This window comes from Nonomuraea sp. NPDC026600 (assembly GCF_040638335.1).
Lineage (GTDB): Bacteria > Actinomycetota > Actinomycetes > Streptosporangiales > Streptosporangiaceae > Nonomuraea.
Window position 1 is genome coordinate 169298 of record NZ_JBEZYD010000016.1, and the last position, 56513, is coordinate 225810.

At 69.9% G+C, this 56513-nt stretch carries 50 protein-coding genes and 1 pseudogene (2 of these 51 running past the window's edge); 30 read left to right on the forward strand and 21 right to left on the reverse strand.

All coding sequences use genetic code 11. The features are described from left to right. Positions 1 to 24, reverse strand: partial view of a helix-turn-helix domain-containing protein gene (locus tag AB0F17_RS32595; RefSeq protein ID WP_358030814.1) — the 5' end (the start) only. 999 nt of this gene lie to the left of the window's left edge; only the first 24 of its 1023 coding nucleotides appear in the window; it begins with the start codon at positions 22 to 24; its stop codon lies beyond the left edge, outside the window. Positions 25 to 151: 127 nt separating this feature from the next. Between AB0F17_RS32595 and AB0F17_RS32600 the strand changes: the two genes are divergently transcribed. Together AB0F17_RS32600 and AB0F17_RS32605 are read left to right on the forward strand one after the other, a co-directional pair. After that, complete coding sequence (locus AB0F17_RS32600) at positions 152 to 1576, forward strand: beta-propeller fold lactonase family protein (RefSeq protein WP_358030817.1); 1425 nt, start codon at positions 152 to 154, stop codon at positions 1574 to 1576. 192 nt (positions 1577 to 1768) lie between these two features. After that, entirely contained in the window at positions 1769 to 2179 is a 411-nt protein-coding gene (locus AB0F17_RS32605; RefSeq protein ID WP_358030819.1) for a VOC family protein, read from the forward strand. Positions 2180 to 2210: 31 nt separating this feature from the next. Here the strand turns inward: AB0F17_RS32605 and AB0F17_RS32610 are convergent, their stop codons facing one another. The 3 genes from AB0F17_RS32610 to AB0F17_RS32620 all read right to left on the reverse strand — a co-directional run bounded on the left by AB0F17_RS32610 (position 2211) and on the right by AB0F17_RS32620 (position 7754). Next, entirely contained in the window at positions 2211 to 5279 is a 3069-nt protein-coding gene (locus AB0F17_RS32610) for a lantibiotic dehydratase (RefSeq protein ID WP_358030822.1), read from the reverse strand. After that, positions 5276 to 6526: a lanthionine synthetase C family protein gene (locus tag AB0F17_RS32615; protein WP_358030825.1), complete on the reverse strand. Its 1251-nt coding sequence runs from the start codon at positions 6524 to 6526 to the stop codon at positions 5276 to 5278. The genes AB0F17_RS32610 and AB0F17_RS32615 overlap by 4 nt, the downstream gene beginning before the upstream one ends. A 604-nt stretch (positions 6527 to 7130) precedes the next feature. Continuing rightward, a complete protein-coding gene (locus AB0F17_RS32620; protein ID WP_358030828.1) occupies positions 7131 to 7754 on the reverse strand; it encodes a helix-turn-helix domain-containing protein in 624 nt (207 codons plus the stop codon). Positions 7755 to 7966: 212 nt separating this feature from the next. Between AB0F17_RS32620 and AB0F17_RS32625 the strand changes: the two genes are divergently transcribed. From AB0F17_RS32625 to AB0F17_RS32640, 4 genes are read left to right on the forward strand one after another with little or no spacing between them, the layout of a single operon-like run. Then, positions 7967 to 9196: a cytochrome P450 gene (locus AB0F17_RS32625; protein WP_358030830.1), complete on the forward strand. Its 1230-nt coding sequence runs from the start codon at positions 7967 to 7969 to the stop codon at positions 9194 to 9196. Positions 9197 to 9226: 30 nt separating this feature from the next. Next, on the forward strand, positions 9227 to 9424 hold the full coding sequence (locus AB0F17_RS32630; RefSeq protein ID WP_358030833.1) for a ferredoxin: 198 nt from the start codon (positions 9227 to 9229) through the stop codon (positions 9422 to 9424). Then, positions 9421 to 10599 (forward strand): FAD-dependent oxidoreductase, encoded by a 1179-nt coding sequence (locus tag AB0F17_RS32635; RefSeq protein WP_358030836.1) that lies wholly within the window; start codon positions 9421 to 9423, stop codon positions 10597 to 10599. Before AB0F17_RS32630 ends, AB0F17_RS32635 begins: the two co-directional genes overlap by 4 nt. Positions 10600 to 10634: 35 nt before the next feature. Continuing rightward, positions 10635 to 11669 (forward strand): alcohol dehydrogenase catalytic domain-containing protein, encoded by a 1035-nt coding sequence (locus AB0F17_RS32640; protein WP_358030839.1) that lies wholly within the window; start codon positions 10635 to 10637, stop codon positions 11667 to 11669. Here the strand turns inward: AB0F17_RS32640 and AB0F17_RS32645 are convergent. Next, positions 11666 to 11878, reverse strand: coding sequence for a hypothetical protein (locus AB0F17_RS32645; protein ID WP_358030842.1), 213 nt, complete (start codon positions 11876 to 11878; stop codon positions 11666 to 11668). The two genes, AB0F17_RS32640 and AB0F17_RS32645, sit on opposite strands and share 4 nt — an antisense overlap. 2 nt (positions 11879 to 11880) lie before the next feature. Here AB0F17_RS32645 and AB0F17_RS32650 point away from each other — a divergent pair, with 2 nt between their 5' ends. Continuing rightward, the gene (locus AB0F17_RS32650) at positions 11881 to 12432 is read left to right on the forward strand and encodes an isochorismatase family cysteine hydrolase (protein ID WP_358030845.1); all 552 of its coding nucleotides are present in this window, start codon (positions 11881 to 11883) and stop codon (positions 12430 to 12432) included. Positions 12433 to 12440: 8 nt separating this feature from the next. Here the strand turns inward: AB0F17_RS32650 and AB0F17_RS32655 are convergent, their stop codons facing one another. After that, complete coding sequence (locus tag AB0F17_RS32655) at positions 12441 to 13769, reverse strand: M1 family metallopeptidase (protein ID WP_358030848.1); 1329 nt, start codon at positions 13767 to 13769, stop codon at positions 12441 to 12443. Positions 13770 to 13903: 134 nt separating this feature from the next. Here AB0F17_RS32655 and AB0F17_RS32660 point away from each other — a divergent pair, with 134 nt between their 5' ends. The 5 genes from AB0F17_RS32660 to AB0F17_RS32680 all read left to right on the forward strand — a co-directional run bounded on the left by AB0F17_RS32660 (position 13904) and on the right by AB0F17_RS32680 (position 18984). Then, positions 13904 to 14467 carry a neutral zinc metallopeptidase gene (locus tag AB0F17_RS32660; RefSeq protein ID WP_358030851.1) on the forward strand — a complete coding sequence of 188 codons (564 nt, stop codon included), beginning with the start codon at positions 13904 to 13906 and terminating at the stop codon, positions 14465 to 14467. Positions 14468 to 14571: 104 nt separating this feature from the next. Beyond that, positions 14572 to 15645, forward strand: coding sequence for a hypothetical protein (locus AB0F17_RS32665; protein ID WP_358030854.1), 1074 nt, complete (start codon positions 14572 to 14574; stop codon positions 15643 to 15645). Positions 15646 to 15681: 36 nt separating this feature from the next. Beyond that, a complete protein-coding gene (locus tag AB0F17_RS32670) occupies positions 15682 to 16824 on the forward strand; it encodes a toxic anion resistance protein (protein WP_358030857.1) in 1143 nt (380 codons plus the stop codon). Then, on the forward strand, positions 16821 to 18377 hold the full coding sequence (locus tag AB0F17_RS32675; RefSeq protein WP_358030860.1) for a VWA domain-containing protein: 1557 nt from the start codon (positions 16821 to 16823) through the stop codon (positions 18375 to 18377). Before AB0F17_RS32670 ends, AB0F17_RS32675 begins: the two co-directional genes overlap by 4 nt. Beyond that, positions 18364 to 18984, forward strand: a complete 621-nt coding sequence (locus AB0F17_RS32680) for a hypothetical protein (RefSeq protein WP_358030863.1) — start codon at positions 18364 to 18366, stop codon at positions 18982 to 18984. Before AB0F17_RS32675 ends, AB0F17_RS32680 begins: the two co-directional genes overlap by 14 nt. Before the next feature lie 33 nt (positions 18985 to 19017). On the opposite strand, the gene AB0F17_RS32685 is transcribed toward AB0F17_RS32680, so the two are convergent. Together AB0F17_RS32685 and AB0F17_RS32690 are read right to left on the reverse strand one after the other, a co-directional pair. Continuing rightward, positions 19018 to 20298 (reverse strand): glycosyltransferase, encoded by a 1281-nt coding sequence (locus AB0F17_RS32685; protein WP_358030865.1) that lies wholly within the window; start codon positions 20296 to 20298, stop codon positions 19018 to 19020. Between the two features lie 9 nt (positions 20299 to 20307). Further along, positions 20308 to 22548, reverse strand: coding sequence for a glycoside hydrolase domain-containing protein (locus AB0F17_RS32690; RefSeq protein WP_358031002.1), 2241 nt, complete (start codon positions 22546 to 22548; stop codon positions 20308 to 20310). Between the two features lie 164 nt (positions 22549 to 22712). Here AB0F17_RS32690 and AB0F17_RS32695 point away from each other — a divergent pair. Beyond that, positions 22713 to 23042: pseudogene (locus AB0F17_RS32695) on the forward strand (S26 family signal peptidase); the annotation flags it as partial. Positions 23043 to 23062: 20 nt separating this feature from the next. Here AB0F17_RS32695 and AB0F17_RS32700 read toward each other — a convergent pair. The 3 genes from AB0F17_RS32700 to AB0F17_RS32710 form a co-directional block, all read right to left on the reverse strand. Beyond that, entirely contained in the window at positions 23063 to 24991 is a 1929-nt protein-coding gene (locus AB0F17_RS32700) for an ABC transporter ATP-binding protein (protein ID WP_358030868.1), read from the reverse strand. Between the two features lie 243 nt (positions 24992 to 25234). Beyond that, positions 25235 to 25381 carry a hypothetical protein gene (locus AB0F17_RS32705; RefSeq protein ID WP_358030871.1) on the reverse strand — a complete coding sequence of 49 codons (147 nt, stop codon included), beginning with the start codon at positions 25379 to 25381 and terminating at the stop codon, positions 25235 to 25237. A 99-nt stretch (positions 25382 to 25480) separates the two neighbouring features. Further along, positions 25481 to 25603 carry a hypothetical protein gene (locus AB0F17_RS32710; protein ID WP_358030874.1) on the reverse strand — a complete coding sequence of 41 codons (123 nt, stop codon included), beginning with the start codon at positions 25601 to 25603 and terminating at the stop codon, positions 25481 to 25483. 237 nt (positions 25604 to 25840) lie between these two features. Here AB0F17_RS32710 and AB0F17_RS32715 point away from each other — a divergent pair, with 237 nt between their 5' ends. The 3 genes from AB0F17_RS32715 (at position 25841) to lexA (ending at position 27900) form a co-directional block, all read left to right on the forward strand. Then, positions 25841 to 26767, forward strand: coding sequence for a LuxR C-terminal-related transcriptional regulator (locus tag AB0F17_RS32715; protein WP_358030876.1), 927 nt, complete (start codon positions 25841 to 25843; stop codon positions 26765 to 26767). Positions 26768 to 26874: 107 nt separating this feature from the next. After that, positions 26875 to 27189, forward strand: a complete 315-nt coding sequence (locus AB0F17_RS32720; protein WP_358030880.1) for a hypothetical protein — start codon at positions 26875 to 26877, stop codon at positions 27187 to 27189. A gap of 51 nt (positions 27190 to 27240) precedes the next feature. Beyond that, positions 27241 to 27900: a transcriptional repressor LexA gene (gene lexA / locus AB0F17_RS32725; RefSeq protein ID WP_358030883.1), complete on the forward strand. Its 660-nt coding sequence runs from the start codon at positions 27241 to 27243 to the stop codon at positions 27898 to 27900. Positions 27901 to 28016: 116 nt separating this feature from the next. On the opposite strand, the gene AB0F17_RS32730 is transcribed toward lexA, so the two are convergent. The 8 genes from AB0F17_RS32730 to AB0F17_RS32765 all read right to left on the reverse strand — a co-directional run bounded on the left by AB0F17_RS32730 (position 28017) and on the right by AB0F17_RS32765 (position 36856). Then, positions 28017 to 28331, reverse strand: coding sequence for a hypothetical protein (locus AB0F17_RS32730; RefSeq protein WP_358030886.1), 315 nt, complete (start codon positions 28329 to 28331; stop codon positions 28017 to 28019). An 85-nt stretch (positions 28332 to 28416) separates the two neighbouring features. Beyond that, entirely contained in the window at positions 28417 to 29508 is a 1092-nt protein-coding gene (locus AB0F17_RS32735; protein WP_358030889.1) for an ABC transporter ATP-binding protein, read from the reverse strand. Beyond that, positions 29505 to 31250: an iron ABC transporter permease gene (locus tag AB0F17_RS32740; protein ID WP_358030891.1), complete on the reverse strand. Its 1746-nt coding sequence runs from the start codon at positions 31248 to 31250 to the stop codon at positions 29505 to 29507. The genes AB0F17_RS32735 and AB0F17_RS32740 overlap by 4 nt, the downstream gene beginning before the upstream one ends. Next, complete coding sequence (locus AB0F17_RS32745) at positions 31247 to 32290, reverse strand: ABC transporter substrate-binding protein (protein WP_358030894.1); 1044 nt, start codon at positions 32288 to 32290, stop codon at positions 31247 to 31249. The genes AB0F17_RS32740 and AB0F17_RS32745 overlap by 4 nt, the downstream gene beginning before the upstream one ends. A 105-nt stretch (positions 32291 to 32395) precedes the next feature. Beyond that, positions 32396 to 33070: a response regulator transcription factor gene (locus AB0F17_RS32750; protein ID WP_358030897.1), complete on the reverse strand. Its 675-nt coding sequence runs from the start codon at positions 33068 to 33070 to the stop codon at positions 32396 to 32398. Further along, complete coding sequence (locus tag AB0F17_RS32755) at positions 33067 to 33978, reverse strand: HAMP domain-containing sensor histidine kinase (RefSeq protein WP_358030899.1); 912 nt, start codon at positions 33976 to 33978, stop codon at positions 33067 to 33069. The genes AB0F17_RS32750 and AB0F17_RS32755 overlap by 4 nt, the downstream gene beginning before the upstream one ends. Before the next feature lie 95 nt (positions 33979 to 34073). Continuing rightward, positions 34074 to 35957 (reverse strand): hypothetical protein, encoded by a 1884-nt coding sequence (locus AB0F17_RS32760; protein ID WP_358030901.1) that lies wholly within the window; start codon positions 35955 to 35957, stop codon positions 34074 to 34076. Then, positions 35954 to 36856 (reverse strand): TIGR02996 domain-containing protein, encoded by a 903-nt coding sequence (locus AB0F17_RS32765; RefSeq protein WP_358030904.1) that lies wholly within the window; start codon positions 36854 to 36856, stop codon positions 35954 to 35956. Before AB0F17_RS32765 ends, AB0F17_RS32760 begins: the two co-directional genes overlap by 4 nt. Before the next feature lie 200 nt (positions 36857 to 37056). Between AB0F17_RS32765 and AB0F17_RS32770 the strand changes: the two genes are divergently transcribed. Continuing rightward, on the forward strand, positions 37057 to 38346 hold the full coding sequence (locus AB0F17_RS32770) for a DUF6745 domain-containing protein (RefSeq protein ID WP_358030907.1): 1290 nt from the start codon (positions 37057 to 37059) through the stop codon (positions 38344 to 38346). A 12-nt stretch (positions 38347 to 38358) separates the two neighbouring features. Next, positions 38359 to 38763 carry a hypothetical protein gene (locus AB0F17_RS32775; RefSeq protein ID WP_358030909.1) on the forward strand — a complete coding sequence of 135 codons (405 nt, stop codon included), beginning with the start codon at positions 38359 to 38361 and terminating at the stop codon, positions 38761 to 38763. Between the two features lie 40 nt (positions 38764 to 38803). Here AB0F17_RS32775 and AB0F17_RS32780 read toward each other — a convergent pair whose 3' ends face one another. Further along, positions 38804 to 39496, reverse strand: coding sequence for a GntR family transcriptional regulator (locus tag AB0F17_RS32780; protein ID WP_358030911.1), 693 nt, complete (start codon positions 39494 to 39496; stop codon positions 38804 to 38806). 55 nt (positions 39497 to 39551) lie between these two features. Between AB0F17_RS32780 and glyA the strand changes: the two genes are divergently transcribed. Genes glyA through AB0F17_RS32805 form a run of 5 tightly spaced genes read left to right on the forward strand, consistent with a single transcriptional unit; the run spans position 39552 to position 45758 of the window. Further along, positions 39552 to 40856, forward strand: coding sequence for a serine hydroxymethyltransferase (glyA, locus tag AB0F17_RS32785; RefSeq protein WP_358030913.1), 1305 nt, complete (start codon positions 39552 to 39554; stop codon positions 40854 to 40856). Position 40857: 1 nt separating this feature from the next. Beyond that, positions 40858 to 42075 (forward strand): sarcosine oxidase subunit beta family protein, encoded by a 1218-nt coding sequence (locus tag AB0F17_RS32790; protein ID WP_358030916.1) that lies wholly within the window; start codon positions 40858 to 40860, stop codon positions 42073 to 42075. 29 nt (positions 42076 to 42104) lie between these two features. After that, positions 42105 to 42368, forward strand: coding sequence for a sarcosine oxidase subunit delta (locus AB0F17_RS32795; protein WP_358030919.1), 264 nt, complete (start codon positions 42105 to 42107; stop codon positions 42366 to 42368). Further along, positions 42365 to 45160 (forward strand): 2Fe-2S iron-sulfur cluster-binding protein, encoded by a 2796-nt coding sequence (locus tag AB0F17_RS32800; RefSeq protein ID WP_358030922.1) that lies wholly within the window; start codon positions 42365 to 42367, stop codon positions 45158 to 45160. The genes AB0F17_RS32795 and AB0F17_RS32800 overlap by 4 nt, the downstream gene beginning before the upstream one ends. Beyond that, positions 45153 to 45758 (forward strand): sarcosine oxidase subunit gamma family protein, encoded by a 606-nt coding sequence (locus tag AB0F17_RS32805; RefSeq protein ID WP_358030925.1) that lies wholly within the window; start codon positions 45153 to 45155, stop codon positions 45756 to 45758. Before AB0F17_RS32800 ends, AB0F17_RS32805 begins: the two co-directional genes overlap by 8 nt. A gap of 68 nt (positions 45759 to 45826) precedes the next feature. Here AB0F17_RS32805 and AB0F17_RS32810 read toward each other — a convergent pair whose 3' ends face one another. Next, positions 45827 to 46588 (reverse strand): GntR family transcriptional regulator, encoded by a 762-nt coding sequence (locus AB0F17_RS32810; protein ID WP_358030928.1) that lies wholly within the window; start codon positions 46586 to 46588, stop codon positions 45827 to 45829. 365 nt (positions 46589 to 46953) lie between these two features. Between AB0F17_RS32810 and AB0F17_RS32815 the strand changes: the two genes are divergently transcribed. From AB0F17_RS32815 to AB0F17_RS32845, 7 genes are all read left to right on the forward strand, one after another. Then, positions 46954 to 48366: an NAD(P)/FAD-dependent oxidoreductase gene (locus AB0F17_RS32815; protein WP_358030931.1), complete on the forward strand. Its 1413-nt coding sequence runs from the start codon at positions 46954 to 46956 to the stop codon at positions 48364 to 48366. Beyond that, positions 48363 to 49325 carry a dihydrodipicolinate synthase family protein gene (locus AB0F17_RS32820; protein WP_358030934.1) on the forward strand — a complete coding sequence of 321 codons (963 nt, stop codon included), beginning with the start codon at positions 48363 to 48365 and terminating at the stop codon, positions 49323 to 49325. The genes AB0F17_RS32815 and AB0F17_RS32820 overlap by 4 nt, the downstream gene beginning before the upstream one ends. Beyond that, positions 49322 to 50869 carry an aldehyde dehydrogenase family protein gene (locus tag AB0F17_RS32825; protein ID WP_358030937.1) on the forward strand — a complete coding sequence of 516 codons (1548 nt, stop codon included), beginning with the start codon at positions 49322 to 49324 and terminating at the stop codon, positions 50867 to 50869. The genes AB0F17_RS32820 and AB0F17_RS32825 overlap by 4 nt, the downstream gene beginning before the upstream one ends. Further along, entirely contained in the window at positions 50866 to 51789 is a 924-nt protein-coding gene (locus tag AB0F17_RS32830) for a transporter substrate-binding domain-containing protein (protein ID WP_358030940.1), read from the forward strand. The genes AB0F17_RS32825 and AB0F17_RS32830 overlap by 4 nt, the downstream gene beginning before the upstream one ends. A gap of 30 nt (positions 51790 to 51819) precedes the next feature. Further along, a complete protein-coding gene (locus AB0F17_RS32835) occupies positions 51820 to 52830 on the forward strand; it encodes an amino acid ABC transporter permease (protein ID WP_358030944.1) in 1011 nt (336 codons plus the stop codon). Then, entirely contained in the window at positions 52827 to 53645 is an 819-nt protein-coding gene (locus AB0F17_RS32840; protein WP_358030946.1) for an amino acid ABC transporter ATP-binding protein, read from the forward strand. Before AB0F17_RS32835 ends, AB0F17_RS32840 begins: the two co-directional genes overlap by 4 nt. A 180-nt stretch (positions 53646 to 53825) precedes the next feature. Further along, positions 53826 to 56513 carry the 5' portion of a glycoside hydrolase domain-containing protein gene (locus AB0F17_RS32845; RefSeq protein WP_358030949.1) on the forward strand. 234 nt of this gene lie beyond the right edge of the window, so the window shows 2688 of its 2922 coding nt (coding positions 1-2688); its start codon is at positions 53826 to 53828; the stop codon falls past the right edge of the window.

The following is a 56513-nucleotide window of genomic DNA, read 5'->3' on the forward strand; positions in this document are numbered from 1 at the left end:
GTCCATCCGGATGAGTTCACGCACCCGCCACTCCCCTCATCTGGCGTGCGTACGCACGCATTTGGCGCTGACGGACTAAGTCGCCCCGCCCCGTCTCCTTCAGACTCCACTGCGGGGGCTTCAACTCTGCTTCACGCTGAAAGGATTCGTGATGAGAAGTTCACTCAGACGTACGGGGGCGGCGGCGGTCGGTCTGTTCGCGGTCATGACAACGTTGGTCTCACCCGCGCTCGCGGCAGGCGAACCGGCCACGCGCGCGCTCTACGTATCGGGGCTGGTCTCGCGGGATGTCTCGATCTTCGGCATCCGGCCCGGCGGCGGCCTGGACGGGCCGCGGGCGCGCGTGCGTACGGGAGGCGGCTCCCGGGGCATCGTGCTGGCCCCCGACGGGCGAACGGCCTACGTCGCGGTCGGCTTCGATCCGGGTACGGAGATCGACGCCAACAAGGTCGAGACGTACCGGGTGGTCGCCGGAGGCGGACTCGTCCGGCTCGCCCCGCCGGTCGCCGCGAACGGCGGCCCGGTCAGCCTGGCGATCACTCCGGACGGCCGGGCCCTGTACCTCACCAACCGGGACTCCGGGACGCTGTCGGTGTTCTCGGTCGCGCGGGACGGCAAGCTCACCCAGGTCGGCGACCCGGTGCCGAGCGGCGCGGTGGAGCCCCAGGGGCTGGCGGTGACGCCGGACGGCCGCTTCCTGTTCGTCAGCCATCGCGGGGTGAACGAGACCGATAAGGACGTCGTGACCAGGTTCGTCATCAACGCCGACTCGACGCTCACCTCGCTGGGCAGGCCTGCCAAGATCGGCAAATCGGGCGGCGCGATGGCGATCACGCCTGACGGGCGCTTCCTTTACGTCCCTAGTTCGCTCTCCAAACAGGTCTTCGGGTTCCGGGTGGGCGCGGACGGGAGCCTGGTTAACGTGCCCGGCTCGCCGTACTTCGCCCCAGACTTCCCCATCTCGGCGACAACGACGCCCGACGGGCGCCACCTGTACGTGACGGACGGCGGGATCTTGGAGAGCGGGAGCCGGAAGGTGTCGGCGTTCGCCATCCGCGCCGACGGCGGGCTGACCCGGCTCCCCACCGCCATGGCGGGCGATTCGCCCGGCGCGCTCACGACCACGCCGGACGGCCGCCACCTGTACGTATCGAACCTCGACTCCGACGACGTGTCCGCGTTCGACATCGCCGCCGGCGGCGGGCTGAAGGAGATCGACGGCTCACCCTTCAAGCTGGCCCCAGGCGAGCAGCCCGCGCTGCAGGCGGTGGCGGTCTCGCCCGACCAGGGGCCCTCCGCGGCGTTCACCGAGGTCGACGGCCGTTTCGACGCCTCGGCCTCCACAGACCCCGACGGCCAGGTGACCCGCTACGACTGGGACTTCGGCGACGGCACACGCCTGCCCGACGGCGGCCCGAACCCGGCCCACGCCTTGCCCGGCCCCGGGACCTTCACGGTCACCCTCACCGTCACGGACGACGAAGGCTGCTCGACCCGCGTCGTCCACACCGGCTCCTCGGCCCTGTGCAACGGCTCACCGGCCGCCCAGACCACCCGTACGATCTCGGTCGGATGACCTGGCGTTCGCACCGCCGCGTCCGCTCGCGACCCTACGTGTCCTTGCGCCAAACGCCCGTAACCGGCGGGGGCGCACTGGACTTGCGGATGGCTGTTCTCGTGGGCACCCGGTCTCAGAACTCGTTCGACCTGCGTAGCTGATCAGGAATCGAGAAGCGCCCGCCTTCGAGCCGCACCTAGCCTGACCGCCATGGACATCACCATTCACTGGACCTTCCTCCCGCACGACGACCCGGACGCCTGCCTGGCCTTCTACCGCGACGTCCTCGGTTTCGAGGTCCGCAATGACGTCCGGCACGACGGAAGGCGCTGGATCACGGTCGGTCCCGCCGACCAGCCCAGCACCGCCATCGTCCTGGAGCCCCCGGCCACCGGCCTCGGCATCACCGACGACGAGCGCCGCACCATCGTCGAGATGATGGCCAAGGGCACCTACGCCCGCATCACCCTGGCCACCACCGACCTCGACGCCACCTTCACGCGGCTGCGGGCCGGCGGCGCCGAAATCGTCCAGGACCCGACCGAGCAGCCGTACGGCATTCGCGACTGCGCCTTCCGCGACCCCGCGGGCAACCTGATCCGCATCAACGAGCTGCGCTGATCCTTCGGGCTGTGGACCAAGCGGCATGACGCTATCCGTGATCGGTTCTCAGCGGCGCGCGCCGGAGGCTTTCGCGGGTGCGGGACAGCAGGCCGAGTAGCCGCTGTTCGCTCGCGGGGCCGCCGGGGAGCAGGCGGTTGCAGTGCATGTGTACAAAACTGGACATCAGCTGCTTTCTGGGTACCCAGAGCGCACCGCGTGCGTCCAGGTCGTCGAGACGACGAGTGACCGACCGGATGCCGGCCGCGCGGTCGCGGAGGAGTTGTTGGAGCTCTGGTCCGGCGGGCTGAGCGGGCAACCAGGCGGGATCGCCCAGCGCTGAGCGGAGATCGGCCTGCCGTCCGCGGTATTCCGTGCCGGTGGCGGGACTGGCGGGGGCTCGGTCGCGGTACCAGGTCGCGCGCCCGGCCTCGTCCAGGCCCATGGCGGCGAGCAGGTCGTCGACCGTACGGGCGGCGGTGAGCGTGCGGTCGGGCCCGGGTCGGCGGTGGGCGAGGTCCAGCAGGTCCGCCACGGCCAGGCTGTCCACCCCGAACAGCGTTTCGGCCACGGCGAGCCCGTCCGGACCGCCGTAGCGTTCGATCTCCCGGTCATAGGTGTCGACGCAGAAGCGGCTGCAGCGTCCGGCGTCGATGAGCGAGGTCGCCCAGCGGAACAGCAGCGGCGCCAGGACGGTGGCCAGCGCGTCGGGATCGCCGCGCAACCGGAGGCGCAGGTGCGGCTCCGGATCGGCGTAGCGCAGGAAGAACCAGTCGTCGGCGAGGCCGTCGGCGCGTACGGTGGCGCCGAACTCCCGCACGGGGCCGGCGATCAGCTCGTCCGCCGATTCGAGCGCGTGGTACAGCTTGACGTAGAGCCAGTCACTGCCGGGCGGGCGGAGGCGATCGGTGGCCTGAACCGACCGGGTGACCGGCGCGGCCCGGCGTACGGTGCTGGGCGGCGGTGGTTCCTCATGGTCGAGCACCACGGGGACCAGCAGCTCACTGATGTAGTGGCCGTCGGCTCCGGGAAGCCAGGCGTCCTCGGGTGCGGGCAGCGCCTCGTGGAGGATCAGCGTCCCGCCCTTGGGCAGGCGTTCGAGCTCGTGGTGCACCTCGTCGAGCTGAGCGGGGTCGGCGAGGTCGAGCAGGAGCCGGTTGTCGCCGAAGGCCAGGTAGACGTATCTCGGCAGCCGCCACTGCTCCCGCCAGGCGGCGAACGAGCCCGCCCGCATGCTCGGCACCCGCCAGGTCGCCGGGGTCAATATCACCTTCCCCACCCGGACCCTGGGCAGGAAGGGGAACTGGGCCGCCGGGCCCCAGCCGAACCCGCCGAGCCGCGGCTGACCGGCGCAGGCGACCTCGTCGAGGAAGCGGACGACCGCGGGCGCCTGCCGGCCGGTGAGCATGTGTCCCGCGCAGGCCATCACGTCCAGCTCGAGCGCCGGCCACCGCACCACGAAGCGGCCGTCGCGGACGCCGACGAACAGCTCGTCCACCGGCACCGCCCGGCCGAGCGCCGCGGGAACGGCGTCGAGCACGATCGCGTGGTCGCGGACGAGCGGCCGGATCGTGACGTTGCCGCTGCGCGCCCGGCGCGGCTGGTAGTCGACCTCGGCCCAGAGCCGGCCGGGGCGGACGGCGGCCTCGGCCCGCGCGACGGAGGCCAGGGCGGCCACGGCGTCGTGACCGATCAGGTGGGCGAAGCGGCCCAACGTACGCCCGGCGGCGCCGCCGCCCTGGTTGGGGCCGATGACCAGCGAGAAGTCACCGTCGTCGACGGCGCTCGGGGAGGCCGCCAGCACGAATACCGAAATGTCGAGCGAAGTCGGGGCGGCCGAGGGCGACGGTTCCCAGGTCTGCAGGGCGGTCAGGGCCGTCTCGTCCAGGTCGACGACGCGCCGGCCGTCCCTGATCGCCTCCAGGGCCAGGCCCAGCAGTGTCTGGTGCCGGTTCGCGGCGGCCGTTCCTGAGCCGTTGGAGTGCTCTGGCGGGCCGAGACCGATCTCGGGGTCGAGCAGTTCCAGAAGGGGAACCTCGGTCCCCGGACCGTAGCGCGCCTCGAACGCGCGCCGGTAGGAGTCCAGGACCGCCGAACCTCGCGGCATCGGGGACAGCCGCAGCATCAGCTCGGCGGCCCTGGCCACTTCGACGGCGACTCTTCGATGAACCGTCCGGCCGCCCAGCGGGAGCGCCATGTCGCTCTGCAGCCGTGCCCGGCCAGGCTCGACGGGGTGCACGGACTCGGCCTGTTCGACGAGGTCGGCGAAGCGGTCGGCGCCCGCCTCGGGAGGCAGCCGATCCCATCTGCTCATCGCCTCCAGCAAGTGGTCGAGCGACTTGGCCTCCGTGTGGGTCGCGGGGAGCTCCGCGAGCCGCCGGGCCACCTGCCGGGCCGGGTCACCGCCGGCCAGCGGCGGCCGGAGGTCGGTCAACAGCACACCGTGCGCCCACAACTGCTCAAGCAGCCGGGCGACCTTGTCCGCGGTCGCCGCCGAGCCGCCGGTGAGCTCGTCGAACAGCCGGTGGTAGGGAACCGGTTCGCGGGCGACCTCCAGCGCGCGAAGGACCGGCGCGGTGGCGCGCAGCGAGACCGATCCGGCTGTTCCATCGCCGGTCGTCGCGCGCTCGCCGAGCCGGACGCGGCCGGCTCGGACGAAGGCCGCCGGGTTGGCGAACCAGCGCAGCCCCATACGCACCTCCGCGCGGCGCTCCAGCTCGGTGACCATGGACAGCAGCCATTCCATGTCCGGACGGGTGTGGATCCGGGGCTGGTCGGCCGTCAGGGTGAGGCCGGTCCGTTCGCCCCAGGCGCCGAGGCCGACCCCGGCGAACAGGCCGTACGGGGTCGGCCGGGTCGACATCCGGGTCAGGTATCGCCGGAGCTTGCGGGCCGATTTACGCCTCGCCCGGTCGTCCTTGAACGACCGGGCGAGGGCACGCGGGAGGTCACCGCCGCCGACCAGCAGCGCACGGCGGACCCGCGCGTCCGCGGGCAACGCGGTCCCGCGGACGCAGTCAGGGGGCCCTTCGCTCAGGGCCAGGTAGTCCTCGACGGGCAGGAGCGGGGTGCGTACCACGAGCCAGTCCAGCGGACGGTAGAGCGGGCGGCGGAGGCTCATGACAGCAGGAAGAGCCGGTCCCACGCCGGTGGGACGTCGGTGGCGGCGGCGAGCAGGGCGAGCGCGACCCCCGGGGCGCCGTCGAGCAGCCCCGGCTGGTCCACGCGGTTGCCGCCGGGCTCCAGGTCGCTGAAGCCGAGCGGAAGATCCGGCTGGTACAGCCCCAGGAGCTGCTCGGTGAGATCGGCGGCGGCCTGGACGAACATCGGGTCCCCGGTGTCGTGGGCGAAGCGCGTGGTGATCTGCAGCAGCCCGGCGACGCCGTGGCAGAAGGTCGGCGAGTCGATGTACCGCCGGCTGAGGGGACGGCGGTAGGTGGCGGCCATCGCCTCGACCGCCAGCGCGCGCAGTTGGGGCGCCTCCAGCGCCGAACCGGCCAGCCACAACGCCCGCGCCACTCCTGGACTGCCGTAACACCAGGCACTGCGGCCGGGTCTCGGCTGCTCCGGGGGCGAGTCCGGGGAGGGAAGGGCGAAGGCGGAGGGCCAGTTCGCGCCCCACGCGTCGTCCGCGCGGTGCTCGGCCAGCCAGCCGGCCACCCGCTGGACCGCTTCCCGCTGCCCCGGAACGGTGATCCCCGCCCGCATCGCCAGCGACATGAGGGCCAGCGGACCAGGGATGCCATGCGCCAGGCCACAGTTGAGATTGCCGTGCGGGAACTGGCGGGCCATGGGCTCGTCGGCGCCCATGGCACCGATCGGCGTATGCCAGTTGGGCAGCCCTTCACGGTCTCCGCACAGCGCCACCAACCCGGCGAGCACCGCCTCCAACGCCCGCGCCGCACCCGCCTCAGGCCGGCGGCACAGCAGATAGGCGCCGGTGCCGGCCAGTCCCGCGATCACGTCGAACGCCCCGACCGAAACGCCGGCCCCGGCCTGCTCCAACCGGCGAGCCCGCTGGGCCGCCTGGGGAGTCAGCCACCGGTCGAGCTCCCCGAGCAGCCGCCGGTAGCGGCTGCCGTCACGCGACAGCGAGTGCGCGGCGAACGCGACACCGGCGATGCCGCCGAAAAGGCTCGGCCGTGCATGCGTCATTTCCTGTGCGTCGCGCGCCGCCAGGCTCACATAGTCGTGCGCGCGCACGTCCCAGCCGTCGCCCGGCAGGCATGCGTCCACGTAGCCGAACAGCAGCGCCAGACCCGCGTCGCCCTGCGCGACATCGGACGGACGCCACCGCCGGTAACCGGCGAATTCGCTCTGCCGGCTCGCGTTTTCCGCGTAGACCCGAACCTGCTGTGGGTCACGCATGCGACCCGCCACCTCTTGCGCGACGGAAACGGCTCTTACTCCCATCGCGCTCGGCAGCACTGCGGCCCAAGCGCTCTTAGTCGTGGCAGACATGCGTTCCGCAGTCGATGCAGCTGTCGCAGGTATGGCAGTCGGTTTCGCCGCAGGTCGGCCCCCGTACGGTGGGACAGGCCGGACAGGTGTCCTGGGACGGGCAACCCAGACACGTGCCGCAGTTCGTGTGGCAGGTCTCGCAGGTTTCCTGGCCACAGGTGTGGCAGGTCGGCTGGTCACATTGTGTCTGGTTGGTGCACATCCCGGGGCAGGTGTTGCAGGTGATGCAGGTCTGGCACCCGGTGATGCACGTGTTCGTCACATCGGTGTCCAGAGTGCTCGGACGCGGAACCCCGGGGGTGCCGAGCCGGATGTCCAGATCGAAGTCATCATCCGCCGGGCTCATAACCTGGCCACCTTCCTCACAGTGACAGTGCGACTCCATAGTGTCACGATTCGGCAAGGTCGGCACCAGAAATCGGCAACGAGCGCCCGCGCCGTCGTCAGGCCGTCGCCGCTGGTGGCGGCGGACCCGTCGGCGGTGTTCGGAGATCGGGACGAGGCCGGAGGATCAGTCCGCCGATGCCGGTTCGCGGGGTGTCGCGTCGTGGTGGGGACGGCGTGGAGCGCGGAGTCCGAGGGTGCGCCGGCCGGCCTCGGTGAGGTGCCTGCGCAGCGTGTCGTCATCGAGGCGGACCAGTGCCGGGCCGGCCGCGGCGGCGATGCCCGCCATCACCATGGCGGCGTTGACGCGCCCGGACGGGCCGGGGGTGACGCCGGCGAGCAGGTTCAGCTGGCGGTTGATCAGGTCGCTGGTCTCGGGCTGGGCGCGCAGCATCTCGATCGCGCCGGCGTCGTTGGCGAAGACGGCGACCACGGCTCGATGCTCCACCGACAGGTCGACATATCCGGTGAGCAGGTGCTCCGCTCGCGCGTGGGGAGTGCGTTTCGCTTCGGCGGCTTCGATGAGCGCCCGCAGCCGGCGCAGCACCGGCTCCACCACCGCGGTGAGCAGCTCCTCCCGGGTGCGGAAGTGGTGGTAGACGGCCGCCTTGGTGATCCCCATCTCGTCGGCGATCATCTGGAGCGACGTGCCCGCGAAGCTGCGCCGGGTGAACAGGCGAACCGCGACGTCGATGAGCCGCTCCCGCGTATGGGGCTCACCGGACGCCTTCTGGGCGGCTTTGACGGCCACGGCTGCTCCTCACCGCGGCGTCCCCGCCGCGTTCGATCTCCCGAATTTCTCGATCGTAGCTTGCCGATCGGCAAGCAGCCAACCTGCCGATCGGCAAGTGACTTGCGTCACATTGACTGGCCTATTTGCTTGCCGATCGGCTAGGAATGAGCTTGCCGATCGGCTAGGCGACAATCTGCCGTTCCGGCCCGAGATCGAAGTGAGGGAGACCCATGACCGACACATTGACCGGCACCGCCGGATCCGTTTCCGGCTACCCGATGGCCAGGGACGCCGGGTGCCCGTTCCACCCGCCGGCGACCGTACGGAAGCTGACCTCCGAAGCACCCGTCTCGAAGGTGCGGATCTGGGACGGCAGCCTGCCCTGGCTCATCACCCGCCACGCCGACCAGCGGACACTGCTCACCGATCCCCGGATCAGCATCGACGAGAACCTGCCCGGTTTTCCCCACATGACCCGGGGCCGGGCGGAGGTCGCGAAGGTCACCCCGCCACTGATCACCAACACCGACGCGCCCGAGCACACCCGGCTCCGCCGGATGGTCAACGTCCCGTTCACCGTCAAGAAGGTCGAGGCTCTGCGGCCCGCCATCCAGCAGATCACCGACGATCTGATCGACGCCATGCTGGCCGGGCCGAAGCCGGCCGATCTCGTCACCGCGCTGGGCCTGCCGGTGCCGACGCTGGTGATCAGCGAGCTCATGGGCGTGCCGTACGAGGACAACGAGTTCTTCCACCACAACAGCTCTGTCGCGTTGAGCCACGGCTCGTCGGCGCAGCAGGCGCAGGAGGCGAGCACCGCGCTGGTCGGCTACCTCGACGGCCTGATCGAGCGGAAGATGACCGCCCCCGCCGACGACATGCTGTCGGAGCTGGCCGCCCGGATCAAGGCCGGCGAGATGACCCGCGCCGAGGCCGCCACCATGGGGGTGGCCGTGCTGATCGCCGGGCACGAGACGAGCGCGAGCATGATCCCGCTCGGCACGCTCGCCCTGCTGCGGCACCCCGACCAGCTCGCGGTGCTGCGTGACACCGATGATCCGAAGGTCGTCGCCGCCGCGGTCGAGGAGCTCCTGCGCTACCTGACGATCGTGCACACCGGGGTTCGCCGGATCGCCCGGGAGGACATCGAGATCGGTGGTCAGGTGATCCGCGCCGGGGACGGGATCATCTTCGACCTGTCCGCCGCGAACTGGGACGCCGAGATGTTCCCCGAGCCCGAACGGCTCGATCTGGGCCGGTCCGCCCGGCTACACCAGGCGTTCGGCTACGGACCCCACCAGTGCCTCGGCCAGTCGCTGGCCCGCGTCGAGCTCCAGGTCGTGTACAGCACGCTCTACCGGCGCGTTCCGACACTCCGCCTGGCCACCCCGATCGACGAGATCGAGTTCGCGTTCGAAGGGATCGCCTACAGCCTGCGCTCCCTGCCCGTCACCTGGTAACCGCTCTCAGCAACAGAAGGAAGAAGTCCCATGCGAGTAGAACTCGACGAACCCAAGTGCGTGGCGTCGGGCCAGTGCGTCCTGGCCGCTCCCGAAGTGTTCGACCAGCGAGAGGACGACGGCGTCGCGATCCTGCTGGACGAGACGCCCGCCACCGAACTCCACGACGGGGTGCGGGAGGCCGCGGCGATCTGCCCGGCGGCGGCCATCCGGCTGGTGGCGACATGAAGAGGATCGTGGTGGCCGGCGCCTCGGCCGCCGGACTCGCGGCGGCCGAGACCCTGCGCCGGGAGGGCTTCGCGGGCCCGCTCACCCTCATCGGCGACGAACCCCACCTTCCCTACGACCGGCCGCCGCTGTCCAAGCAACTCCTGGCCGCACGGTGGGAGCCCGACCGGCTGACCCTGCGCTCGCCGGACGACCTGAGCGCCCTCGACCTCGACCTTCGCCTGAGCATCAGCGCGACGGGGCTCGATCGTGACGCTCGTACGGTGCGGCTGTCGGACGGCGGGCACGTGTCCTATGACGGGCTGATCGTGGCCACCGGAGTGCGTCCACGTCGCCTGCCCGGCCACGGCGCGCATGTGCTGCGTACCCTGGACGACGCCTTGGCGCTGCGCGGCCGGCTGGGCCCCGGGCGGCGGCTGGTCGTGGTCGGCGCCGGTTTCCTCGGCGCGGAGGCCGCGGCCGTGGCCCGGGGTCTCGGCTGCGAGGTCGTCCTGCTCGAACCCGCGCCGGTGCCGCTGGCCCACGCGGTCGGCGAGGCGGTGGGGCGGGTGCTGTCGCGGGCCCACCTCGAGCACGGCGTCGACCTGCGCACCGGGGTCACCGTGACCGAGGCGACCGGGAGCGGGGTGCGCCTCGCGGGCGGCGACCTGGTCGAGGCCGACGAGGTCCTGATCGCCGTCGGCTCGGTACCGAACACCGAGTGGCTGGCGGGCAGCGGCCTGACGGTGGACGACGGCCTGGTGTGCGACGAGTACAGTGCCGCCGCCCCGGATGTGTACGGCGCCGGGGACGTCGCCCGCTGGCACAACCCGCTGTTCGGGGTACGGATGCGCGTCGAGCACCGCACCAACGCCGCCGAACAGGGGATGGCCGCCGCTCGCAACCTCCTGCGCCCTGGGGCGCGCAGGGCGTTCGCTCCGGTGCCCTACTTCTGGTCCGACCAGTACGACATGAAGATCCAGGCCCACGGCTACCTGCGCGGCCACGACGCCATCGCTGTGGTGGAGGGGGATCTGGACGAGCGCCGGTTCGTGGCCGCCTACCGTACCGGCGACCGGCTGACCGGAGTGCTTTCGGCCGGTATGCCACCCAAGGCCCTTCGCCCTTGGCGGCAGGCCATCGCGGCCGGCGCCAAGTGGCACGAAGTCGTCGGCGAAGCGACGCTGGCGGCTTGAACCGGCCCTCAATCGACAGGAAGAGAGTCATCACCATGAGATCTGTACAGACCAGCGCACCGGGCACGGTCGAGGTCGTGGAGCTCGACCGTCCCGTTCCCGGACCGAATGACGTGCTGCTACGGGTACGTGCCTGCGGCATCTGCGGCACCGACGCGACCTTCATCCACATGGGAGGCATGCCGCAGGGCCCAGAAGGTCAGACGAGGCCGGTGGCGCTGGGGCATGAGCCGGCCGGCGAAATCGTCGAGGTCGGGTCCGAGGTCACCGGCCTGGCGGTCGGCGATCGCGTGGTGGTCAACCCGCAGGCCGCTCCCTCCGGCATCATCGGCTGCGGCGGTGCGCTGGGCGGCATGCGGGACTACCTGGTCATCGAGGACGCCGTCGTCGGCAAGAGCGTGGCGCACATCCCCGGCTCCCTCCCCTTCGACGTCGCCGCGCTCAACGAGCCCATGGCGGTCGCCCGGCACTGTGTCAATCGCTCCGAAGCCCGGCCGCAGGACAAGGTCGTGGTGTTCGGAGCCGGGCCGATCGGGCTCGGAGCCGCGATCTGGCTGAAACTCCGCGGTGTCCAGCACGTGGTCGTGGTCGACGTCATCGCCGAACGCCTGAAGACCGCGCTGGCGGTCGGGGCCGACGCCGTCATCGACTCCTCTCGTCAGGACGTGACGGCCCGCCTGCTGGAACTCCATGGCGAGGGCGTCAACGCGCTCGGGGCGACCCGTCCGGACACCGACATCTACATCGACGCGGCCGGTGCCGCCGCCGTCATCAACACCACGACGGCGTCGGCGAAGTGGGGTGCGAAGCTCGTCATGGTCGCCGTGCAGAAGAAGTCGGCCGCCATCGACCTCGGCGCGATGCTCAGGAGCGAGATGACGCTCATCGCGTCCCAGGGCTACCCCACGGAGATCTTCGAGGTCACGTCGGAGATCGCCGAGCATCAGGAGCGCTTCGCCCGGCTGGTCAGTCACCGCGTGCCGTTCGCCGAGGCCGAGCGGGCCTTCCAGCTCACCCTGACACCGGGCGCGGCGGAAAAGGTGGTCGTGACCTTCGACGATCACCGTTAGCGCTGACCGAGCAGGCCGTCGACGACGTCGCGAAGCGGGCCGATCAGATCGTCGGAGGTCGCGTCAGCCAAGGGCTGCAGGCCGACGGCGGATCGTACGACGGCGATGCCGACGCCCAGCGCGACCACGAGTTCCGCCCTCAGCAGGCGTTCTTGGCTACGCTGCCAAGTAATCAGCTGATGACTTGTCTCCGCAGTATGGAAGGACAACAGTGGCCAAGCAGGCTCTCCTCGTCATGGATGTCCAACGCGTCGTCGTCGACCGTTACCCCGATCCCGCCTACCTGCCGCGCCTGGGCGAGGCGATCGGCGCCGCCCGCGCGGGCGGCGTCCCGGTGATCTATGTGGTCGTCGGGTTCCGTCCCGGGTACCCGGAGATCAGCGCCCGCAACAAGATGTTCGGCAGGCTCGCGCGCACCATGCCATCGGCCGGCGGCGACCAGGCCACCCAGATCCATCCGGACGTGGCACCTGAACCCGGCGACGTCCTGGTCACCAAGCGACGCGTCAGCGCCTTCGCCGGCAGCGACCTCGACATGGTGCTGCGGGCCGGCGACATCGATCACCTCGTCCTCACCGGCATCGCCACGAGCGGCGTCGTGCTGTCCACCGTGCGCCAGGCGGCCGACCTGGACTTCGGCCTCACCGTCCTGGCCGACGGATGCCTCGACGCCGACCCGGAGGTGCATCGCGTACTGACGGAGAAGGTCTTTCCCCACCAGGCGGATGTCACCACCGTGGCCGGCTGGGCGGCGGCGCTCTGACGAGAGCGTCAGATGCGGTGCGTGGTCCAGAACGATGCCAGATTGACCGTCGTGGCGGCCTGGGCGGCGGCCTTGAAGTCGGCCACCGTGGAGATGCCGTACCAGTGGGAGGCGGCATAGTCGTGCAGGAGCGTCTGCATGGCCGACGTGCCGATCAGGCGGCGCAGGTCGTGCAGGGCGCACTTGCCGTAGGTGTAGACGACGGTGCCGTACCGGCTGGAGTGGGCGTCCCAGTAGGCCATCGAGTTGCTGATCCTCTCGGCCGATGACGCCCAGACGACGCTGTTCCAGCAATTGGTGCCGCTGATGCCCCGGTACAGGTCGGTGGCGTAGTCGGCGAAGGACTCGTCCAGCCACGGGGTGTTGTACTCGTCGTCGCCGACGATGCCGTACCACCACTGGTGGGCCAGCTCGTGGGCGAGCGCGGTGGAGCTGACCAGGTCGAGCACGAACCCCGGATACTCCATGCCGCCGAACCAGAAGTTGTTGTCCAGGACGATGTCGACCTCGCCATAGGGGTAGGCGCCGAAGCGGCCGGCGTGGGCGACCAGCGAGCCCGTGGCGGTGGTCATCATCGAGGCGGCACTGGCGGCGCTGATGCCGCTGACGCGGTAGACGTTCACGGTGACGCCCGTGCTGGTCGTGCCGGTGGTCTTGGTGAACGCGCCGGCTCCCCAGGCGAACTCACGGACGTGCGTGGCGGTCGCGGTCGTGATCGTCCGGCCGGAGCTGCCCGGTGTGTCCACGGAGGTACCGGTCGCGGGCACGAGCAGCGAGCTCGGGTGGTCCAGGGTGACGCGGTAGTCGCTGGCGAGCTGGTAGAAGGACTCGCCGTTGTTGGTGTATGGGTCCAGGTGCCAGCCGGCGCCGTCTCGCACGGCCAGCACGGGCAGGGCGTTGCCGATGAAGTTGTACGCGCCGTCGTGGCCGAACCGGTCGGCGCCGCTGGGTACGACGATGCTCAGGTCGAAGCCGACCGAGCCGTTCTGTCCCTGGGCGAGCGGCGTCGGGAGGGTGATCTTCAGCGCCGTGCAGGCGACGCTCAGCGGGCTCGCCGTGCCACCGCTGACGTTCGTGACCGTGATCGGGGTGGTCGGGCAGCTTCCGTGGTAGTTGTCCCACAGGCGCAGGTAGACCTCGTTGAGGGGGTCTGCGGATAAGTTCGTGAAACTGACGCTCTCGTGGCCGGTCCACGTGGTGCCAGAGGAGTTGCTGGTCAGAGTCACGGTGTAGGTGGGCGACCCTGGTGTACGGGTGGCGTCGGCCGCCCGGGCAGCGGTGGGGAGTCCGATGAGTAACGCGGCGATCGCGCAGAACGTCAGCGTTTTTCGGATCATGGGTTGGCTCCTTGTGTGACGCTAGGGCCCCCGATCTGCCGACGAAACGTAACTTCCTTCGCCATACCCGTCAATATCTGTGACAGGAAGCGTTATCCGATGGCATGACCGTAACTACTGCATGATCCACTAGGGTGCACTCTCATGACGTCAACCAGGATCACGACGCGATCCGCCTGTACGTCGAAGCCATTACCGCATGTCAGGAAAAGGCCTGGTCGACGCAGGTGACGAAGGCCGGCTTCCGGTACCAGAAGGCCAAGGTCGTCGTGAAGTACGGCGATCGAATCAAGACCGCCTGTGGCGTCTACCACCCGGATGACGTCTACAGCCTCTACTGCATCCCCAACAAGACCATCTACCTGATGCTCACCGACTACGGCCTGCGCGACGAGCTCGACAGCCCGGGAATTCTGGAAAGCCTCTCCATCGGCTACGGATATCACGCGCAGAACATGGTCGGCATCGTCGACCAGGAATTTCGAGCCGTCAAGAAACTGCCCAAGGCCAAAGCCCTCGCGCTCACCACCAAGGGCTCGCTCCAGAGCATCTGCTTGGCGGGCGCGTTCATCGGCAGTGTCTGGGATTCGCTGGGGCATTCCCGTGCGCACGGCTCCGAGTACTTCATCGGCCGGCACGCTCGCTCCCGCCTCCAAGGTCACCTGACCGAGCGGCCCCATCGACGCCACGCTCCGTGAACGGCGGGTGAATTCTGCCGTAAGGTCGACCTTCCACCGCGCACCCCCGACAATCGCCCTCCCATAATTCCAGTCATGGGGGCCATTTCACGAAATGGGATGCGATGAAGCGGTGGATCGGCGTGGCTCTGGCCGCCGTTCTCGCCGGGGTGGTGGCGGTCGCGGTCATCATCGGGAACCAGGGGCCCGGGGTCACCGTGGTGCGGGGGGTTATCGGCTCGGAGAAGCGGCCGTTCTTCGACGATCCGCGGGTCAAGGCGGCCTTCGCCAAGCACGGGTTACAGGTCGAGGTGGACACCGCGGGGTCGCGGCAGATCGTCACCGACGTGGATCTGAGCCGCTACGCCTTCGCCTTCCCCTCCAGCGTCCCGGCGGCGGAGAAGATCAAGCGCGACCGTCAGGCCACCACCACGTTCTCACCGTTCTACTCGCCGATGGCGGTGGCCACCTTCGAGCCGATCGCCGGACTCCTGGCCAAGGTGGGGGTGCTCACCGATTCTGGTAAGGGCTACCAAACTCTAGATATAAAGAAATATCTAGAGTTAGTAGCAAAAGGCACTCGGTGGGATCAGATTCCCGGTAATTCTATTTATAAGGCGCGAAAGCGCGTACTACTTACCACCACCGACATCCGTACGTCGAACAGCGCCGCGATGTACCTGTCGGCGATCGGCTACGTCGCCAACGGCGAGGACGTGATCAGCTCCGACGCCCAGATCGCCAAGATCGCGCCCATCGTCGCGCCGGTCGTGCTCGACCAGGGCTTCTCCGAGACCACGAGCGAGGCCTCGTTCGACGACTATCTGGCGCTCGGCGCGGGCAAGACGCCGATGCTGGTCGTCTACGAGGCCCAGTACCTGTCACACGTCTTCGCCGGAGACGGGGCGATCAAGCCGGAGATGCGGCTGGTCTATCCCTCGCCGACCGTGCTCAGCAAGCACACCCTGGTCCCGCTGGCCGAGCCGGGGACGCGGGTGGGCCGGCTGCTCACCGAGGACCCCGAACTGCTCGCGCTGGCCGCCGCGCACGGCTTCCGCACGACGAACCCCCGCGCCTTCGCCGACCAGGTCGCCAAGACCGGGGCGCGGGCGGCCGAGCTGGTGGACGTCGTCGAGCCGCCCACCTACGAGCGCCTGGACAAGCTGATCATCACGGTCGACGCCGCGTCCCGCCCGTAGCCAGACCTTCCGACCTTGAGCAAGGAGATCCCTCACGTGTCCGATCTGGTGCTCACGCCACCCGAGCCGGTCGCCCCGGTACCGGTCGAGACGGCGGCCACCATGCTGCCGCTGTCCGGCGAACGCGCGGGCGAGCTGGCCGCCAAGGCCCAGGGCTTCGCCGGCGAGCTGGACGGGCTCGACCCGCGCTCGCCGGAGTTCGCCCACAAGGTGCACGACATCTCCTCGATGGGCGACACCGAGATCAGGTCCGCCTCGCAGGTGGCCAACCGCATGCTCAAGCGGCCGGTCGCGGCGCTGAGCGCATCGCGGGGCGAGGGCGCCGACGCCCAGGCCAGGGTGGCCGACCGGCTCGTCGCGCTCCGCCGTACCATCGTGGATCTGGACCCCAAGCAGGCCGCGAGCGGGACGCGCAGGTTACTCGGGCTCATCCCGTTCGGTGACCGGCTGCGCGACTACTTCGCCAAGTACCACTCGGCGCAGAAACACCTCGACGACATCATCCGCGCGCTCAAGTCCGGCCAGGACGAGCTGCTGCGCGACAACGCGGCCATCGAGGGCGAGAAGGCGAACCTGTGGGAGGCGATGACGCGGCTGCAGGAGTACGCGGTCATGGCCAAGGCGATCGACGCCGCCCTGGAGGAACGCATCGCGCTGGCCGACGAGCAGCGGGCCACGGCGCTGCGCTCCGACGCGCTGTTCGCCGTCCGGCAGAAGCACCAGGACCTCCTCACCCAGCTGGCCGTCTCAGCCCAGGGTTACCTGGCGCTCGACCTGGTACGCAAGAACAACCTGGAGCTCAGCAAGGGCGTGGACCGGGCGACCACGACGACGGTCGCCGCGCTGCGGACAGCGGTGACGGTGGCGCAGGCGCTGGCCAACCAGAAGCTGGTGCTCGACCAGATCACCGCGCTGAACGCGACCACCAGCGACCTGATCCTGGCCACCAGCGAGATGCTGCGCACCCAGGCCGGGGAGATCCAGAACCAGGCGGCCTCGACGACCGTCGATCTGGACACGCTGCGCAAGGCGTTCGACAACGTGTACGCGACCATGGACATGATCGACACGTTCCGGGCCCAGGCCGTGGACAACATGGCGGCCACCGTCGACAGCCTGGGCGCCGAGCTGGCGCACGCCAGGACGTACCTGGAGCGGGCCCAGGAGTCCGCCCGATGAGACGGGCGCTCACGGCCGTCGTGCTGTCGGCGGCCCTGCTGGCCGGCGGTTGCTCGGCGGGAGACGGCGACTCCGGCGACGGGCCCGACGTGCTGCGGGTGCTGGCGGGCAGCGAGATCAAGGACCTCGAACCGCTGCTCGGCCGGGCCGCCGACGAGATCGGGGTGCGGGTGCGGCTGACGTACAGCGGCACGCTCGACGGCGCCGAGCAGGTCGCGAGCGGCCGCGCCGACGGCCGGCTCGACGCCATCTGGTTCTCCTCCAACCGCTACCTGTCGCTGATCGACGGCGCCCCGGCCAGGCTGTCCACCCAGACCAAGGTCATGGCCTCCCCCGTCGTGCTGGGGCTCAAGCCGGCCAAGGCCAAGGAGCTGGGCTGGGACCAGGGGCCGGTCTCGTGGACGGACATCGCGGCGGCGGCCAAGGCCGGGCGGTTCAGCTTCGGCATGACGAACCCGGCCTCCTCCAACTCCGGATTCTCCGCGCTGGTCGGGGTGGCGGCCGCGCTGTCCGACGCGGACGGGGCGCTCAGCGCCGAGCAGGTCGGCACGGTGACGCCCAGGCTGAAGGAGTTCTTCTCGGCGCAGCGGCTGACGGCGGGCTCGTCGGGCTGGCTGGCCGACGCCTACGCCCGCGATCCCCGCGTCGACGGCATGGTGAACTACGAGTCGGTCCTGCTCGGCCTGCGCGACCCGCTCACCCTCGTCTATCCGAGTGACGGCGTGGTCAGCGCGGACTATCCGCTCACGCTGCTCGCCTCCGCGCCGGAGAAGAAGAAGGAGCTGTACGGCAAGCTGGCCGCCTGGCTGCGTACGCCGGCCGTGCAGAAGGAGATCATGACGGGCACGCACCGGCGGCCGATCGTGCCCGGCGTCCCGCTGGACCCGCGCTTCGGCTCGGCGCAGCTCATCGAGCTGCCGTTCCCGAACCAGCGGCGCACCGCGGACGAGCTGATCGCCACCTACCTCGACCGGGTGCGCGTGCCGGCGGAGGCGCTGTTCGTGCTGGACACCTCCGGCTCGATGGACGGCGACCGCATCCAGGCGCTGCGGCAGGCGCTGATCGCGCTGACCGGCGCGGACACCTCAGCCTCCGGGACGTTCTCCCGCTTCCGCAACCGGGAGACGGTGACGATGATCCCGTTCAGCGGCCAGGCGGGCACGCCGGTGCCGTTCACCGTCCCCGAACGCGACCCGGCGCCGGTGCTGGCGCGGATCAAGCAGTTCGCCGAGGGGCTGGACGCGTCCGGCGGCACCGCGATCTACGACAGCCTCACGGCCGCCTACGACCGGCCCGCCCTGCCCGGCCACTACTCCTCGATCGTGCTGATGACCGACGGCGAGAACACCGACGGCTCCGGCTACGACGACTTCGCGACGCGCTACCGGCTGCTGCCCGAGGCCCGGCGGCACACGCCGACGTTCGTGGTGCTGTTCGGGGAGAGCGACGTCGAGGAGATGCGCAAGATCGCGACGCTGACCGGCGGGGCCGTGTTCGACGCGCGTTCCAGCTCGCTGAGCAGCGCCTTCAAGGAGATCCGTGGGTACCAGTGACCGGGTGCTGCGGTACCTGGGCTCGACCAGGAACATCGTCGGCTCCGTGCTGGCGCTGCTCGGCCTCGCCGCGCACTTCCTGGGACTGGCGGGGGCGTTCTGGCCGGTGGTCGTGGCGGCGTCGTACGGAGTAGGCGCCCTGCTCGCGCCGCCGGACCGGGTACGGCTGACGATCTCGCACGCGGAGGTGGAGACGGCGGGGCTGCGGGCCGACCTCGACGCGCTGCTGCGCCGGATCGACCGCCGCTTCCCCGGCGACGTGCACACGGCCGTGGACGCGCTGGCCGAGGTCATCAGGGGTGTGCTGGGGCGGGCCGAGCAACTGGCCTCCTCGCCGGACCAGTTGCACGTCGTGTCGCAGACGATCCGCAGCTACCTGCCCGCCAGCCTGGAGGCGTACGCGAATCTGCCCCGGGGGTACGCGCTGACGCGGCGGGCGGACCGCGAGCGGAGCGCGCACGAGGAGCTGCTGGCCCAGCTCGCCCTCCTCGACGCGCAGCTACGCAAGGTCGCCGACGCCCTGCACCGCGGGGACGAGCAGGCGCTGCGTGACCAGGGCCGCTTCCTGCGGGACAGGTTCGGCGGCTCGGACCTGGACCTTGACTAGCGTCAGGCGATGTGGCGGCAGCCTGGACCAGCGTCAGGCGGTGTGACGGTAGACGGCGGGCGCCGCCCCCGGGAACAGCCCGTCGAACACCGCGGTCCGGTCGAAGGCCATCGCGCGGGCGCGGGCGCGGAACTCCAGGTCCTGCCGCTCGGCGGCGGACATGTCCAGGACCACCCGGTCCACCGCCTCGGCCAGAGCGGTGATGTCCCCGGGCTCGACGATGACGGCGGTGTCGCCGACCGCCTCCAGGGTTCCGCCCGTGTCGGTGGTGATGATCGGTCCACCGCCGGCCAGCATCTTCTCAGCCAGCGCGATGCCGAACGTCTCGACGAAGTCGGGCTCGGGCTTGGTGGGCAGGGCGTAGGCCGCGCAGCCGCGCATGAGCAGCGACTTCTCGTTGTCGTCGACATCGGTGAGGAAGACCACCCGGTCGTCCTCCTTTGCCATCGCCCGCACCTCCTCCAGCGCGGGCCCGGTGCCGGCGACGACCAGTTTCACGCGTGACCGGCAGCGCATCCGGCCGAAGGCGTCCAACAGGTCGTGGATCCCCTTGGCCCGCGTCACCCGGGACAGGAACAGGATGTAGCCGTCACGCTCCAGACCGCGTCGCGCGAGTGCGGCGTCCACTTTCGCCGGATCCCGGTCGAGAAAGGCGGCGGAGTCGATCGGCGGGTAGCTGACGGTCACCCGGCGCCGGCATTGTTCGGCGAACCTGGTGCCGCAGTAGGCGTCCACCTGCTCGGCCGAGGAGACGATCTCGTCGCGGGTGTACTCGGAGACCGCGACGACCTCGTCGTTGGCCAGGAACGTGGTGAGCAGCACGGTCGCCGCGCCGAACCGGCCCTCCCGCAGGCACGACCGGATCACGTTGGTCACGTCGGAGCCGACCGCTTTCGCCACGGTGTGCACGTCGGGCGCGAACCCGGCCGCGCGCGCCGCCGCGACCGCGTCCATGACCACCGCGGTGTGCGGAACGAGGTACATGGACAGGCAGGTCGTGGGCACCGGTTCGGCGAGCAGCTCGACGAGGCGGCCGGTGAGGCCGGCCAGGTGACGCCCGTCCGGCACCCGGTAGTCGCCCACCGGCTCCGGCCGCTCCACGGTGATCCCGGCGCTGTAGGGCAACAGCCGGTCCAGCGGCTTGAGCGGCAGCCCGGCCGCCCGCAGTGCCGGAATCGGCCAGGTCAACAGCCGTACCTCGTCGAACCCGCGGGTCAGCGCCACCTCGGCGAGGTTACGGGCTTCGCCGGAGTGACCACAGATGACCGGGTCAGCCCGGACCACGATGACGAGACGGCGACGGGGGTGGATCATCGTGCTTCCTCAGGTGTCGCGGGTGGATCTGGCGGGCGGATTTGATAGAGACGGCGGGCGGATCCCCCGCCCCCATGACGACGGCTCCGGGCCCAGTCGCAGGTGCAACCGGCCACCGCGGTGCACGGTGGCGGCGCTCAGGTGCGTGGCGTGCAGAGGCTTGCCATTGAGGGTCGCCGACTGGACGTACTGCGCCGGTGGGTCGCGATCGATGCCGTCGACGCCGATCGGCGTCTCGCGGTGCCCACTGGTCTCGATGACGAACTCGTTGCCGCCGGCCCGGAACACGGCCCGGGGGAAGGCGGGCGCGTTGACCAGGAACAGGTTCTGGCCGGCGATCGGGAACAGCCCCAGCGACGCCCAGACGTACCACGAGCTCAGTCCGCCGGAGTCGTCGTTACCGGGCAGCCCGCCGGGTCCGGTGCCGAACTGCCAGGTCAGCGCCGCGTGCGCCACCTGGGCGGTACGGTCGGGGCGGCCCGCGTAGTGGTAGGCCCACGGCGTCTCCATGTCGGGCTCGTTGTTCAACCCCTCGAACCGGTTCAGGGCGTATCCGGCCCTGATCTCCGCCGCCTGCGGGCGCCGGCCGGGCTGCGTCACCGGCGCGGCCCCGAAACCGAAGAACCTGTCCAGCTTGTCGATGAAGGCCCCGTCGCCACCGGCCAGGGCGATCCTCGCGGCCATGTCGTGCAGCAACCGGAAGGAGTAGTTCCACTTGCCGCCCTCGTAGAACTCCGAGTCACGCAGCAGTCCCGTGCTCGGGTCGAAGGCGTTGGACCACTGGCGGCCGCGCTCCTCGAGATCGTCGGCCAGGCCCCGGTCGTTCAGCGCCCGGGCGACCTGTGCCGTGCAGTGATGGGCGTAGGCGAGGTCGAGGGTGTGCGTGATCGGGTGCACCACTCCGTGCTCGAAGAAGTCTTCGCCGTACAGACGATGCAGGTCGCCGACCATGTGCACGAGCGCCCAGTTCCAGTCCAGGCCGGTCCGGCCGAGAGCGTGGGCGTCCGCCAGCGCGGTGTGGACGAGCGCGCTGGCCTGGCGGAAGAACCGGTCGGCGCCGCGAGCCATCCGGTAGCCGATGGGGAAGTTGCCCTCCTCCTCGCAGACCCGGATCAGCGACTCCAGCAGGTCCGCGGCCCGGTCCGGGGCGATGGCCGCGAGCAGCGGCAACTGGGTCTTGTAGATGTCCCACATGGTGCACACGTCGAACGCGAACGGTCCCGGGGTCGGCCAGAACGGGCTTTCGTCGTCGGCGAAGCACGGCTTGATCAGCGCATGGTAGAGCGCCGTCGCGAGCACGGTGCGGCGGGCCGGTGTGCCGCCCTCGACCTGGACATGGTCAAGGTGCTCGCGCCAGCGGGATCGGGTCCGGGAACGTACCGCGTCGAACGCCGGCTGGGCGTGCCCGCACTCGCGCTCGAGGTTCTGGCGCGCCTGGTCGCAGCCGCGCAGCGAGAACCCGAGCCGCACCTCGATGGTCTGCCCCGCCGCGGCCGGGCCCATGAAGAGCAGGCCGAAGGGCCGCAGCGTGGTGTGCCGGATGCTGTCGAAGTCCAGGCGGGTGCCGCCGTCGATGAGCCGCCGGTCGTACCAGAGCATCTGCCGCCAGCCTGGGCTGTCGACCTCCACGTACACCGACAGCGGGACGCCCTCCATCACCACCGTGCCCTGGGCCCGGCCGTGGCCCATGCTCTCCACCTGTGCCCGCAACGGCACCGTGCGGCCGAGCTCGATGGCCAGGCCACCGCAGGACAGGTCGACCACCACACGGGCGCTGCTGTGCTGCGGGAAGGTGTAGCGATGCACCGCGACCTTGGGGCCCACGGTGAGCTCGCAGCGAACCCCGGTGTCCAGGGTGGCCGCGTAGTAGCCCGCCTCCGCCACCTCGTCGCGCAGCGGCCACGCCTCCCCCAGCATGTCCAGCGGCTGCACCATCGGGGTGACGCGGACGTAGTTGTAGTACTTGCGGATCGCGCCGGTGCCGGACTGCTGGAAGTGGGTGAACCCGGATGCCTGCAACCGCTCGAACATCTCCTCAGGCACCCCCTCGGTGTTCTTCGTGTAGCGCCCGTAGCCCGTGGGGTAGGCGCCGGAGTAGGCGCAGGCCGACACCATGCCCAGCGGTGACGTAGCACCTGGGTGGGTGTTTCCCACCTGGGGTTTCGGCCACCACCAAGTGGCGGCCAGACCGCGTGCTCTGGGCAGGTCGGTCGCCGCGGTGCCGATGAAGGGGTCAACGTTGTCAAGGATGGCGGGACTCTACCCAGAGCGAGCCCGCCTTAGGTTTCGGCCAGGTGAACTACTTGGTTCAACGGCATTAAGCCGACGGGTATTGATCGTTTTCGCCTAGAGTGAGGCTCGTGTGGTACGCGCTCATCCTCGTGGCGGCGCTCGTCGCCGTCCTGGCCGCAGCGGTGGTCGTCGCCCGGCGCAGGCTCGTCGTCGTCCAGGTGAGCGGAATGAGCATGTGGCCGACGTACCGGCCGGGTGACCGGGTGCTGGTCCGTCGTGCCGCCGCGCGCCAGGTGCGGCGCGGTGAAGTGGTGGTGTTCGAGCCGGCGGGGCGCTCGGGGTGGGGCACCGGGCCGCTGCCCGCGCCCCAGGCCGCGGTCTGGGTCATCAAGCGGGTGGCCGCGCTGGCGGGTGACCCGGTGCCGGCCGAGGTGGCGGCGGCGGTTAAAGCCGAGCCGGGCGCGGCCGTTCCCGAGGGCGCGCTCGTCGTCGTGGGGGACGGCACGTCGAGCGCCGACTCCCGGATGTGGGGCTACCTGCCGGCCGACCGGGTGCTGGGCGTGGCCGTGCGGAGGCTGTCCTCGGGCCCGGCGTCCCCGGGCGCGGAGCCGATGGCTTCTCCCGGCCCGAAGCCGTCGTCATCCCCCGGTCCGGAGACGCCGGCGTCCCCGGGCTCGTAGCCGCTGGCCTGTAGGTTGAACAGCCGGGCGTACTCGCCGCCCGCCGCCATGAGCTCGTCGTGCGTGCCGCGTTCGGCGATCCGCCCGTCGCTGAGCACCACGATGAGGTCGGCGTCCCGTACGGTGCCGAGCCGGTGCGAGATGAGCACGCTCGTCCGGTCGCCGCGGTAGCGCCGCAGGCTGCTGTGCACCTCGTGCTCCGCCTCGGCGTCCAGACCCGAGCTGGGCTCGTCGAGGATGAGCAGGTCCTGGCGCCACCGCATGAAGGCGCGGGCCAGGGCCAGCCGCTGCCACTGCCCGCCGGACAGGGCGACCCCGGCCTGGTCGTCGCGGTCGCCGAAGATACGGCTGAGCATGGTGTCGTACCCGCGCGGCAGTGCGGTGATCGCCTCGTGGACGCCCGCCTGGCGGGCCGATTCCTGGACGCGGTCGTGGTCGGCGGCGGCGGTCAGGTCGCCCAGCATGATGTTCTCGGCGGCGGTGAGGTCGTAGTCCATGTAGTCCTGGAACACCGCGCCGATCCGCCCGCGCAGCTCGTCCGGGCTCGCCTCGCGCAGATCCACCCCGTCCCAGCTGATCTGCCCCCGGACCGGGTCGTACAGCCGGCACAGCAGCTTGACCAGCGTGCTCTTGCCCGCGCCGTTCACCCCGACGAGGGCGACCGTACGCCCGGACGGGATGAACAGGTCCACCCCGCGCAGGATCCAGGGGTGCTCCTCGCTGTAGCGGAACCACACGTCGCGCAGTTCGATCCCGTCGCGCAACTCGGGCAGCGGGGTGGGATCGGACGGGACGGGCAGGTCAGGCTCGGCCTCGGCCACGGCCGTGTAGTGGCCGAACATCAGCAGGGCGTTGTGGGCGTCCGCCCACTGGCTGACGATCGCCGTCAGGGCCATCTGCACCCCGGCCACGGCCGCGACGAACACCGTCACGTCGCCCACGCTGATGCCTCCGGAGGCGGCGCTGAGGACGGCCCACAGCAACCCTCCGGCCGCCACGACGCTGCCGAGCAGCGCCATCATGCCCTGGCTGCGCAGCGTGCGGCGATCGACGTCCCGTTCGGCGTGGTTGATGCCGCTCACCTCGTCGAGCATCCGCGTGCGCAGATAGTCGCCCAGGCCGAACAGCCGCACCTCCTTGGCCGCCTCCGGCCTGGTGAGCAGGTCGCCGAAGAACACCTGGCGGCGCATGGCGGGGGTCATCTTCCACATCACCTCGGCCCGCTCCCGGCTGAGCATGAGCTGGATGCGTACCGAGGGCAGCGCGGCGACGACGATGACGGCCACCATGAGCGGGCTGACGGCGAACAGCGTGACGACGAAACCCGACAAGGTGATGAGTGCCTGGCCGATCGCCAGCGCGCCGACGACCAGCCGGTCCGGTGCGTTGTGGCTCGACTCGTACGCCAGCCGGAGGGTGTCGTGGAAGGCCGGGTTCTCGAAGCGGCTGAGCCCCGGATGGCGGTTGACGGCCCGGAACAGCCGGTCGTAGATGAGCAGGCGCAGTGATCTACGCAACTGCGCCTGTACGTACGCCGACACGTGCGGCAGCACGATGACCGCCAGGCCCGCCAGGGCGAGGCCGCCGCCCAGCGGCACCAGGGCGGCCGCACCCTCGCCCCTGGACAGCGCGTCGAGCACCAGTTTCGTCAGCCAGGCGGTCGCGACCGGTGCCGCGCCGGCGAAGACGCCGAGGACCGCCGCGGCGACGGTCGCCGCCGGATGGGCCGTCCAGGCGAGGGCCGCGGCGACCCGGACCCGCCTGAGCGTGGAGTCCGCCATGCCGCTCAGACCTTCGCGGGGATCGAAAGCTTCGGTCCGTCGTCCACGACGGCGGCCACGAGGTAGGACATCGGCGTCCCTAACGGTTCAGCGGAGCGGGGTGTGTGCGGGCGCGAGGTGGCGCGGTCGGCGGAGCATGTGCGGGATCCCGCCGGAGAATGCCAGGAGCACGGCGCCGGCCAAGGACCAGTCCGGCCGGCGCCGTGCTCCTCTGTCATCAGCGACGCACCTGGTCGCTCATCATCACAGGTGGCAGTACTTGGTGCCGGAGTAGAGGCAGCACGTCATACGGAGGATGGGGTCCCACCAGCAGGGTTCGGCCCGGGCGGTGGTGGAGGGCAGGAGTCTGTCGAGCAGACGGTCACCCATCCTGTTGATGGCACGGAACATAGGGATACTCCTCTTGGTGCGGACCGGCGGGTGGGGTTGCCGGTGACAGCCGGCATAGGCGATATGGGTGATCATCTATGCCGACGGCAGGACAATGGCTTAGACGCCGCAGTACGTCTTGCCGGCGATGATGCAGCACCTGTAGCCGGAGGGGTGCCAGAAGCACACATCGGCCTCGGCGGTGGCGGAGGGCAGGAACCTGCCGAGCAGACGGTCACTCATCCTGTTGATGGCACGGAACATAGGGATACTCCTCTTGGTGCGGACCGGCGGCTGGGGATGCCGGTGACAGCCGACATAGGCGATATGGGTGATCATCTATGCCGACAGCAGGACAATAACGACTGACGATCAACGGGCGTAAGCATGCGGGACTGGCATCAAGCTGCACAGCCGTGCAGCTTGATGCCACTTCGCAGGCATTCCGCGTCGGCCCCTGTTGCACTGTTCGGAGCCCACATGAGCCTCAGTAGTCTCGGATTGACCGCTCTCGACGAGACCGTGTACCGCGCCCTCTTACGCGGCGGCGAAGCGACGGCGGGCGGCCCGGACCTGGTAGGCGCGGCGCTGGAGCGGCTGGTGGCGCTGGAACTCGTGCGACTGGATCCGGACGGCCGGCCCGTGGCCGTCGATCCGGAGATCGCGATCAGCCGCCTGATCAGGCGACGCCTGCTGGAGACGAGCGCGGAGCAACGCCGCATCGCGGACGCCTGGAAGACGCTGATCCTGCTGAGCACGCAACGCGGCGGGCCGGACCGTACGGTCACGATCGAGCGGATCGACGGCATCGACCAGATCAGCGAGCGGATCTGGTCCCTGGCGCTCGACGCGCAAGAGGTGCTGGCCGTGCAGTCCGATCGGTGGCGTCCCCGCCCGGACATGCTGCCCGCCTACCTTCACCGGCTCGGCGAGGGCGTCCGGCGACGCACCATCGTCTCCCGGAAGAGCCTGGTCGACCCGGCACTGGTGGAGTACAGCCGCACGCTGCACCGCGCCGGCGACCACCACCGGCTCGTCGAGGACGCCGGGCAGCCGATGGTGATCGTGGACCGTTCGGTGGCCTTCGTCCCCACCACGCCGGACTGCGGCGCCCAGAGCGCCCTGATGATCTCCCAGACGGGGGCCGTCGCGACGATGGCGGACCTGTTCGAGCGGGTGTGGACGCACGCGGCGGACCTCGAACCCCACCCCGCGTCCAGCCTCACCCCCAGGGAGCGGCAGGTGCTGCACCTGCTGTCCAGCGTCGACAAGGATGAGATCGCGGCCAGGGAGATGGGCGTGAGCCTGCGGACGTATCGGCGGCACGTGGCCGAACTGTTCGACCGGCTCGGCGCCGCGAACCGCTTCCAGGCCGCGCTGCTCGCCAGACAGCAGGGCTGGATCTGATCGACGCAGGAGACGCGGGAAAGGCCGTGGGCAGATCTCACTGATCCGCCAAGAAATCACGCTCCCCACTTGTGAAGAGCGGCGCCAACGGACGATCATGAGCGTCCATGACTAAGAAGATCCTTTCCAGCGTCGCCGGCCTCGTTCTCGGCACCGCCGTTCTCGTCGGCGGCACCGCCTCCCCCGCCGCCGCGGTGGGCGGCTGCTCCAAGACCGCGAGCACCGACCACTCCGTGACCGTCAAGTGCACCAGCGGGCTTGAGACCTATTTCCGGGTCTACGGCTACTTCTGCTCAACCTCGTCCTGTTCCTACCTACCGGGCGGTCTGGCCTCCTTGGGTGGCACGAGCAAGGTCACCAGCGGCGCGTACTACAGCGGCTCGTGGAAGGTGAAGGGCTGCTACGTGACCGACGGCTGCTGAGTCGCCGGGCCTGGACCTCTCCCCGACGTTCAGGCCCGTAGCATTCCGCAGGTGACCACCTACGACGATCCCGACGCGTTCGAGTACCTGGACTTCTCGGCCCTGCCGCCGCGCCAGCAGCGGATCCTGGCCACGATCCGAGACTGGGTGGTCAGGTACGGGTACCCGCCGAGCACCCGCGAGATCGGCCGCGCGGTCGGGCTGCGGTCGTCCTCGTCGGTGTCGAAACACCTGAAGAGCCTGGAGGAGAAGGGGTTCCTCCGCCGGGGCACGACGATGACCCGGCCGATCGACGTGCGGCTGTTCCTGCGGGCCGCGGCACCGGAACCGGCCGGCGACGTGGTGACCGTACCCGTGGTCGGAGACATCGCCGCGGGCACTCCCATCCCGGCCGACGAGCACGTGGACGGCACGCTGACCCTGCCCCGCGATCTCACCGGCCGCGGCAATCTGTTCGGCCTCCGCGTACGGGGCGATTCGATGATCGACGCCGCGATCTGCGACGGCGACATCGTCGTGGTACGGCAGCAGCCCGAGGCGCACTCGGGCCAGATCGTCGCCGCGATGATCGACGGTGAGGCCACCGTCAAGGTGTACCGCCGGCGCGACGGGCACGTCTTCCTCGAACCGCGCAATCCCGTCTACGACATCATCGACGGCGACGGCGCCGCGGTGCTGGGCATCGTCGTGTCGGTCCTGCGCAGCGTCTGAGCACCGCGCCGGCCCATCGCCGAGTGCCGATGGGCCGATGGGCCGACGGGCCGACGATCCTACCGAGCCGCGCGGCCCCGGAAGCGAGGCCGACGCGGCGCGTTCTTACCTCACCCCTACTTGGACACGTCCTCGCAGCGGACCGTGACCAGCGCGAAGAACACATGCGTTTTCGCGTTCTGGGAAACCACCGACTCGAACACGGAGCAGTCGGTGAACCCATTGCTGAGCGCGTTCTGCCTGGCGGCGGCCTCGGCGTCGGCGAGCGCGATGTTCTCGTCGAGGTTTTTGGCGAACCCGTCGAACAGCGCGCCGATCTGGGCAGTGGCGAAGGCGGGCAGCGCGGTGACGGCGGCGCCGGCCACGACGCCGGAACCGGCCAGCGTCGTGGCAGCCAGCGCGACCAGCAGCTTTTTCGTCAGGTGCTTCATGGGATCTCCCCGTGGTTCGATTGATGGGCCACGCCCGATAGGCGTTCCATCCCGTTCCATCCGCCGCCGGGCGCCTCGCCGGAGATCAGAACTTGACCAGCACGTACGCCCGCGCCGGATCGATCCCCACGGTCACGTTCGTGCCCTCGGCCAGCAGGCGCTGGGGGTCGGGTCCCGGCACGGTCACCGCCAGCGTCCCCGCGCCGGTCTCGACCTCGTAGTCCACGCTGTGCCCGTGGAACGTGGCCCGCAGCACGGAGCCGATCCCGCCCTCCGGAGCCGCGGTGAGCGAGAGGGTCTCCGGCCGGACCATGAGGTAGGTGGCGGCGTTCGCCCGCACCTCGGGGTGGGCCGCGACCGTCATGTCCCGGCCCAGCGCGGTGATCGCCGCGCTGCCCGTCTCGACGCGCGCCGGGACGACCTCGATGAAGTTGGCCCGGCCGATGAAGTCGGCCACGAACACGGTCGCCGGCCGGAAATAGATGTCGGCCGGGCCGGCGGCCTGCTCGATCCGGCCCTTGTTCATGACCACGACTCGGTCGGACATGGTCATCGCCTCGTCCTGGTCGTGCGTGACGTACAGGCTGGTGATGCCCAGCCGGCGCTGGATGCGGCGGATCTCGGCGCGCATGGCGCCGCGCAGCTTCGCGTCCAGGTTCGACAGCGGCTCGTCGAACAGCAGCACCTCGGGCTGGACGACGAGCGCGCGGGCGAGCGCCACGCGCTGCTGCTGCCCGCCGGACAGCTCGTGCGGGCTGCGGTGTTCCAGGCCGACGAGGTTCATGCCGGTGAGCGCGATGCGGAGTGCGGAGTCCGTCTCGTCCTTGCCGCGATGCCGGGTCCGCAGGCCGTAGGTGATGTTCTCGCTCACGGTCAGGTGCGGGAAGAGGGCGTAGCTCTGGAACACCATGGCCATCGGGCGGCGCTGCGGCGGCAGGTGGTCGATGGTGTCACCGTCGAGCCGTACGTGGCCGCTCGACGCCTCCTCCAGGCCGGCCACGATCCGCAACGTCGTGGTCTTGCCGCAGCCGGAGGGCCCGAGCAGCGTGATGAACTCCCCGGGCGCCACATCGAGCGAGACCGAGTCGACGGCGACGACCGGCTCCCGCCCTTGGGTGGTGAACGCCTTGGTCAGCCCGTCGAGGCAGAGCCGGCCGCGCCGGGTGTCGTCCGTCATCGTTCATACCTTCCTGAGACGCGGTGAAGGGTGGCGGTGCGGCCGACGAGCAGCCGGATGATCCCGAAACCGGCCAGGACGAGCGCCGTCAGCACCGTGCAGTAGGCGAAGGCGACGCCGTAGCGGCCGGTGTTCGCGGCGCTGAGGATCTGGGACGTGATGATGTGCGTGCCGGGGGTGACGAGCAGGATGATGGTCGAGAGGGAGGTCATGCAGCGCGCGAAGCCGTAGCCGAGCCCGGTCAGCAGGGCCGGCCGGATCAGCGGCAGCGTGATCGTGCGGAACGTCCGCAACGGCCCGGCGCCGAGGCCCTTCGACGCCTCCTCCAGGCTCGGGTGCAGCTGCGACAGCGCCGCCGTGCCCGTACGCAGCCCGGCCGGCACGGAACGGACGACGTACGCGAGCACGATCGCGACCGCTCCACCGGCCACCGCGCTCCCGCCCACGAGGCCGGGCAGCACCTCCAGGTCCCCGACGTAGCGGCTGGGCCGGTAGGCCAGCAGGTAGCCGATGCCGAGCACGGTCCCCGGCACGGCGACGCCCAGCGTGCCGGCGAAGTCCAGCCAGCCGCCGGACCGCGGCAGGTGCCGGACCGCGAGCCAGGCGATGAGCAGGCCGAAGACGCCCGCGATCGGGGTGGCGATCGCGGCCAGCAGGGTCGTGTCCTTCAGCGCCTCCTGACCCACGCCGAGCAGCACCTCGCGCAGGTGGGTGAAGGTGAGCGCGTAGTCCACGCCGAACACGCGCGTGACACCGCCCACGATCACCGTCCCGTAGAGGGCCACGATGACCAGGGAGACGAGCACGGCCAGCGCCAGCACGGGCCAGCGGGCCCAGCTCGTGATCAGGTGCACGGTGCCGGACGGCCGGCCGGTGACCGTGGTGCGGACCTTGCGGCTCAGCCAGTACCGCTGTGCGACGAACACCCCGATGGAGGGCACCAGCAGGATCAGGCTGTAGACCGAGGCGCTGGTGATGTCGTACTCGCCGGTGACGGCCAGGTAGGCGCGGCTGGCCAGCACCGTGTAGTCACCGCTCACGACGAGCGGGTTGGCCAGGTCGGCGATGGCCTCCACGAACAGCAGCAGGAACGGGCCCGCGAGCCCCGGCGCCAGCAGCGGCAGCATCACCGTGCGGAAGACCCGCCACCGCGAGGCACCGAGGGTCATGGCGGCTTCCTCCATGGCCGGATCCAGGCTGCGCATCATGCCGAGCAGCCCCAGGTACGCGACGGGGAACAGCGACAGCGACAGGACGAACACCAGCCCGTCGAGCCCGTAGATGTCGTACTCGAGGCCGAACAGCTCGTGCGTCACCAGCCCGCGCCGGCCGAACAGCACGATGGTCGCCGTGGCCACCGCGAAGGGCGGGCTCACCACCGGCAGGAGCGCGATGAGGTGCAGCACCTTCTTGCCCGGCACGTCCAGCCGGGCCTGTACGAAGGCGAACAGGAAGCCGATCGCGGTGCCGGCCAGGCCGACCAGCACGCCCAGGACCAGCGTGTTCCACAGGATCCGCAGGTCGACCGAGGAGGTGAAGAACTCCACGTAGCGCGGCCAGGCCTCCGGCGACAGCGCGGTCCCCAGCACCGCGCCGATCGGGAAGACGCTGCCGACCAGGACCAGCGCGACGCAGGCGGCGATCGCGACCAGCACGCTCGCCTCGCGGCGGCGCCGTCGCGGGAGAGCGGTCCGCCCGTTGTGGCGGACGGCCCCCGTGCGTCCGCGCGAACCGGGCGTCACGACTTCGGCGCCTTCGCGATCTCGGAGTCGAACCGCCGGGTGAGCTCCAGCTTGCGCTCCCCCGCGGCGGTGCTGTCGTAGTCGATCAGCTTCAGCGCCGCCAGGTCGGCGGTCTTGTCCGACCGCTTGGCCTTCGGGTTGGTCGGCGCCTGGTACGACCGCACGCTCGGCCCGATCTCCTGGGCCGCCGGGGTGAGCGCCCAGTCGATGTACTTCTTCGCGCTGACGGGATTGTGCGCCCCCTTGATCAGCGCGACCCCGCCCACCTCATAGCCCGTGCCTTCGGCGGGGAAGGTGACCCGCAGGTCGGGGAATCCCTGCTCCATGGTCGCCACGCAGTCATGGGAGAACACGACGCCCACGCCGACCTCGCCCCTGGCGACCTGCTGCGCGGGGGCGGCGCCGGACTTGCTGTACTGCAGGACGTTCGGGTGCAGCCGCTTCATGTACGCCAGCGCCTGGTCGACGTTCCCGCCGTGCAGCGTGACCTGCGTCCACAGCGCCGTGTACGCGGTGCCCGACGTGGCCGGATGCGCGATGCCGACGTCCTGCTTGAGCGCCGGATCCAGCAGGCTCTGCCACGACTCGGGAGCCCGCAGCCGCTTCTCCGCGAGCACCTTGGTGTTGGCGCAGAAGCCCAGGACGCCGACGTACACGCCGGTCCAGGCGCCGTCGCCGGCCTTGTACCTGACGGGGATGGCGGCCGCGTCCGGCGAGACGTAGTTCTCCAGGAGGCCGTGCCCGGCCGCGGCGGCGTACCCGTCGGCGGGACCGCCGTGCCAGACGTCGAACTCGGGATCGGACTTGCCGGCCTGGATCCTGGCCAGCGCCTCACCGCTGGACAGGCGGACGAATTCGGACTTGATGCCGGTGGTGGCGGTGAACGCGCTCGTCATCGCCGCGCACCACTCCTCCGTGGCGCCGCAGGCGACCACGACCTTGCCGGCGTCGGCGGTCGCCGTGCCGGCCGCGCGGGCACACCCCGACAGCACGAGCGCGCCGGCGATGAGCAGGGATGGGGAAAGGTACCGAGGAACCATGGTCGACCACCTCTTGTGGGCGGAGGGCTACCGTGCACCGAACGTAAGCCGCGCGGCGGGAGGCCCCGGTAACGCGCCCGTGAGCGTTGGTGACAACGCCGTCACCTACAGATCGGGCATCAGATAGCCGACGTTGCGCACGGTCTGCACGTAATGCGCGGCGTCGAGCGTGGCCAGCCGGGACCGCAGCCGGTACACCCCGGTCTTGACCACGTCGCGGCCGCCCCACACGTCGGAGGCGCCCCACACCGTGCGGAGGAGCGCCTGCCACGGTTGCGGGGTGCCCCGATGCTCCGCGAGATGGGCGAGCAGCCTGAACTCGGTGAACGGCAGCTCCAGCCGCCGCCCGGAGATCGTGACCGTGTGCCGGTCCAGGTTGACGACCATGTCGCCGACCCGCAGCACCGTCTCTTCGCCGCCCCGACGGCGGCGGACCAGCGCCTTCGCCCGCAGCGCGAGCTCACGGGGGTGGAACGGCTTGGTCACGTAGTCGTCCGCGCCCCGCTCCAGCCCGGCGATGACGTCCTCCTGCTGGCCGAGCGCGCTGAGCAGCATGATCGGGACGTCGGACCTGGCGCGGATCCGCTCACAGAGCGTGAGCCCGTCGAGTGCGGGCATGAGCACGTCGAGCACCACCAGGTCGACCTCGCACGTACGCAGGATGTTCAGGGCGGTCGCGCCGTCGTGCGCGGTGTGGACGGTGAAGCCCTGGGTGGTCAGGGCGAATTCCACGATGATGGTCATCTGCAGTTCGTCGTCCACGACGAGCGCTGTGCTCAACGCGGCTCCTTCCGCGCCGGCAGGGTGAACAGGAACGTGGTGCCGAGCATCGAGGTGGTGTCCACCATGATGGACCCGCCGTGCAGCTCGACGATCGCCTTGGTGATGACCAGCCCCAGCCCGGTCCCGTCGGCCAGCGGCCGGCCCGTGACGAACCGGTGGAACAGCCGCTGCCGCTGGTCCTTGGTCATTCCCGCGCCGTCGTCGGTGACGTACACCGCGATCCCCGTGTCGATGGCCATCACTCTTACGTCGATGCTGCCACCCATGCTGGTGAACCGGCTGGCGTTCGACAGCAGATTGGTCAGCGCCTGAGCGGTCAGCGTCGGATCGGCGGGGATGGGCGGCGTGACCTGAGGAGTGTCCAGGCTGATGCGCTGCCGCCGCTCCGCGCACAGCGGCCGCATGGCGGTGACCACGTCACGGGCGACCACCGAGACGTCCACCTGCTCCAGGCGCGGGGTGAAGAGGCCCGCCTCGATCTTGGCCTGGGTGAGCAGGCTCTCGCACAGGTTGATGACCTGCGCGCACTGCCGGTCCACGATCGCGATGAACCGCTTCTGCGCCGGCGTCAGCGGCCCCGGGCTCTCCTCGCCGAGCAGGTCCACCGCGCCCTTGATCATGCTGAGCGGGGTACGCAGCTCATGGCTGAGCGCCGTCACCTGCTCGGCCCGCCGCTCGACCAGCTCACCGAGCCGGTCCAACTCGACCTGCTGCGTCACCACCACACGGCGTAACCCGGCCACGGCCAGCCCCACACCACCGGCCAGCCCGGCCACCGCCGCCACCGCCGGCCAGACCCCGGCCACCACCGCACCGACCGCACCCGAGACACCGAGCAGGCCGCACAGCAAGGGCAGCCGCGGCGACCGCACCACCACCCGGCGCGCCCAACCGGTACGCCCCATCGGAAACCACCCCCAGCCGTGTCGGCATCAGGATGACCTTCCGAAACGCCTGGCGAAAGGGGCGGCTCCGCAACTCGTACGAAAAGCCTCGTCGCTTAGTCGTCCTCGTCGTCCCAGTCGTCATCGTCGTCGTCCCACAGGTCGCTGGGCGGCAGCGGGTTCTCGTCGTCGATGAGGGAATCGTCCACCGAGCGCCGCCAGGCGCGGCTCTCGTCCGGGTCGGCCCACTGCTCCTCGGTGATCCGCGGGATGGGGATGGTGGCCAGCCGGTGGTCGACCATCCAGGAGTTGCGGAAGAAGTCGAACGTGAGGTGGTAGCAGTCGGCGGACTCGGTGTAGATGATCGGTGGGACGAGGAACTGCGCCACGCCGACCTTGGCCGCGACGATCACGTAGTCCTCGGGGATGGATTCGTCGTTCCAGCAGGCGGCGAAGTTCACCGGCGTGAGGGCGTCCTTGCCGAGCACGTGGATGAGGTTGTCCTGGACGACGAACTGGTCCGGGTCGAGGGCCACGTCCTCGCCGAGCATGAGGATCGGCGCGGGCAGGATGTGCGCTTGGGCGAAGGACTGCGCCTCGCCGTAAAGCCCGATGATCTCGTCGTGGCGCGTGGGGTCGTAGCGTCCGGAGGCGTGGAACGGGCAGCAGATCGGGCCGTTGGGCCGCTCCGGCTCGGGGAAGAACGCGGACTTGTCCACCCGCGTCATGGCGGATCCGCTGTGCCGGGCCCGCAGGAACTCCGGGATCCAGCCGGCGTTGTCGGACTCGATCACCTCTGTCCGGCAGAGCGCCCGGAACGCGGTGTCGCCGAGCTTGCAGTTGAAGTAGTCGAGAAGGGTGAGCGCCGCGCACTCCGCCAGCGACAACGTGCCGGTCTTGGCGAACCAGAAGTCGTAGCCGTTGGCCACGAAGTGCACCCCGCGAAACTCCTTGTGCACGAAGGTCTCGCGGGTGGGGCCCTCCCCCAAGCCGCTCCAGTGGGCGGCCGCCACCTGGTTGTAGTACGCGTCGGCGTGCCGGGCCAGCTCCGGCGCGAACACACTCTCACCGGTCAGGTAGCACGCCTTGCTGAACAGCTCACCGATCTCCGGCGCCTCGGTGACCTCGTCGGCGGTGAAGATGAGTTCGGTTCGCAGGAACACCTTGCGGCCGTCGCGGTAGGGGGCGCCCTCGTGCTCGTACCGCTGATCGAAGATCACACACGTGAAGTCGCCGATCTCGCTGAGCGCGGCACCGCCGACCAGGTCCAGCGCCGGCGACCCCGTGCCACCGGTCAGGTACAGCAGCACCGTGTACCGGGAGATGTGCCGCCGTGCCGCGTCGAAGTACGGCGTGTCCCGGTGCCGGTGGAAGTTCGCGTCACCGGGCTCGAACCGGTTGCACCTGAACACCGGGTTCACATGCGAGAACCCCTCTGCCGTCGCCAGCGGCAACGCGTCGGCCACCGCCGCGGTCAACGCCTCGGCCAGCAGCGCCGAGTGGAAGATGAACCGTTGACCACCCCGGGACGCGGCGTTCAGCGGCGGCACGTACAGGTTCAACTCGTCCAGCTGCGCCAGCCGGGCCTGAGCCTGCGCCGGCATCCGCAGCGCGAACGAGAACACCCCCTCCGCGTGCTCCGCCCACCCGGCCGGCTCCGCCTCCAACGGCACGTCCTCGAACAGGCGGTCCAGCGGGACGATGTTCTCGAACGTGCGGAACGACAACTCGTGCGGATCCACGAACACCGCCGCCAGGTACGGCACGTCCGCGCTCGGCCGGGCGAACAGATCCCGCACCCGCTCGTCGATGCGCTCGGCATCGATGAACCGCACCGCCTTGAACCGCGCCGACGGATGCCAGGAGATGTCCAATCCGTCCACCGTCGCGGCCGGCTCGGCGTCGGTCGCGTCCACCTCCGCCCGATACCGGGCGGCCTCCTCGGCGGGCACATCCCCGGTCGACAGGACGAAGAACCGATCCCGAAGCTCGATACTCACATGCACCTCCACAAACCGCGCAGCTCCGACGGAAGATTCGCGGCATGCGCCAGTTTCCGCACACCGTCCTGGCCCACATCGGAGTCGTACAGCCACAGCCGCGTGAGGGATCCGACGAACGGGGCGGCGAGCAGGGCCTCCGCACCCGCCTCGCCGATGTCGTTGTACCGCAGGTCGAGCTCGGTCAGCTCCGGGAACCCATGCAGGGAGCGCACGCCCTCGGCGGTCACCCTGTTGCGCTGCAGATGCAGGTGGCGCAGTCCGCCCAGGTACGGGGACGCCGCGAGGGCCGCCAGACCGGCGTCGCCGATACGGCAGTACCGCAGTTCCAGCGCCCGCAGCCGGTCCGTACGGAGCGAGGCGGCGAGGATCTCGGCGCCGTCGGAGCCGAGATCCAGATAGGAGAGGTCAAGCCGGACGAGTCGCCCGACATCCAGTCCGTCGAAAACCTGCGTGTCCACGCGCCCGGAGCCCGCCTCGGCCCCCGGGCCGTTCTCCCACTCGTCCTCGTCCCAGTCGTCATCCTCGTCGGTCTCCGCGTCCAGCGCGATTCTCAGCGTGGTGACGAACCGGCCGCGCAGCACCTGCTCCACGACCTCGCGGACATCGTCCGACCACGGAACGGCCACCTCGGCGGCGAAGCCGTACCGGCGCGCCAGCACACGCGCCGTCGCCGGCAACCCGTCGCCCCATCCGTCCTCGTGCTCCGCGACGAGGTCGGCGATCTCACGCTCCACGGCTGGGCGATCGGCGGGGCGGGTATGCGCCAGGCGCTGCTCGAGGCGGATCAGCGTGCCTCTGGCGTCGCCCTGCTCCAGCAGCCAGTCGCTGTAGGCCCACCACGAGGCGAGGTCATCGGGATGAGCGCGTAACGCGTCTTCGACGGCGGTCACTTGCATTCGTACGAATGTACGGAGATCGGCAGATGTGTCAAGGCGCCACACACCATCAGCAAACGGACCCCGAGTGACCTCGCGGGCAGGTATCGTGCTGCGCCAGGTACATGATCGCTGACGTGGACAGCCCCCACGCGGCCCGGTGTACATCGCGGCGTCCTCGGGCGGAGTCAAGAGGCCCGCTTCAGTTGGAGGTCTCCACCGTGCATCCACCGGATCCAGCCCGTTCGACGCCCGGCGAGCGGGAGGCGCCGCGTACGCCCCGGGCCGAGCGCGACCGGGACGACACTGCCGCCGAGAGGCGGGCGTGGGAGTCCGCCGCCCGCGCCTGCTACCAGGAGATCGGGGTCCCGTTCCCGGAACGGCTCGTGTGGGTGTCCTCACCACTCGCCGGCGCGTTCGCCGCACCGATCGCCGCCTGCCTGAGCACCGGCCACCGCAACAACCGCGTCCTGGACTCCGTCTACCGCGTGGTGGACGACACCGCCGGCGAGACCGTCGGCCACGCCGTGCGCGCCGCCGTCCAGGCCGCGGCCGGCGGCGCGGTGAGCGATCCGGTGCACGGCGCGGCGGCCACCGCCCTGCACACCCAGATCTCCTCGACGATGCACGCCGCGATGGTCTCGGCGGTGCGGGACCCGGCGCACGTCACGCCCGCCCGCGAGGAGATCCGGCAGGTGCCCACCGGCGCGTTGGCCACGGTCGCCAGAGCATCGGACACGGCCGTGCGGGCAGCGGTGGACGCGGCGGTGGGCGGCCCGCGACAGGATACGATCCGCGGCGAGGTGCGCCGGCTGTGGCGGGCCCACCTGGCGTGCCAGCGGTCCGACATTTGGCTGACCCTGGTCGACCGCCTCAGGCAGGACGCGGTCCCGCCGCTGGAGGAGGACCGGTCGTGGTGGATCCTCGCGGAGCAGGCCGCGGCGCGATTCGCGCCGGCCGGCTGGTGGTGGTGGCCCTTCCTCGACTTCGTCATGCTCTGTCCGCGCCCGGCCGAGCTGCACCTCGAGCAGGTCGGTGAGGACGACCGGGCCACACACCGGCCGCACCGCGCCGACGGCCCCGCGGTCGGCTGGGCCGACGGGTTCGGGTTGTACTTCTGGCACGGCACCCACGTCACCCAGGCCGTCATCGACGACACCCTCACCGCCGACGAGATCCTCCGCGAGACCAATGCCGAGATCCGCCGCTGCGCCATCGAACGCCGCGGCTGGGACCGCTTCATCGCCGAGGCCCGCCTCGCCCAGGTCGGTCCCGCCGTACCCGACCCCGGCAATCCCGGTCAGACCCTCACCCTGCACGACGTCCCCGCGGACATCTACACCACACACGTGCGGGTCCTGCTGTGCACCAACGGCACCGTCGAACGGGACGGCACCCGCCGCCGCTTCGGCCTCACCGTGCCCGCCGACTGCACCGACCCCCTTGAGGCCGCCGCCTGGACCTACGGCCTCACCTCGGCGCAGTACACCACGGCCCAACGACGATCCTAGGAGCCCGAGAAGATGCCCACCATCGAACAGGCCATCGCCATCTTCGGCGTCACCATCGACGAGCACCTCGACCGGCAGGCCGAGATCCCCATCCTGTCCGGCCTGCAGTTCCAGGGCGATGTCGCCGTCGTACCGGCCAACCGGGAACCGGCCCGCACCCCCGTCCCCGAGACCGGCGTTCCGATCGTCCGCGGTGAGGCCGGGGCCAACACCCACCTCCTGCTAGCCACCGGCAAGGCGTTCTTCGCTCCGGAGCGCACCGCCGCCGGACTGGTGCTCGGTGTGCTGACCGTCGCGGAGGAGGCGACCGCCTACCTCGCCCACCCCGAACACGCCTTCACCGGCATCGCACCGGGCACCTACGAGCTGCGGCGCCAGCGCGAGCAGGCCGACCAAACCCGGCTCGTCGCCGACTGAAGGAGCGTCCGGCGGGTTCCGTGGTAAACGCCGCCGGCGGCTACAGCAGGGTGCGCACCTGTTGCTCGAAGCCCTCGACGTGGTCCCGGGCGTGCGATGCCGCGCCGTCGGCGTCGCCGGCGACGATGGCTCGTAGCAAGGGTCCGTGCCCCTGGATGTGCGTGGCGATCTCTGGGATCTGGTCGAGCAGCAGGCACCAGATGCGGGTGGCGAGATTGTCGTACCGGAGCAGAGTGTCTTGCAGGTGGGGGTTGTGGGTTGAGTCGTAGACCGCGCGGTGGATCTTCAGGTCCGCACGTATGAGCTCCCTGGACGGGATCGCGGCCGTATCCAGCTCGGCCACGCTGTCCGCCAGGGCGGTCAGGATCTCGCGCTCGGCGGGGCGGGCTCGTCTCGCCGCGTGAGCCGCGGCGGCCGGCTCCAGGAGAAGCCGGACCTCCGAGATATGGGCGAGGTCGGTGATGTGCACCTCGGTGGCGAAGGTCCCCCGACGCGGGAACGCGACCACCAGCCGGTCGGTCTCGAGCCGCTTCAGCGCCTCGCGGACCGGCGTTCGGCCAAGCCCGAGCTCGAGGGCGAGGTGCTGCTCGTTGATCGGTGCGCCCGGCCGGATGTCCAGCATCACCAGCCGGTCGCGGATCTCCCGATAGGCCTGGTCGGACATCGACGATGAGCTCGCCGGACCCCCTACCAGGCCGGGAGTCTGTGCCTGGTGGTTGACAGTGGACGTCATGGTGTCTAGCGTAACAGACGCTTGATATATCAGATGTATGTCACGGAGGCTGTCCATGAATCGTGCCGAACGTGTCCTCAGTTCACCGATCGCCGATGTGGACCCTGAGATCGCGAAGGCCATTGACGACGAACTGGTTCGCCAGCAGTCGACGCTGGAGATGATCGCCTCGGAGAACTTCGCTCCGATCTCCGTGATGCAGGCGCAGGGCTCGGTCCTGACCAACAAGTACGCCGAGGGCTATCCGGGCCGGCGCTACTACGGAGGCTGCGAGCACGTAGACGTGATCGAGCGACTCGCGATCGACCGGGTCAAGGCGTTGTTCGGGGCGGAGGCGGCCAACGTGCAGCCTCATTCGGGGGCACAGGCCAACGCGGCCGCGATGGTCGCCCTGCTCGATCCCGGCGACACCATCCTCGGCCTCGACCTGGCGCACGGTGGCCACCTCACCCACGGCATGAGGCTCAACTTCTCCGGCAAGCTGTACAACGTCGTGCCCTACCACGTGCGCGAATCCGACCACCAGGTCGACATGGCGGAGGTGGAGCGGCTGGCCGTGGAGCACCGGCCGCGCATGATCGTCGCCGGCTGGTCGGCGTACCCGCGCCAGTTGGACTTCGCCGAGTTCCGGCGGATCGCCGACCTCGTGGGCGCCTACCTGATGGTGGACATGGCCCACTTCGCCGGGCTGGTCGCCGCGGGTCTCCACCCGAGCCCCGTGCCGTACGCGGACGTCGTCACGACCACGACCCACAAGACCCTCGGCGGGCCGCGCGGCGGGGTGATCCTCAGCAAGGCCGAGCTGGCCAAGAAGATCAACAGCGCCGTCTTCCCCGGTCAGCAGGGCGGACCGCTCGAGCACGTCATCGCCGCCAAGGCGGTGGCCTTCGGGATCGCCGCGTCCGCCGAGTTCCGTGAGCGTCAGGAGCGCACCCTGGCCGGCGCCCGGATCCTGGCCGAGCGGCTGCTCGGCCAGGACGTCGCCGCGGCCGGCGCCACCGTGCTCACCGGCGGCACGGACGTCCACCTCGTGCTCGTCGACCTGCGCCACTCCGCCCTGGACGGCCAGCAGGGTGAGGACCGCCTCCACCGGGTCGGCATCACCGTCAACCGCAACGCCGTCCCCTTCGACCCGCGTCCGCCGATGGTCTCTTCGGGCCTGCGGATCGGCACGCCCGCGCTGGCCACCCGTGGCTTCGACGAGACCGCGTTCGCCGAGGTGGCCGACGTCATCGCCGCGGCGCTGGCCCCCGAACTGCCGGATGCCGACATCGCGGCACTCCGCGCCCGCGTGGAGAAGCTGGCAGCGGCGTTCCCGCTCTACCCGAACCTGGCTCCCCTGGCCGGATCGGGGGCCTGAGATGGCCGACCTGCTCCCGGAGCACCCGGACTTCCTCTGGCGCAACCCCGACCCGAAGCCGTCCTACGACGCCGTTGTGGTCGGTGGCGGCGGGCACGGGCTCGCCACGGCGTACTACCTGGCCAAGAACCACGGCCTCACCAACGTCGCCCTGCTCGAGAAGGGGTGGCTGGCCGGCGGCAACATGGCCCGCAACACCACGATCATCCGCTCCAACTACCTCTGGGACGAGAGCGCGGCGATCTACGAGCGCGCGCTCAAGCTCTGGGAGGGGCTGCCGGAGGAGCTCGACTACGACTTCCTGTTCAGTCAGCGCGGCGTTCTCAACCTGGCCCACACCCTCTCCGACGTCCGCGAGAGCGTGCGCCGGGTCGAGGCCAACAAGCTCAACGGCGTCGACGCGGAGTGGCTCTCCCCCGAGGAGGTCGCCAAGATCTGCCCGATCGTCAACGTGTCCCAGAACGTGCGCTACCCGGTGCTCGGCGCCACCTACCAGCCGCGCGCCGGCATCGCCAAGCACGACCACGTCGCCTGGGCCTTCGCCCGCGCCTGTGACCGCATGGGCATCGACCTGATCCAGAACTGTCAGGTCACCGGCTTCGCCAAGGACGGTGACCGCGTGGTCGGCGTCGAGACCACCCGCGGCCGGATCGCCACCGGAACCGTCGGCCTCGCCGCCGCCGGCCACAGCAGCGTGCTCGCCGAACTCGCCGGCTTCCGCCTGCCGATCCAGTCCCACCCGCTGCAGGCGCTGGTCTCCGAACTCTACGAGCCGGTCCATCCCACCGTGGTCATGTCCAACCACGTGCACGTCTACGTCTCGCAGGCGCACAAGGGCGAGCTGGTGATGGGCGCCGGTGTCGACTCCTACAACGGCTACGGCCAGCGCGGCTCGTTCCACGTGATCGAGCACCAGATGGCCGCCGCGGTGGAGCTCTTCCCGATCTTCGCCCGCGCCCACGTGCTGCGCACCTGGGGCGGCATCGTCGACGTCACCATGGACGCCTCGCCCATCATCGGCCGCACCCCGGTCGAGGGCCTCTACGTCAACTGCGGCTGGGGAACCGGTGGCTTCAAGGCCACGCCCGCCGCCGGATGGGCCCTCGCCCACACCATGGCCACCGGCGAGCCGCACGAGCTCAACCGTCCGTTCGCGCTGGACCGTTTCGTCACCGGCGCCCTCATCGACGAGCACGGCGCCGCCGCCGTCGCCCACTGACCCCTTAGCCGCGCAGACCAGGAATCGCCATGCTGCTGATCACGTGCCCGTGGTGCGGGCCCCGCGACGAGACCGAGTTCCAGTACGGCGGACAGGCCCACGTCGCCTACCCCGAGGACCCGTCGGCGCTGTCGGACGAGGAGTGGGCGTCGTACCTCTTCTATCGCGACAATCCCGCGGGCCGCTTCCGCGAGCGGTGGGTGCACAACGTCGGCTGCCGCAAGTGGTTCAACGCCGTCCGCGACACCCGCAGCTACGAGATCCTCGAGACCTACACGGGAGCGTCCCGATGAGCCGGACCAACCGCCTCGCCGCCGGCGGCCGGATCGACCGCGGCCAGGTGCTCACCTTCACCGTCGACGGGCAGGACTACGCCGGCCACCCCGGCGACACCGTCGCGTCGGCGCTCCTCGCGGCCGGCCGGATCAGGGTCGGCGACTCCATCTACCAAGGCCGCCCACGGGGCATCTTCTCGGCCGGGGTGGAGGAGCCGAACGCGCTGCTGCAGGTCGGCGCCGAGATCTCCGAGCCGATGGTGCCCGCCACCGTCCGGCCGCTCGTCGACGGGCTCTCGGCCCGCACCCTCTCCGGGCTCGGCGTGCTCGACCCGACGCCCGACACCGCGGGCTACGACAAGCGCTTCACCCACGCCGACGTGCTCGTCGTCGGCGCCGGCCCGGCGGGCCTGTGCGCCGCGCTGGCCGCCGGCCGCTCCGGGGCCCGGGTGGTGCTCATCGACGACCAGCCCGAGCCGGGCGGCTCGCTGCTCTCCGCGAGCGGCGAGACCGTCGACGGGCGGCCCGCGCTCGCATGGGTGGCCGAGGTCGCCCAGGAGCTGGCGTCGCTGCCAGAAGTCAGCGTGCTCACACGCACCAGCGCCTTCGGCTCCTACGACGACAACTACCTGCTCGCCGTCGAGCAGCGCACCGACCACCTCGGGCGTGCGGCTCCCGAAGAGGTGTCGCGGCAGCGGCTGCACCACGTGCGGGCCCGGCAGGTCGTGCTCGCCACCGGCGCTCACGAGCGGCCGATCGTCTTCGCCGGCAACGACCGCCCCGGCGTGATGCTGGCCGGCGCGGTACGCACCTACCTCAACCGGTACGCCGTCCGCCCGGGGGCGCGCGTCGTGGTGGCGACCACCAACGACTCCACCGCGCCGCTCGTCGAGGACCTCCGCTCCGCCGGGGTCGAGGTCGCCGCCGTGCTCGACGCCCGCACCGGCCCGTTCCTCAGCCACACGGTCGGCGAGGACCGGCTCACCGCCGTCATCACCGACGCCGGCGAGACCATCGAGTGCGACGTGCTCGCCGTCTCCGGCGGCTGGTCCCCGGTCGTCCACCTCCACAGCCAGCGCCAGGGCACGACACGATGGGACGACACCCTCGCGGCCTTCGTGCCCGCCGCCCTCGTCAAGAACCAGCAGGTCGCCGGCGCGGCCAACGGCACCTTCGAGCTGGCCGGAGCCCTGCGCGAGGGCGGCGAGGCCGGTGCGCGCGCGGCCACCGCGGCCGGTTTCACCGCCTCGCCGGTCACGCCCGCGGGCGCCGGGGGAACGGCCTACGGCGAGGTGAAGCAGGTCTGGCTGGTGCCCGGCCCCACCGACTCCTGGGAGGAGCACTTCGTCGACCTGCAGCGCGACCAGACCGTCGCGGACGTCCTGCGGGCGACCGGAGCCGGGCTGCGCAGCGTCGAGCACATCAAGCGCTACACCTCCGTCGGCACCGCCGCGGACCAGGGCAAGACCTCGGGCGTGAACACCCTCGGCGTCATCGCCGCGGCCCTGGGCGGCCCCGATGGCTCGGGCCCGGGCATCGGCGAGATCGGCACGACCACCTACCGCGCGCCGTACGCTCCCGTCTCCTTCGCCGCCCTCGCCGGGCGCGAGCGGGGCGACCTGTTCGACCCGAAGCGCACCACGCCAGTGCACTCCTGGCATGTCGCCCAGGGCGCGGAGTTCGAGATCGTGGGGCAGTGGCTGCGCCCGTGGTACTACCCGCGGGCCGGCGAGAGCATGGACGACGCCGTCGCCCGCGAGTGCCGCGCCGCGCGTACCGGTGTCGCCATGATGGACGCCTCCACCCTCGGCAAGATCGAGGTGCGGGGCACGGACGCCGGCGAGTTCCTCAACCGGGTCTACACCAACGCCTTCAAGAAGCTGCCTGTCGGCTCGGCCCGCTACGGGGTCATGTGCAAGCCCGACGGGATGATCTTCGACGACGGCGTCACCGTACGGCTGGCCGACGACCGCTACTTCATGACCACCACCACCGGCAACGCCGCGGCGGTGCTGGACCACCTGGAGGATTTCCTCCAGACCGAATGGCCCGGCCTCGACGTCACGGTGACCTCGGTCACCGAGCAGTGGACCACCGTCGCCGTCGTCGGGCCGAGGTCCCGTGAGGTCATCGGCCGGGTCGCGCCCGACCTCGACGCCTCCAACGAGGCGTTCCCGTTCATGACCTTCCGCGAGACCGTGCTGGCCTCGGGTGTCCCGGCCCGCATCTGCCGGATCTCGTTCTCCGGCGAGCTCGCCTTCGAGGTCAACGTGTCCGGATGGTACGGCCAAGCCGTCTGGGAGGAGATCCACACCGCCGGCGCGGACCTCGGCATCACCCCGTACGGCACCGAGACCATGCACGTGCTCCGCGCCGAGAAGGGCTATCCGATCATCGGCCAGGACACCGACGGCACGGTCACACCGCAGGATGCCGGTATGGAGTGGGTCGTGTCGAAGGTCAAGGACTTCATCGGCAAACGGTCCTTCCTCCGGGCCGACACGGCCCGCCCCGACCGCAAGCACCTGGTGGGCGTGCTGCCCGTCGACCGCGAGACGCGGCTGCCCGAGGGCACCCAGCTGGTCGCCCTCGGCACCCCGCTCGAGAACGTGCCTGTGCCGATGCTCGGCCACGTCACCTCGAGTTACCACAGCGAGGCGCTCGGCCGGCCCTTCGGGCTGGCGCTGATCGCCGACGGCCGCAACCGGATCGGCGAGGTGCTCCTCGCTCCGGTCGGTGACCGGACCGTTGAGGTCGAAGTGACCTCTTCCGTACTTTACGACCCCGAAGGGAGCCGGCGCGATGGCTGACCCCACCCCCCAGCTCGAGGCACTGCGCCGCAGCCCGCTCGCCCATCTGACCGACGCCCTCGCCACCGGCTCGGGCGAGGCGGTGGCGCTGGCCGAGGGGCCGTTCCTCAGCATGGTCTCCGTCCGGGTCGGGCCCGGATCGGCCGCGGCCGACCGGATCGGCCGGGTGCTGGACCTCGAACTGCCGCGGCGCTGCGGCGAGGTCGCGGCCGTGGGCCGCCACGCCGCGCTGTGGCTGGCCCCCGACGAGTGGCTCGTCGTCTCCACCGCGGCCCCTGTGGCGCTCGCCGACCAGCTCGAGACGGCGCTCGGCACCGACCGGGGCCAGGTGGTCGACGTCTCGGCGAACCGCACCGTCCTCGCGCTGACGGGCGAGCGGGCCCGGGAGGTGCTGGAGAAAGGCTGCCCTGCCGACCTGCACCCGCGGGCCTTCGGCCCCGGCTCAGCCGTGTCGACGACCCTGGCCAGGATCCCGGTGCTGCTGTGGCAGACCGGCCCGGCGGCGTACCGGGTCCTCCCGCGCTCCTCCTTCGCCGACTACATCGCACGCTGGCTCCTCGACGCGATGCGTGAGTACGCCGGCGAGCAGGCCCGCTGACACGGCTTCAATGGGGAGCAAGCCCTACCACCAGGCGCACGCCCGATGCTTGTGGGGCCGGCGCACCGTCATTCCGCGCTGAGTGGCCGGCCGTCGGCAGCGATGGGAGTCAGGCCGGTGGAGGAGGATCCACGGAGCGGGACGCCCTTGCCGGCCGCGGTTTCCACCGCGAGCTGGTCACGTATTCGAGCGGTGGCGTTGAGCAGGGACTCGTTGTTGACCCTGGCCGCTAACCCCGGCTCGTTGTTCCGCGCGGCCTCCAGGAGCTGTGCCTGGAACGACCACAGGGGCGTCTTGTCGTCCGCCGTCAGCGTCGCGCGAGCACCCACGATCTTGTACGACCGGCACCGCTCCCAGAGGGCCTGGATCGTGCTGACCAGGACGGGGTTGCCCGACGCCTGATAGAGAATGGTGAGCAGAGCCTCATCGTGGTCCAGCACGGCGATCGCCTGCTCCGCGTCGATCGCGGCGCGCATCTGGTCGTACTCCTGCTGCATCCTGTCGACGTCGGCCGGCTCGATGCTCTGCGCGCCGAGCCGCGCCGCCTCGACCTCCATGAGCCGGCGCACGTCGTACAGATGGGCCAGCTCCGTGAGACCCAGGCCTTTGACCACGGCGCCCTTGTGCGGCACCCGTTCGGCCAGGCCGGCTTCTTCGAGTCGCCGAATCGCCTCGCGCACCGGCATGACGCTGGTGCCGACCTGTGCGGCGAGGTCACGGATCCGCAGCCGATAGCCCGCCGGCATCTCGCCGTTCATGATCGCCGTGCGGATGGCTTTGAATACCTGATCGGTCAGCAGAGATGGTTCTTCAAGCTTCGGTAGAGACATGGCGTGCGAGGGGCCGATCCATCAAGGCTCGCTCCTCCATCTCCTTCCACTCGTCACGTGCGGGCGTCCACAGCATACGACCGGCGGTAGCCCGCTCCTGGCCCTCCGCGGCGTTCATGCCGGGTCTGTGAACCTGGCAGAACGCTCGGTGTCTTCGCTGATCAAGGACCCCTGGCTCCCTTCAAAACTTTTACCCGAGGGCTTGTATGATCTGTGATCACATCCTAATGTAAGCCAGGTCACGTCTCAATGGACCTCGGGCGTCTCCGGCGCGATGGGCGACAGGAGACACAACCGCTGAGCCAGGCAGCTCGCGGTCTCGCGCAAACACTCGCGCATCCCCGCGGCAGCAGAAGGAGCCCAAAGTGAGAGATGCCGTCATCGTGGGAGGCGGTCTCGCCGGCCTGACCGCCGGATGGAGGCTTCGGCACCACGATGTGGTCCTGCTCGAGTCGAGCGACCGGATCGGCGGCCGGATCCGCTCCGAGCGGCGTGGCCAGTACTACTTGAACTGGGGCGGGCACGTCTTCGCCGGCGTCAGATCCGGCACCGACACGCTGCTTCAAGAGACCGGCGTCGCCGCGCTCCCCATTCCGGGCGCTCTGACCGGGCTCGCCATGAACGGCCGGCTCCTGCTCGGTGGACGGGTGGAGACCTATCCGTTCCGCATCCCGATGCCGTGGTCCTCCCGTGTCGCCCTTCTCAAGGCCGGGAGCAAGGTGGGGCTCGCGGTCCTGCGCTACGCCAGGATCGTCGGACTCCGTCCGGGGGAGGACGAGGCCACGCGTCAGCAGCGGGTCTACGACTTCCTCAACGACCGTACTTTCGCCGACTTCGTCGGCGACCTGCCCGTGGACGCCGAGGCGCTCTTCAAGCCCACCGTGTCGCGTTCCGCGGCCGACCCGGACGAGATCTCGGCCGGTGCCGGGGTCGGTTACTTCAGCCTGGTCTGGAACATCGGAGAGGGGCTCGGCAGGAACATCGCCGGCGGCCCCTCCACCCTCACCGAGACCATCGCGGCCGCCCTCGGGGACAAGGTGCAGCTCGGCGCCGGTGTCGTCGAGGTGGTGAACAAGAAGTCCTCTGTCGTCGTCCGCTACTCCCAGGGTGGTGAGGACCGGGAGGTCGAGGCGCGCTGCGTAGTGCTCGCGACCCCGGCGACCGTGAGCCACCGCGTCGCCGTCGACCTCGAGCGGGAGACTCGGGAAGCGCTCTCGAAGGTGATCTACGGGCCCTACGTCAGTGCCGCCTTCCGTACGAACGAGACGACGCCGCAGCGGTGGGACGACGCGTACGCGATCGCCACGCCCAAGCGCGCGTTCAACGTCCTGCTCAACATGTCCAACGTCGTACGCGGAGCCGAGTCCGAGCGCCGGCCCGGCAGCAGCCTGATGGCTTTCTCCCCGGCCGGCCTGGCGCGGACGCTGCTCGACCAGAGCGACGAGGAAGTGCTCCGCCGCTACATCGACGATCTCGACCAGATCCTGCCGGGTCTGGGTGACTCGGTCGCCGAGGCCGAGGTCCAGCGTTGGCCCGAAGGCGCGCCGTACTGCTTCCCGGGCCGCGGAGCCATCCAACCGGCCCTCACCCGGCCGACCGGACGGGTGTTCCTGGCCGGCGACTACCTCGGCACCCTCTACACCGAGACCGCCATCCAGACAGGCTTCACGGCGGCCCGTCACGCCCAGGACCTTCTCGCCGACCGTGACAGCAGCCCGATCGTGGCTGGACCGGGCACTCGGCACAGCCACGTCGACCTCGAGGGCGGAACCCGATGACCGAGACAGTCGTGCACAGCAAGCCGAACCCGGGCCAGGAAGGAACCATGTCCACACCACTCAGCGGGGTCGTGACCGCCCTCGCCACTCCGTTCACCCCCGAGGGCCGGCTCGACGAGGCCCGGCTGCGCCAACTGGTCGACCGCAACATCGACGGCGGTGTCGGCGGTGTCGTGGCGGGCGGATCGACCGGCGAGTTCGCCTCAATGACGGGTGACGAGCGGCGCCTGCTCGTCGAGACGGTCATCGACCAGACGGCCGGCCGGGTGCCGGTCGTGGCGCAGACCGGTGCCATGAGCGCGGTCGAGGCCATCGAGCTGTCGAAGCACGCGCAGCGTGCCGGGGCCGACGTGCTGATGGTGGTCGCCCCCTACTACGAAGCGCTGACCGTCCCCGAGACGCTCGACTACCTGCGGCGCGTGGCGGACTCGGTGCAGGTCCCGGTGATGCTCTACAACCTCCCGGTGGCCACGGGCGTGAACCTGGCCCCCGACCTGGTCCGGCGGTTGGCGACCGAGGTCGGCAACATCGCCTACATCAAGGACACCAGCGGCGACATGAGCCAGGCGGCGCAGCTGATCCATCACCACGGCGACGTGATCTCCACGTTCGTGGGCTGGGACAGCCTCTGCCTGGCAGCCTTCGTCGAAGGCGCCGCTGGGGCGGTGGCGGGTACCGCCAACGTGATCCCCGCCGAGCTGGTGTCGGTCTACACGTCGGTTCGCTCGGGGGATCTGGTGAGCGCGCGGGCGCAGTGGGACCGCGTCTACCCCCTCATCGACGCCATGCTCTCCGGGCCGTTCATCGCGGCCGTCAAGGCGGCGCTGCGCGAGTTCGGTTTCCCGGCCGGCACTCCTCGGGAGCCGGTCCACGACGTCGACCCGGCCACCCTCGCCGCGATCTCGTCCCTCGCCAAGTCCCTGCGCGCGGCGCCCGTCTCGGAGGGGATGACGCGATGAGCACGACCGCCCGCACCCCGGCCGTGACGGTACGCCGCGGCGAGGCAGGCGACCGCTCCACGACCGTTGGCGACCTCCCCGCCCAGGGAGTGTTCATCGGCGGCAGGTTCCGGGCCACCCGCTCCGCCGAGGTTCTCGAGGTCATCGATCCCTGCACCGAGCAGGTCCTCGCGAGCGTTCCGGCGGGCTCCGCCGAGGACGTCGACCTGGCGGTCTCCGCGGCCCGCGAGGCCGCGCGGGACTGGGCCGCGTTGACCCCCAAAGAGCGGTCCCAGACCTTGCACCGGGTGGCCGACCGCATCGGTGAGCACGCCGGCCTGCTCGCCGAGCTGGAGTCGGCCAACACCGGCAAGCCCGTCATGGTCGCCCGCGACGATGTCGAGAACACGGTCGACACGTTCCGGTTCATGGCCGGGGCCCTGCGCGCCCCGACGTCCCAGGCGGCCGGGACCTACGCCGAGAGCCACCTGTCCGTCATCCTGCGCGAGCCCCTGGGCGTCGTCGGCGTGGTGACACCGTGGAACTATCCGCTGCTCATGGCGGCGTGGAAGATCGCCCCCATCCTCGCCGCCGGGAACACCGTGGTGGTCAAGCCGTCGGAGCAGACGCCCCTGACGACCCTGAAACTCGCCGAACTGCTGGCCGACGTGCTGCCCCCCGGCGTGCTCAACGTGGTCGCCGGCCTCGGTCCCGTGGTGGGCGCGCGCTTGGCCGAGCACCCGGACATCGCCATGATCGCCCTGACCGGTTCGGTCCGCAGCGGTCGAGCGGTCGCCCGCGGCGCCGCCGAGTCGCTCAAGCGGGTCCACCTGGAGCTCGGTGGCAAGGCCCCGGTCGTCATCCTGCCCGACGCCGACCTCGCGGCAGCCGCCGCGAGCCTGCGTACGGCGGCGTTCTGGAACTCGGGACAGGAGTGCGGCGCCGCATGCCGCGTCCTGGTGCACGAGTCGGTCGCCGAGACGTTCGTCGCCCTGCTGGTGAACGAAGTGTCGACGCTGGTCGTCGGCGAGCCCGGGGCCGGTGAGGACGTCGAGATCGGCCCGATGATCTCGCGCGACCACTACGACCGGGTTACCGGGTACCTCGAGCGTGCCCAGGCCGCCGGTGTCCGGGCCGTCATCGGGGGCGGGCCGCTGGAGGAGCGGGGGTATTTCATCGCACCGACAGTCCTGGTGGACGTCCCCGAAGGTGCGGAGTGCGCCCGCGAGGAGATCTTCGGGCCGGTGGTGACGGTGGAGACGTTCCTCGACGAGGAAGAGGCCATCAGGCGCGCCAACGACGTGCCCTATGGCCTGTCCGCCTCGGTCTGGACCAACGACGCCCGGCGCAGCCACGGCCTCGCCGCGCGGCTCGACTCGGGCACGGTGTGGGTGAACTGCCACCTCGTGCTCGCCAACGAGGTCCCCTGGGGCGGCTTCAAGGGTTCCGGCTATGGCCGCGACCTGTCCATCTACGCACTCGACGACTACTCGCGGACCAAGCATGTCATGCACAACGTGGTCAGCACTTCCCACCGGAACCCGGCCTCAGGAGAAGCACCATGAACATTCGTACCTCGATTCCGCTCATGAAGGCCACGACGGCCGTGGCACTGCTCGGCACGGTGCTGGGAGCGTCAGCCTGTGGCGCGTCACTCAACGAGAGCAAATCCGCCGTCAACGTGCCGAGCCAGGATGACGGGCTGGCCAAGATGCTGCCCAAGGCCGTCCGGGACAAAGGCACGATCACGGTGGCCGCGGCCGTCTACGCGCCGGCCGTGATGGTGCCGCCGGGTGGTGGCGAACCCACCGGCTGGGACATCCAGATCACCCGCGAGACCGCCGCGCTGCTCGGCCTGAAGGTGAAGTTCACCATCATCCCGTTCGACGGCGTGATCCCAGGTCTCCAGGCAGGGCGCTACGACGCGGCCACGGGCGAGATCAATGTGACGGACGATCGGACCAAGGTCGTGAGGTTCGTCGTCAATCACGTCTCACGTGACGCGTTCATGGTGAAGGCGGACTCCAAGTACGCGAAGTTCCAGGACCCGCTCGACACTTGCGGCCTGGTCGTCGGCGCGTCGCTGGGGTCGTCCGAGGCAGCCCTGGCCAACAAACTGGCCACCGGTTGCGAGACGGCCGGTAAGGACCCGCTGACCGTGAAGACCTTCGCCGATCAGGCCACGGTGAACCTGGCGCTCAGCCAGGGGCGAATCGTCGCCAACCTCGCCAGCGGCAGCCAGGTCGCCTACTCCGTCAAGCAGTCGAAGGGCAAGTTCAAGGTCACGGAGATGGGCTTCGGCCCTGAGATCAAGACCGGTTTCGTCCTCCCGAACAACGCGTACACGGCGGAGATGGCCAAAGCCTTCGAGGCCGCCACCAACAAGCTCATCGAGACGGGAGGCCTGCAACGCATCCTCAACGAGCAGAACCTGGGCCTGGGCGCGGTCAAGAAGTCCGAGGTCATCCCCCCGGTAGAGAACTGAATGCGGCCCACGCTAGAGGAGTGATCCGGCATGGACAGATCAGAAGCGGATTCGAGCAACTCACGGGCGCCAGGCGGGACCACTTCTACGCTGACGCCGGACGAGGAAACGCTGGCGAAGGAGACCGTGCCACTTCGGCACCATGGTCGCACCGTCGCGGCGGGCGTTCTTGTGCTCCTGGTGGTGATGCTCTGCCATTCGCTCATCACCAACAAGAACTACGAGTGGCCGGTGGTCTGGCACTACCTGTTCCACCCGCAGATCATGGCCGGCCTCGGCCGCACTCTGCTGTTGACAGCGGTGGCCATGTCCATAGCCATCGTGCTCGGCATCGTCCTGGCGTCGTTCCGGCTCTCCGAGAACAAGATCCTGTCCTCGGTCGCCGGTGCCTACCTCTGGTTCTTCCGCGGTACGCCGCTGCTCATCCAACTGGTGTTCTGGTACAACCTCTCCGCGCTCTACCCGCGGCTGAGCGTCGGCATCCCCTTCGTGGGGCCGGAGCTCATCGGAGCGGAGACGAACTCGGTGCTCACTCTCTGGACCGTCGCGCTGCTCGGTCTGGCGTTGCACGAGTCGGCGTACATGGCGGAAATCGTCCGGGGAGGGCTGCTCTCCGTGCCCAAACACCAGACCGAGGCCGCACTGGCCCTGGGCATGAACCCCTTCACGACCTTTCGCCGGATCGTCCTGCCACAGGCGCTGCGCGTCATCGTCCCCCCAACCGGGAACCAGGTCATCGGGATGCTGAAGTACAGCTCCCTGGTGAGCGTGATCGCGCTGCCTGATCTGCTCTACTCCGCCCAGATGATCTACACCCAGACGTTCGAGACCATCCCCCTCCTCATCGTCGTCTCACTCTGGTACCTGCTGTGCACAAGCGTGCTCTCGTTCGTCCAGCGCTACGTCGAGCGCTACTACGGCCGGGGCGTGGCCAGTATGGGCGACCGACCGAACCGGCGAGGACCGCGCTTCAGCGCATTGCGGAAGCGCCCCCAGACCACCCTTGGAGTGAGCCCGGTCAGGCAGGAGGCCAAGTCATGAACACGACGGTCAACGCGGTACAGGACCGGTCCGACCCCATCGTGAAGATCATCGACCTGCACAAGAGCTTCGGACACCTCGAGATCCTCAAGTCCGTGAACCTGGAGGTGCGCCGGGGACAGGTGGTCTGCGTCCTGGGCCGGTCCGGCTCCGGCAAGTCGACCATGCTGCGCTGCATCAACCATCTCGAGCGACCGACCAGCGGGGCCGTGATAGTCAACGGCGAGGTTGTGGGTTACCGCGTCAAGGGCGACAAACTCCACGAGCTACGGCCCAACGAGATCGCGCGGCAACGGGCCCAAACAGGGATGGTGTTCCAGTCCTACAACCTGTTCCCGCACCTGACCGTGATGGAGAATCTGATGGAGGCCCCGCGCCGAGTCCTGGGCCGACCCCCAGCCGAGATCCGTGAGGAAGCGCAGCGCCTGCTGGCCAGCGTGGGACTGTCCGAGAAGGCCGACGCGTACCCGAGCACCCTGTCCGGGGGCCAGCAGCAACGCGTCGCCATCGCCCGAGCACTGGTCATGAAGCCCTCCATCATGCTCTTCGACGAACCGACCTCCGCGCTCGACCCCGAGCTCGTCGGTGAGGTGCTCGAGGTCATGAAGGCACTTGCCCGTAGTGGGATGACGATGATCATCGTGACCCATGAAATCGGCTTCGCCCGCCAGGTAGCCGACGAAGTCGTCTTCATGGCCGACGGGCGCGTGGCCGAGCAGGGACCGCCGTCTCAGGTCATCGACAACCCCCAAGCCGAGGCCACGCAGATCTTCCTGCGCAGCATGGCCGAACGCCGCGACGCCCCCATCCAGTGATGTCCGGCTGATCACGCGCTCCACACAAGAGTTCGGGCCGACCAAAACCTCTCTCCCGCCCAGCCCTCTTGACCAGACTTACACAAGAACCCATGATAAGTGGGCATGCGACATCGAGCACTCCCCTTACTCTGCGTTACCCTGCTGCTCGCAGCTTTCGGACCATTCACGCCGGCTGCCATGGCCGGCCCGAAGGCTGCCCAGCTCTGGGTCGAGAGTCCACAAAAGACCGTCTATCGCACAACGACGGTCCCGCAGAGTCCGAGCAGCTCCATCAACCTCGTTGCCGCCCGCGGTGAATACGAGAGCGCGCAGATCGCCGTACGCGCGAAAGAACGGCTGCGCATCGAGCGCGTACGGTTCGGCACCCTGACCGCGGGCGGCAACCGGCGGATCGCGGGAGCCAACCTGAGCTACCACTTCGTTGCCTACAAGGACGACAGCACGGTCGCGGCGAACCCGTTCTTCCCCGACCGTGAGGGCGACCTGCTCTATCCCGAGTCGGTCATGCCAGACCCGCTGTCCAACGACCAGGCGACCTGGGTCGAGGGCGGCCAGACTCAGCCCATCTACGTGACCGGCTTCGTGCCTCGCGGCACGGCGCCCGGCACCTATCGCGGCACGGCGACGGTCGAGACGACTCGTGGCGACTACTCGGTCCCGATCCAGTTCAGCGTCCGCAACGTCGAGGTCCCCACGATCGACAAGTCACCGTTCACCAACTACCACTGGACGATGACGAACGGCTTCACCTGGGACGGCTTCAGCTGGAACGGTCAGGCCGGCCAGGCCTACGACGTCGGCAAGTATTACTACGGCGTCGACACCTACAGCGACGCGTGGTTCGGCCTCATGGACGAGTTCGCAGGCAAGCTCGCCGACTATCGCACCAACATGGTCTGGCTCCGCACCGACCTGTTCCTGCAGTCCACCGGCACGGAGCTGTCGGAATTCGTCAAGGGAATCCCGAGCGACATCGACTGGACGAACTTCGACCGCTACGTCGAGACGTTCAAGCGGCACGGGATCACCAACTTCGCCAACCAGCATCTCGTTCACGCGCTGAACAAGATGCCGGACAACGAAAAGCCCAACGACAGCTGGAACACCAAGCTGCCGGACAGCCTGCCGGTCACCGACGCCTTCCTGACGAACTATCTGACCGCGCTGTACAAGCACCTGAGGAGCAAGGGCTATACGAACGGCCTGACGTGGTATCAGCACATCAGTGACGAGCCCATCACCGCCAACCAGCGCAACCTCTGGACCTATGTCGCGCGCAAGATCCAGCAGATCAATGACAACCTCGGCGCCGATTTCCGCACCATGGACGCCGACCCCGACGGCATCCTGCTCGACGACAGGACCAAGCCCTATGTCGACACCTGGGTTCCGCTGACGCCGGCCTTCGAGCACAAGAAGGCCGGCTACAAGGCACAGCAGGCCGCGGGTCAGGACCTGTGGGTCTACACCTGTGAGGTCAACACTCCCCCGTGGCTCAACCGGTTCTGGACGCAGCCGACGATGACCGGCCGCATGCTGTTCTGGGACCTCGAGCGCGAGGGCGTGCAGGGTCATCTGCACTGGGCGTGGAACGCGTGGTACGTGGGTCCCTGGAAGGGCGACTCCTACATCGTCTATCCCGACAAGGCCAACTTGACGGTGAAGAGCAGCCTGCGTCTCGAGGCACAGCGCGATGGTCTCGAGGACTACGAACTCCTCTACATCCTGAAGAAGCGCAACCCGGCCTTGGCGAAGCAGATCGTCGACAGCGCGATCAGCCCGGAGGACCCGCGCCGCTACACACTCGACCCGGCATATCTCGATACTCTGCACAGCTACATCGTGCGGGCGGCCGCGGGCGAGACCGTCGGCGCGATTCCCCAGCCGACAAGCCCATATGAGGGGCAGGCTGTCCCCCGTACATTCCTGCTCGACAGCACCGATGACAGCATCAGCTACTCCGCCGGCTGGGCGCCGCGGCAGCGGCAGTCCGCATACCTCGGCAGCGTCCACATCAGCAAGGCCGCCGGCAACAAGGCGACCTACGAGTTCGAGGGCACCGGTATCGACGCGTTCTTCGAGAAGAACACGGCGACCGGAAAGGTGTCCGTGTCGGTCGACGGCGGGCCGGCGACGGTGATCGATCTGTTCGAGGCGGTCCAGTACGACCGCTTCACCGCATATCGAAAGACAGGATTGTCACCGGGCAAGCACCGGATCGAGATCACCAACGTCGAGAACAAAGAGGTGCGGTTCGACGGATTCCGCGTGCAGCTCGCACCTGGGCAGCAGCACTTCGACGCGACGTTGAAGGACCTGAAGCTGACCAACGTCTCCGAATTCACCTTCGAGGGGCATCGCGGTGACTACGCGCTGCTTGTCGACCAGGGGGCGAGCACCGTCGGCCTGACCCCGACGCTGACCGACGCCGGCGGCACGATCACCGTCGACGGTAGCCCCGTTGCCAACGGCGCGACCGTCAACGTCAACGTGGCGAACGGTAAGAACAAGGTCGAGATCCGTACGATGGCAAGCGATGGCAAGACCGCGAAGACCTATGAGCTCACGCTCGTGAAGGGCGCGGTGAACACGGCGGACGCCAACATCGCCCGCAGCTATTCGGCGGTGTCGGCTTCGGCGGCCCGTGATGGCGATGGCGGCGTGCAATACGGCCCGCAGAAGATGGTGGACGGCGAATACGGCACGATGTTCGCCGCCAAGCAGGGCTACACCGACGCGAACCCGTTCCCGCACGAGATCGTGCTGGACTGGAACGACCCGAAGGCGTTCAACACGCTCGTGGTCGCCACCCGTGGTGGTATTCCGCAGGGTCTGACCGACGTCGACGTCGAGGTCTCGGCCAAC

Excerpts from the sequence above, each read along its gene's own strand:
- AB0F17_RS32600 (WP_358030817.1), top strand. The coding sequence starts at position 152 with ATGAGAAGTTCACTCAGACGTACGGGGGCGGCGGCGGTCGGTCTGTTC.
- AB0F17_RS32605 (WP_358030819.1), top strand. The coding sequence starts at position 1,769 with ATGGACATCACCATTCACTGGACCTTCCTCCCGCACGACGACCCGGAC.
- AB0F17_RS32610 (WP_358030822.1), bottom strand. The coding sequence starts at position 5,279 with ATGAGCCTCCGCCGCCCGCTCTACCGTCCGCTGGACTGGCTCGTGGTA.
- AB0F17_RS32615 (WP_358030825.1), bottom strand. The coding sequence starts at position 6,526 with ATGCGTGACCCACAGCAGGTTCGGGTCTACGCGGAAAACGCGAGCCGG.
- AB0F17_RS32625 (WP_358030830.1), top strand. The coding sequence starts at position 7,967 with ATGACCGACACATTGACCGGCACCGCCGGATCCGTTTCCGGCTACCCG.
- AB0F17_RS32630 (WP_358030833.1), top strand. The coding sequence starts at position 9,227 with ATGCGAGTAGAACTCGACGAACCCAAGTGCGTGGCGTCGGGCCAGTGC.
- AB0F17_RS32635 (WP_358030836.1), top strand. The coding sequence starts at position 9,421 with ATGAAGAGGATCGTGGTGGCCGGCGCCTCGGCCGCCGGACTCGCGGCG.
- AB0F17_RS32640 (WP_358030839.1), top strand. The coding sequence starts at position 10,635 with ATGAGATCTGTACAGACCAGCGCACCGGGCACGGTCGAGGTCGTGGAG.
- AB0F17_RS32655 (WP_358030848.1), bottom strand. The coding sequence starts at position 13,769 with ATGATCCGAAAAACGCTGACGTTCTGCGCGATCGCCGCGTTACTCATC.
- AB0F17_RS32665 (WP_358030854.1), top strand. The coding sequence starts at position 14,572 with ATGAAGCGGTGGATCGGCGTGGCTCTGGCCGCCGTTCTCGCCGGGGTG.
- AB0F17_RS32675 (WP_358030860.1), top strand. The coding sequence starts at position 16,821 with ATGAGACGGGCGCTCACGGCCGTCGTGCTGTCGGCGGCCCTGCTGGCC.
- AB0F17_RS32685 (WP_358030865.1), bottom strand. The coding sequence starts at position 20,298 with ATGATCCACCCCCGTCGCCGTCTCGTCATCGTGGTCCGGGCTGACCCG.
- AB0F17_RS32700 (WP_358030868.1), bottom strand. The coding sequence starts at position 24,991 with ATGGCGGACTCCACGCTCAGGCGGGTCCGGGTCGCCGCGGCCCTCGCC.
- AB0F17_RS32705 (WP_358030871.1), bottom strand. The coding sequence starts at position 25,381 with ATGTTCCGTGCCATCAACAGGATGGGTGACCGTCTGCTCGACAGACTC.
- AB0F17_RS32710 (WP_358030874.1), bottom strand. The coding sequence starts at position 25,603 with ATGAGTGACCGTCTGCTCGGCAGGTTCCTGCCCTCCGCCACCGCCGAG.
- AB0F17_RS32715 (WP_358030876.1), top strand. The coding sequence starts at position 25,841 with ATGAGCCTCAGTAGTCTCGGATTGACCGCTCTCGACGAGACCGTGTAC.
- AB0F17_RS32720 (WP_358030880.1), top strand. The coding sequence starts at position 26,875 with ATGACTAAGAAGATCCTTTCCAGCGTCGCCGGCCTCGTTCTCGGCACC.
- AB0F17_RS32730 (WP_358030886.1), bottom strand. The coding sequence starts at position 28,331 with ATGAAGCACCTGACGAAAAAGCTGCTGGTCGCGCTGGCTGCCACGACG.
- AB0F17_RS32735 (WP_358030889.1), bottom strand. The coding sequence starts at position 29,508 with ATGACGGACGACACCCGGCGCGGCCGGCTCTGCCTCGACGGGCTGACC.
- AB0F17_RS32745 (WP_358030894.1), bottom strand. The coding sequence starts at position 32,290 with ATGGTTCCTCGGTACCTTTCCCCATCCCTGCTCATCGCCGGCGCGCTC.
- AB0F17_RS32755 (WP_358030899.1), bottom strand. The coding sequence starts at position 33,978 with ATGGGGCGTACCGGTTGGGCGCGCCGGGTGGTGGTGCGGTCGCCGCGG.
- AB0F17_RS32765 (WP_358030904.1), bottom strand. The coding sequence starts at position 36,856 with ATGCAAGTGACCGCCGTCGAAGACGCGTTACGCGCTCATCCCGATGAC.
- AB0F17_RS32775 (WP_358030909.1), top strand. The coding sequence starts at position 38,359 with ATGCCCACCATCGAACAGGCCATCGCCATCTTCGGCGTCACCATCGAC.
- AB0F17_RS32780 (WP_358030911.1), bottom strand. The coding sequence starts at position 39,496 with ATGACGTCCACTGTCAACCACCAGGCACAGACTCCCGGCCTGGTAGGG.
- glyA (WP_358030913.1), top strand. The coding sequence starts at position 39,552 with ATGAATCGTGCCGAACGTGTCCTCAGTTCACCGATCGCCGATGTGGAC.
- AB0F17_RS32790 (WP_358030916.1), top strand. The coding sequence starts at position 40,858 with ATGGCCGACCTGCTCCCGGAGCACCCGGACTTCCTCTGGCGCAACCCC.
- AB0F17_RS32795 (WP_358030919.1), top strand. The coding sequence starts at position 42,105 with ATGCTGCTGATCACGTGCCCGTGGTGCGGGCCCCGCGACGAGACCGAG.
- AB0F17_RS32800 (WP_358030922.1), top strand. The coding sequence starts at position 42,365 with ATGAGCCGGACCAACCGCCTCGCCGCCGGCGGCCGGATCGACCGCGGC.
- AB0F17_RS32805 (WP_358030925.1), top strand. The coding sequence starts at position 45,153 with ATGGCTGACCCCACCCCCCAGCTCGAGGCACTGCGCCGCAGCCCGCTC.
- AB0F17_RS32810 (WP_358030928.1), bottom strand. The coding sequence starts at position 46,588 with ATGTCTCTACCGAAGCTTGAAGAACCATCTCTGCTGACCGATCAGGTA.
- AB0F17_RS32820 (WP_358030934.1), top strand. The coding sequence starts at position 48,363 with ATGACCGAGACAGTCGTGCACAGCAAGCCGAACCCGGGCCAGGAAGGA.
- AB0F17_RS32825 (WP_358030937.1), top strand. The coding sequence starts at position 49,322 with ATGAGCACGACCGCCCGCACCCCGGCCGTGACGGTACGCCGCGGCGAG.
- AB0F17_RS32830 (WP_358030940.1), top strand. The coding sequence starts at position 50,866 with ATGAACATTCGTACCTCGATTCCGCTCATGAAGGCCACGACGGCCGTG.
- AB0F17_RS32835 (WP_358030944.1), top strand. The coding sequence starts at position 51,820 with ATGGACAGATCAGAAGCGGATTCGAGCAACTCACGGGCGCCAGGCGGG.
- AB0F17_RS32840 (WP_358030946.1), top strand. The coding sequence starts at position 52,827 with ATGAACACGACGGTCAACGCGGTACAGGACCGGTCCGACCCCATCGTG.